The following is a 46,403-nucleotide window of genomic DNA, read 5'->3' as shown; positions in this document are numbered from 1 at the left end:
CACTAACAATAACATCAATTAATAAATGGTTAATTATTATTGATATATCGTAAGAATAATGTAGGTTTTAACACCATCCATGGCATCTCATCCATCTTTATAAAACAGCGTGGCGCTGTCGACCTCTGGGTCTATCCCAGATGCCGTAAAAGCGCCCGGCATTGCTGGCGGTATACCAGACGGTGTGACGAATATTACGATGCCCAAGATAATCCTGGATAAGTCGTGTATCTATTCCCATATTCGCCAAAGCAAAACCACACGAATGGCGTAACATATGCGGATGAATCTCCAGTGATAACCCGGCATTACCACCTGAAGTCGAGATAATATGGTAAAACTGTTGACGAGAAAGCGGATTCCCCTTGCGTGATAAAAATACCCACTCGCTCTCAGCATGTGGATAAAAAGTACGCGTACTCAACCAGTTTTTTAAAGCCTGAACTTCTTTGTTCAATAGCGGGTGCGTTGTTGAAAAGCCTTTTTTTAATCGATGGATATATATGCACTTTGCCTTAAGATCAATATCCGAAATTCTCAATCGGCAAATTTCACTCGCCCGAAAGCCATGAATAAAACAAAGCAAAGTCAGACAATAATTGCGTGCAGCATGAGGCCCGGTATTTGCTGCTTTAAGGAGTGACTCTATTTCACTGTGGGTAAGGAAGTTCCTTTTTTTGTTATCAGCCTTATTCTTCATCGTTTTCCCTTATAATTACAGACGCGCACTAGCTGTGCTGGGTTAGCAATAATCCAACATTTTAATCCTGATTATGTTTATAAAAGCGAATATTTACTTAATGGCTAACGCAAGTGGGCCAGCTCTTTTGAATGAACTTAAATAGAATGGCGATAGCTACTTATAATAACTTTGCCATACAAACGCTATGCTCTTGCATGATATGTCTTTTATATATTTTCAATCTGAGACGAATCTAATAATAACCCTCATCATCAATGTAACTAATCTTATCTATATATCACGTGATATGTTCTGTAACAAGTAAATCAACATAAAAAATTCAGCAAAATTTAATATTCGTTCAACAGGCCATCTCACATATAACATTATTAGTCAACTCCATTTTTCACAAAATTGCTATTTAATGGAATCCCATAATTTTCAGGTGGCTATTATCATGCTAATGCTTAGTTACCTAGCCATTATTATCCTTTGGTTTGTAAACTCATACTGTGAGATTGTTACATCCCTTTCCAGGCCGTGTATTGTCCAGAGAAATGAGGGGAAGTTCGCACGCACCTTTTTTCATCTACATTCGCATTAAATATGCATGTTACTTCAACTTAATCTTTCCTTACTCACTGCTCTTTACTGGCGATACGGCAAATAACTGACTGCCCCCATCCTGTAGTGTGCTGAACATCAACGAGTCAGCCCAGGACAGAGCCAGGAACTCCTCTGCTACATACCAGGTTGCCCTTAGTCTCAGAACGTAAAAACATATTTTATGGTGAGAATTATTGTCAATCGGATAGCGGATAAACTCTCATTTTCACCGTGCTTTCGGAGTTAGCTTGTAAACCCGGCACTGTCGACATCCATTAAAAATAAATATTAAACAATGAGTTAATGACATAGCATCTGTTTCACGAAGGCAGTCGACAATGACCATCTGGCCTTACATAACACTTTACCTTCGAAAAATATCGACATATTTTGTGACGCGAATTGCAAATCTGGTTTTGTTGTATGGATTGCGTGATTTTTGATCTGGTATAACAGGTATAAAGGTACACACAAGAGATAAATAAGACGACTCTCTCGCAATCTAATACAAACATCCCTGGCGTCCTCCCTTATCGGGTGATGAAAGAGCACTTCAGTCTGAAAGGAGTATGAAAATGAGATCAACAAACAATCCATTTTATGACACTGGCTAAAGATAGATTTAGTGAGTGAAATAGCTTACGAACATTAAAATCAATTAAACATCAGAATAGATTTAATACTCAGGTATTTAATCCAGATCTCTGTTTATCTTAAATTATGTGGAAAACAATTTCTCACAGGAGACCTTATACAAAAAAAATAATTATCCGTGGCCAATGACGCTATAAGCCTGGCAAAAAAGAGCACATAACATAAATGCTATTTGTTTATTCGGACTTCGTATTACTTTCTGTATTCTACAAATGAGTGAAATTTATGAAAAAGGCTAAAATACTTTCTGGCGTATTATTACTCTGCTTTTCGTCACCATTAATTTCTCAGGCTGCAACACTGGATGTGCGTGGTGGATATCGTAGTGGAAGCCATGCCTATGAAACTCGACTCAAAGTCAGTGAGGGGTGGAAAAATGGATGGTGGGCAAGCATGGAAAGTAATACCTGGAATACCATTCATGATAATAAAAAGGAAAATGCCGCATTAAATGATGTTCAGGTTGAAGTTAATTATGCGATTAAACTTGATGATCAATGGACCGTGCGCCCTGGAATGTTAACCCATTTTAGCAGCAATGGCACACGCTATGGACCATATGTAAAACTGTCCTGGGATGCGACAAAAGATCTCAATTTTGGCATTCGCTATCGTTACGACTGGAAAGCTTACCGGCAACAAGACTTATCTGGCGATATGTCTCGTGATAACGTTCATCGTTGGGATGGATATGTCACTTACAATATTAATAGTGATTTCACCTTCGCATGGCAAACGACGCTGTACAGCAAACAAAACGATTATCGCTATGCAAACCATAAGAAATGGGCGACGGAAAATGCATTTGTTCTACAATACCATATGACGCCCGATATTACGCCATACATAGAATATGACTACCTTGACCGTCAGGGTGTTTACAACGGCAGAGATAATTTATCGGAAAACAGTTATCGCATTGGTGTGTCATTTAAACTGTAGTAGACAGGAGACAGTCACAATGAATAAAACAATAACGGCACTTGCTATCATGATGGCTTCACTTGCCGCAAACGCGTCGGTATTGCCGGAAACTCCTGTGCCATTTAAAAGTGGTACTGGAGCAATTGATAATGACACTGTCTACATTGGTTTAGGTAGCGCAGGTACGGCATGGTACAAGCTGGATACACAAGCCAAAGATAAAAAATGGATAGCCCTGGCGGAATTCCCCGCTGGCGCGAGAGATCAAGCAACCTCAGCCTTTATTGATGGCAATTTATATGTATTTGGCGGTGTTGGTAAAAACAGCGAGGGGTTAACTCAGGTATTCAACGACGTACACAAATATAATCCCAAAACTAATACCTGGGTTAAATTAATGTCGCACGCACCGATGGGCATGGCTGGTCATGTGACCTTTGTACACAACGGCAAAGCCTATATTACTGGCGGCGTTAACCAGAATATATTTAATGGCTATTTTGAAGATCTCAGGGAGGCTGGAAAAGATTCAGCGGCCATAGATAAAATCAATGCCCACTATTTTGACAAAAAAGCAGAAGATTATTTCTTTAATAAGTTCCTGTTGTCTTTTGATCCCTCTACACAGCAATGGAGTTACGCTGGCGAATCTCCTTGGTACGGCACGGCTGGTGCGGCGGTAGTAAATAATGGTGATAAAACCTGGCTTATTAATGGCGAAGCAAAACCAGGGCTGCGAACTGATGCTGTATTTGAGCTTGATTTCACCGGCAATGGCATAAAATGGAATAAACTTTCTCCCGTCTCCTCACCGGATGGCGTAGCTGGCGGTTTTGCAGGTATTAGCAATGACTCTCTTATATTTGCCGGAGGAGCCGGATTCAAAGGTTCACGGGAAAATTACCAGAACGGTAAGAACTATGCGCATGAAGGTCTGAAAAAATCGTATAGCGCCGATATTCATCTTTGGCATAACGGGAAATGGGAGAAATCTGGCGAACTGTCGCAAGGTCGGGCCTACGGAGTATCATTGCCCTGGAATAATAATTTATTGATTATTGGCGGTGAAACTACGGGTGGCAAAGCTGTGGCGGACTCAGTGTTGCTCTCTGTGAAAGATAATAAAGTTACTGTGCAAAACTAACTTTTCAGGGCTCCAGCAAAGGAGCCCTGCTATCAATGGCTCATCACCCGTTGTCATTTCAATTACGCATATATATGAACACGATAACATCGCCCGATTATTACTATGTTCTTACCGTTGCCGGTCAATCTAATGCCATGGCATATGGCGAAGGACTCCCGTTACCAGACAGTGAAGATGCGCCTCACCCCAGAATAAAACAACTGGCAAGATTTACACAGACGCATCCCGGTGGCCCATCATGTCAATTTAATGACATTATTCCACTGACTCACTGCCCACACGATGTTCAGGATATGCGGGATTATCACCATCCTCTGGCAACGAATCATCAAACACAATACGGTACAGTTGGACAGGCACTGCATATTGCGCGGAAATTACTGCCCTTCATTCCTGATAATGCTGGCGTTCTTATCGTTCCTTGTTGCCGTGGCGGATCGGCTTTTACCGCAGGCTGCGAAGGGACATATTCAGAACAACACGGAGCCAGCCATGATGCATGTCGTTGGGGAACGGATACTCCGCTGTATCAGGATTTAGTCAACAGAACGCGAGCTGCACTGGCGAAGAATCCGCTGAATAAATTCCTCGGAGTATGCTGGATGCAGGGCGAATTTGACTTAATGACGAGTGACTACGCGTTACACCCTCAATATTTTAATAATATGGTTGAAGCTTTTCGGAAGGATTTAAAGCAGTACCGTTCTCAGCTTCTGAATACTAACACTTCCGCTGCTCCGTGGTTCTGCGGCGATACCACCTGGTACTGGAAAGAAAATTATCCTCATGCGTACGAAACTATTTATGGCAATTATAAAAAGAATGTCTTAGCCAATATTATTTTTGTCGGCTTCCAGCAACAAGACGAACGAGGGCTGACGAACGAGCCTGATGAAGATCCGGATGATTTAAGCACGGGATATTACGGTTCAGCGTACCGAACACCAGAAAACTGGACAACGGCGCTACGAAGCAGCCATTTTAGCTCGGCAGCCCGCCGGGGGATTATTTCCGACAAATTTGCTGACGTTATTTTGCGGTTTTGGCGTGAAGAGTGAGCACTCACAAATTTGAGTTATGCGCATCCATCAATGCTCTTAACTCCTCCGGCGTAAACGGTGGTTTGCATCGGCGCCGCATCGAATGACAGTTAGGGCAAACAGTGAGCAAGCCATTAACTGGACTCTGTTGGTAATCTTCTTTGTTTCGGGAGTGAAGAGGCTCACGCCTTCTTAAACTGTATCTACAACAATTATGTAATCACAACCTATGCAACGCTTATAGAAAACAATGATGCAGAAAACATTGTTTAACGCTATTCAGGACGGATCACAGATACAAAAAAAGACGCTTTTCAGCGTCTTTCTTTCGGAATATTGGTACTGAGGATGGGACTCGAACCCACAAGCCCGTTAGGGCACTACCACCTCAAGGTAGCGTGTCTACCAATTCCACCACCTCAGCACAGATACTATCTTAGTTCGGGATATCGCTGGTCGGCTTAGCCGGAGCAGCTGGCTGAGTTTGTTCGGTTTTCGCCGGGGCACTCAGATTTTCCCATTCGCTACCTTTATTGGTTTTGTTGCTGTTGATGTTACCCAGCACCAGACTGATGATGAAGAACAACGTTGCCAGCACAGCCGTCATACGGGTCATGAAGTTACCAGAACCACTTGAACCAAACAGCGTAGCGGAAGCGCCTGCTCCGAAGGAGGCTCCCATATCAGCGCCTTTACCTTGCTGCAGCATGATCAGACCAACAAGGCCAATTGCTACAATAAGGAAAACTACTAAAAGAGCTTCGTACATAATCAACCTGTTCCTTGCGGAGTTGCCGCGTACCAATGCTTCAACCAATAAAGCGAGAAAATTTAATCTTTCCCACTGAAGCGGGTGTGAATACTAACCAAAGCGAATGACCTTCGCAAGGGCAATTTTATTGCATTGTATCAACTGCGGAAAAAAACAGCAAAATCGATGTGCATAAGAAAAACAAAGGCGACAATCGCCGCCTTTTTAGCCAGTTAGTTATCGCATTAAACCGCTTTTACCGCATCAGCAATACGGTGTGCAAACTCGGTGACCTGCGCTTCGTCTTCACCTTCGACCATCACGCGAATTAACGGCTCGGTGCCGGATTTACGCAACAGCACACGCCCACGGCTACCCAGCGCCGCTTCAACTTCGGCGGTCACGGCTTTAACTGACTCATGCTCCAGCGGATCGCCGCTGCCTGCGGTATAACGCACGTTAACCAGAATCTGCGGGAACATTTTCATGCCACTGCAAAGGTCGTGCAGGCTCATATGGTTACGCGCCATCGCCGCCAGCACCTGCAAACCAGCAACAATGCCGTCACCGGTAGTGGTTTTATCCAGCAGGATCACGTGACCAGAGTTCTCTGCTCCTATGCGCCAGCCTTTTTCCTGCATTTTTTCCAGTACGTAGCGGTCGCCCACTTTTGCACGCGCAAATGGAATGCCTAACTGTTTCAGCGCCAGTTCCAGCCCCATGTTGCTCATCAATGTACCCACCGCGCCACCACGCAGCTGACCCTGACGAAGGCCTTCACGCGCGATGATATACATGATCTGATCGCCATCGACTTTATTGCCTTCATGGTCAACCATAATCACGCGATCGCCGTCGCCGTCAAACGCAATGCCGAGATCCGCTTTTTCAGCCAATACGCGTGCCTGTAGCGCACGAACATCAGTTGCCCCCACTTCGGCATTGATGTTTACGCCGTTCGGCTCACAACCGATGGCGATTACATTCGCTCCCAGCTCACGCAGCACGTTCGGCGCGATGTGATAAGTCGCGCCATTGGCGCAATCCACCACAATCTTCAGTTCACTGAGGCTAAGTTCGTTCGGGAATGTGGCTTTGCAAAATTCGATATAGCGACCCGCAGCATCAACGATACGGCTGGCTTTACCCAGTTCTGCCGAATCAACGCAGCTGATCTCTTTTTCCATTTCCGCTTCGATGGCCTCTTCTACCGCATCCGGTAGTTTGGTGCCGTCGATAGAGAAGAATTTAATGCCGTTATCGTAGAACGGGTTATGCGATGCGGAAATCACTATCCCGGCCTCTGCGCGGAAGGTACGCGTCAGATAAGCCACTGCCGGTGTTGGCATCGGGCCAGTAAAAAGCGCGGAAAGTCCCGCTGCCGCCAGGCCGGCTTCCAGCGCCGACTCCAGCATATAGCCAGAAATACGCGTGTCTTTACCAATAATGATCTTACGGGAGCCGTGGCGCGCCAGTACTTTACCCGCAGCCCAGCCCAGTTTAAGCACAAAATCAGGGGTGATCGGCGCATCCCCAACACGACCACGAATCCCGTCGGTTCCGAAATATTTACGATTACTCATAGCGTTTGTTTTCCTTTGCAGACAGAGTGGCTTCCACCACTCGCATCGCTTCTACGGTTTCTTTGACGTCATGAACACGAATGATGTGCGCGCCCTGCATCGCAGCAATAACTGCACAGGCCAAACTACCGCTCAGGCGTTCGGACGGCCCCACGTTCAGCAGTTGTCCAATCATCGATTTTCGTGACATACCCACCAACAGCGGCAGGTTGAAATGGTGAAATTCAGCCAGACGCGCCAATAATGAATAGTTATGGTGGAGATTTTTACCGAAACCGAATCCCGGGTCGAGCAACAATTTCTCTTTTGCGATACCCGCCTGCTCACAACGTGCTATTTGCTCAATAAAGTAGCGATTAACTTCGGCAAAGACATCGTCATACTTCGGGGCTTCCTGCATGGTCTTTGGATTTCCCTGCATATGCATCAGGCATACGGGTAAACCAGTTTCCGCAGCCGCTTCCAGAGCGCCAGGTTCGGAAAGGGAGCGGATATCGTTAATGATGTGAGCGCCCACTTTCGCCGATTCACGGATAACTTCCGGTTTGGAGGTATCCACAGAGATCCAGACTTCGAATCGTTGCGCAATTGCCTCAACCGCCGGAATAACACGTTGCAACTCTTCTTCAACACTCACTTCTGCTGCACCTGGACGCGTGGACTCTCCACCAACGTCGATAATCGTCGCGCCAGCGTTGATCATCAGATTCGCATGTTTCACTGCATCAATCAGTGAGTTATGCGTACCGCCATCAGAAAAAGAATCTGGCGTGACGTTGAGGATCCCCATCACGTGAGGATGGCTAAGATCCAGTGAAGTGCCCTGGGCAAAGAGTTTCATGGTGTTATCCCTGGTATGAATTGATAAGAAAAAACCCCGGAGCACGCCCCGGGGTTTTCGGTACAAATACAGTCATCTGATGCGGGAACTTACTTGTCGCCTAACTGCTCTGACATGGTGTTACCCGGATTTGGCGTACGTGGTTCATCAACCGGACGCGGCGCCTTTGGCTTTGGCGTGCCATTATTGTCAGAATTGTTAGATGCTCCCGACTCATCCCAACCTGCAGGCGGGCGTACATCGCGACGAGCCATCAAGTCATCAATCTGCGGTGCGTCGATAGTCTCATATTTCATGAGTGCATCTTTCATCGCATGAAGGATATCCAGGTTGTCGTTCAACAATTGACGCGCACGATTGTAGTTACGTTCAATCAGTGACTTCACTTCCTGGTCGATGATACGCGCGGTTTCATCGGACATATGTTTTGCTTTCGCCACGCTACGACCGAGGAAAACTTCACCTTCTTCTTCCGCATACAGCAGCGGACCGAGTTTTTCAGAGAAGCCCCACTGGGTCACCATGTTACGCGCCAGGTTAGTCGCAACTTTAATATCGTTCGACGCACCGGTAGAAACATGTTCTGGTCCGTAGATGATCTCTTCTGCCAGACGACCGCCGTACAGGGTACTAATCTGGCTTTCCAGTTTCTGTCGGCTGGCGCTGATTGCGTCGCCTTCAGGCAGGAAGAAGGTCACACCCAGCGCGCGACCGCGCGGGATAATCGTTACTTTGTGCACCGGATCGTGTTCCGGCACCAGGCGACCGATAATCGCATGACCAGCTTCGTGGTAAGCAGTCGATTCTTTCTGCGCTTCCGTCATCACCATGGAGCGACGTTCCGCACCCATCATGATTTTGTCTTTCGCTTTCTCGAACTCAACCATCGAAACGACACGTTTATTGCCACGCGCGGCGAACAGTGCAGCTTCGTTCACCAGGTTCGCCAGGTCTGCACCGGAGAAGCCTGGTGTGCCACGAGCAATAATTGCCGCATCAACATCTGGCGCCAACGGTACGCGACGCATATGAACTTTCAGGATTTGCTCACGACCACGCACATCTGGCAGACCAACCACAACCTGACGGTCGAAACGACCAGGACGCAGCAGTGCCGGGTCGAGAACGTCCGGACGGTTAGTCGCCGCGATAACGATGATACCTTCGTTACCTTCGAAGCCGTCCATCTCAACCAGCATCTGGTTCAGAGTCTGTTCACGTTCATCATGACCACCACCCAGGCCAGCGCCACGCTGGCGGCCTACGGCGTCGATTTCATCGATGAAGATGATGCACGGTGCCGCTTTCTTCGCCTGTTCGAACATGTCACGCACACGAGATGCACCAACACCAACGAACATTTCTACGAAGTCAGAACCGGAGATGGTAAAGAACGGAACTTTCGCTTCACCTGCAATAGCTTTCGCCAGCAGCGTTTTACCCGTACCCGGAGGACCGACCATCAGGACGCCTTTCGGGATCTTACCGCCCAGTTTCTGGAAGCGGCTCGGCTCACGCAGATACTCAACCAGTTCGGCAACTTCTTCTTTTGCTTCGTCGCAACCCGCAACATCAGCAAAGGTCGTTTTGATCTGATCTTCCGTCAACATGCGCGCTTTGCTCTTACCGAACGACATCGCGCCTTTACCGCCGCCGCCCTGCATTTGACGCATGAAGAAGATCCAGACACCAATCAGCAACAGCATCGGGAACCATGAAATGAAGATAGAAGCCAGCAGGCTTGGCTCTTCAGGCGGTTCACCGACAACCTTGACGTTCTTGGTCAGCAGGTTATCCAGTAGTTTCGGATCCTGAACCGGAATGTAAGTGGTATAACGGTTACTATCTTTCTTGGTAACGTTGATTTCACGTCCGTTGATACGCGCTTCACGAACCTGGTCGTTATTGACCTCTTGTAGGAAGGTAGAGTAATCCACCTTACGGCCATTAGACTCGCTGGGCCCAAAGCTCTGGAATACTGACATCAGCACAACGGCAATGACCAGCCAGAGTATTAGGTTTTTCGCCATGTCACTCAAGGGATTAACCTCTTATTACAACTGTGTTAAAAACAGCGTCAGGATACTCTATATCCAGCATCTTTCAAACTTTCGTCTGAAATCTCCCGGTTAGGGTTTACGCCCGGTCGCTACAATATACACTTCCCGCGAACGTGCACGAGAAGAGTCCGGCTTACGAACTTTGACCTTCGTAAACAGGGAGCGAATTTCCCTTAGATACTCATCGAAACCTTCGCCCTGGAACACCTTCACTACAAAACTGCCACCCGGCGCTAACACATCACGACACATTTCTAGCGCCAGTTCCACCAGATACATGGCACGGGGGATATCCACCGCCGGTGTTCCGCTCATGTTTGGTGCCATATCGGACATGACAACCTGAACTTTGCTGTCGCCTACGCGTTCCAGCAGTGCTTTCATCACCAGTTCATCACGAAAATCGCCCTGAAGAAAGTCCACACCAACGATAGGATCCATAGGTAAAAGATCGCAAGCGATGATGCGGCCTTTACCGCCAATTTGGGTGACCACATATTGTGACCAACCACCCGGGGCAGCACCAAGGTCGACAACCGTCATTCCCGGTTTAAAGAGTTTGTCACTTTGCTGTATTTCATCAAGTTTAAACCAGGCACGGGAACGTAACCCCTTTTTCTGTGCCTGTTGAACATATTTATCGCTAAAGTGTTCCTGAAGCCAGCGGCTGGAGCTGGCAGAACGCTTCTTACCTGTCATTTAACTTTCCCATTGGGATGACTCATCGTAACCAATTGCGTAAATTTTTACGCGCCTATTTGGTGATATATGGGAGATGGCGGTAGAATGACCCGTTTTCAATCCCAACGTAAGCAAAAAAATACGATGAATCTGAGTACTAAACAAAAACAACACCTGAAAGGTCTGGCACATCCGCTCAAGCCAGTTGTTCTGCTTGGCAGTAATGGTTTGACCGAAGGGGTGCTGGCCGAGATTGAACAAGCGTTAGAGCACCATGAGCTCATCAAGGTGAAAATCGCCACAGAAGATCGCGAAACTAAAACCTTGATCGTGGAAGCTATCGTGCGCGAAACCGGCGCCTGTAATGTACAGGTCATCGGTAAAACGCTGGTGCTTTATCGCCCAACTAAAGAACGTAAAATCTCGCTGCCACGCTAAGATTATCCTAAAGTTACACACATTTTCTGTGTAAAACGAGGGATTTTCCGCAGGCAGGAGAGCAAAATGCCACGCTCTGTTCGTTGATAAAAGGCCGCATAGCGGCCTTTTTCCTTTCTTTACAATACATCAACATTTTGAGTATTGGGTAATTCTTACAGGTATTCTACCTTAATTACTTCAAATTCCACTTCGCCGCCTGGCGTTTTGATGACCACAACATCATCTTCTTCTTTGCCGATCAGGCCACGAGCGATAGGCGAGTTTACAGAAATCAGGTTTTGTTTAAAGTCAGCTTCGTCATCGCCTACGATGCGATAAGTCTGTTCTTCATCAGAATCCAGATTCAACACCGTTACGGTAGCACCAAAAATAACGCGACCATTGTTTGGCATTTTGGTGACATCAATCACCTGCGCGTTCGACAGCTTGGCTTCGATGTCTTTGATACGGCCTTCGCAGAAACCCTGCTGCTCACGCGCTGCGTGGTATTCAGCATTCTCTTTCAGGTCGCCATGTTCACGCGCTTCCGCGATAGCAGCAATGATTTCAGGACGGCGCACAGATTTCAGAAAATCCAGCTCTTCGCGTAGTTTCTCAGCGCCGCGTAAGGTCATCGGAATAGCTTGCATTTGTTATACCTCTTGAATATTCCTGATGGGGCGAGTCTCCACCCACCCCGGCTGTTCGGTCAGCCCGGCATAACTCCTCACCAGGCCAGAAGCAAAAAAATACCGACCCGGAAACAGGTTCCAGGTCAGCTACAATTCACATTTTGATGGTCATTTTACCCTGAAGTTCCCGAAGGGTCATCGTTTACTTTATAGGGCGTTGCGCCGTAGTATGACGGCTCGATTCCAGGTTGTTAGCGCGAGATTATGCGATTTTCCAGATTTATCATCGGATTGACCAGCTGTATAGCGTTCAGTGTCCAGGCCGCAAATGTTGATGAGTACATTACTCAGCTTCCCGCTGGTGCCAACCTTGCCCTGATGGTGCAAAGAGTCGGCGCGTCTGCTCCCACGATTGATTACCACAGTCAGCAGATGGCGCTGCCCGCCAGTACGCAAAAAGTAATCACTGCGCTGGCGGCGTTGATTCAACTCGGCCCCGATTTTCGTTTTACCACTACGCTTGAAACCAAAGGCAATGTGGAAAACGGAGTGCTTAAAGGCGATTTAGTGGCGCGATTTGGTGCCGATCCTACGCTAAAACGTCAGGATATTCGCAATATGGTCGCGACTCTGAAAAAATCTGGTGTCACACAAATCGATGGCAATGTACTCATAGATACCTCCATTTTTGCCAGTCATGATAAAGCTCCCGGCTGGCCATGGAATGACATGACACAATGCTTTAGCGCCCCTCCCGCCGCTGCCATTGTTGACCGCAATTGCTTCTCCGTCTCGCTCTACAGCGCCCAAAAACCCGGTGATATGGCTTTTATACGCGTGGCATCTTATTACCCCGTTACGATGTTCAGCCAGGTACGCACCCTCCCCCGTGGTTCTGCCGAAGCGCAATACTGTGAGCTGGATGTCGTGCCAGGCGACCTGAACCGCTTTACGCTGACTGGATGCCTGCCACAACGTTCCGAGCCGCTCCCGTTAGCCTTTGCGGTGCAAGATGGTGCCAGCTATGCCGGTGCAATTCTGAAAGATGAGTTAAAACAGGCAGGTATCACCTGGAGCGGAACACTGCTGCGCCAGACTCAGGTTAACGAACCTGGAACGGTGGTTGCCAGTAAACAATCGGCTCCTTTGCATGATCTGCTTAAGATTATGCTGAAAAAATCAGACAACATGATCGCCGATACGGTTTTCCGCATGATAGGCCATGCGCGCTTCAATGTGCCTGGAACATGGCGAGCCGGGTCGGACGCCGTGCGTCAGATCCTGCGCCAGCAAGCCGGTGTCGATATTGGCAACACGATTATTGCCGACGGCTCGGGACTTTCACGCCATAACCTGATTGCGCCTGCCACCATGATGCAGGTGCTGCAATATATCGCCCAACACGACAACGAGCTTAACTTTATCTCTATGCTGCCGCTGGCGGGATATGACGGCTCTTTGCAGTACCGTGCAGGTCTGCATCAGGCTGGCGTGGATGGCAAAGTCTCAGCGAAAACAGGGTCATTGCAAGGGGTGTATAACCTGGCAGGATTCATCACCACGGCGAGTGGGCAACGAATGGCGTTCGTACAATATCTTTCTGGCTATGCGGTAGAACCGGCGGATCAGCGTAATCGCCGTATTCCGTTAGTGCGATTTGAAAGCCGCTTGTATAAAGATATTTATCAGAACAATTAGTCAAAAAGAAACCCCGGCGCATGGTCGGGGTTTCAGATTATTGACAAAGTGCGCTTTGTTTATGCCGGATGCGGCGTTAATGCCTGATTCGGCCTACAAAATTGATATATTGCAATTCTCTTGTAGGCCTGATAAGCGTAGCGCATCAGGCTATTTGGCGTTTGTCATCAGTAATTAACGCTTGTAAATGAACTCAACGCCTTCTTCGTCGTCTTCGTCCCAGTCGTCATCCCAGTCTTCATCATCCTCTTCAGCAATTTCTTCAAGCTGCTGACGGTGATAATCATCCCACATGAATTCGACTTTCTCTGGCTGTTTCGCTTCTTCGGCCTGCACGACCGGGTTTTCAATGATAAAGGTCATCACATCCCAGCAGAGATCTTTAACGCCCAGTCCGCTTGCCGCAGAGATCAGATAATATTTATCTTCCCAGCCCAGCGCCTCAGCGATCGCTTTCGCTTTCTCTTCGGCTTCCGCTTTATCCAGCAGATCGATCTTGTTGAAGACTAACCAACGCGGTTTCGCCGCCAGATCCTGACTGTATTTTTCCAGCTCGCTGATAATAATACGCGCGTTTTCAACCGGATCGGTGCCGTCAATCGGATCGATATCGATAAGGTGCAACAGGACGCGGCAACGTTCCAGGTGCTTCAGGAAGCGAATCCCCAGACCTGCGCCTTCCGCAGCGCCTTCAATCAGCCCTGGAATATCGGCAACAACGAAGCTCTTTTCGTTGTCCATTCGTACCACACCCAGACTTGGCACCAGAGTGGTAAACGGATAATCCGCTACTTTCGGTTTAGCCGCCGAGACAGCGCGAATAAATGTCGATTTACCCGCATTTGGCATCCCCAGCATACCGACGTCAGCCAGCAGCATTAGTTCAAGCAGCAGCTCGCGCTTATCGCCCGGCGTACCGTTAGTTTTCTGCCGTGGTGTACGGTTAACGGACGATTTGAAACGGGTATTGCCCAGACCGTGCCAGCCGCCCTTGGCAACCAGCAGACGCTGACCGTGTTTGGTCATATCGCCCATAGTTTCGCCGGTGCCCTGATCGATAACACGCGTACCTACAGGCACTTTAATCGTCACGTCTTTACCACGCTTACCGGTGCAGTCGCGGCTTGCGCCATTCTGACCACGCTCGGCGCGGAAAGATTTTTCAAAACGATAATCGATAAGCGTATTCAGGTTCTCGTCGGCTTCCATCCATACGTCACCGCCGTCACCACCGTCGCCGCCATCCGGGCCGCCTTTCGGAATATATTTTTCGCGGCGGAAGCTCACGCAACCATTACCGCCATCACCTGCAACGACCAGAATCGATGCTTCATCAACAAACTTCATTTTATTCTCCGTAAATCATTCGCCTGCGCGGGGTTGCGATACCACCGTTGTATGCTTACGTAATCCGCCCCAAATACGATGACCAATGGCGGAATACATCGCGCCCGCAACCACGACAAACGCACCGAGATAACCTAAAAGGTTTAACATCGGTCTGGCGAAGAAATCGGGCCAGGCCAGTGATAAAAGATCTGAAAAAAACAGCGTAAACAGTGGGGTGAGCGTGATGATCGCGCTCACCTGCGCTGCCTGCCAGCGAGCCATCGCTTCCGCCAGGGCGCCATATCCTACCAACGTATTCAGTCCGCAAAAAATTAAACATGCGAGCTGCCAGTGGCTAAGCTGCGCTATCACTCCAGGCTTTGCCAGAGGGAAGAGCGCAATTGTACATAAAGTGTACAGTAAAAATAGGATCTGCGGTGAGGCCAGCCGACGTAATAAAACCTTTTGCGCCACGCCATAACTCACCCAAACCGTCGCCGCACCGACCCCAAAGATAACTCCCCAGGTGTAATCGGTGAGCTTTGTAAATATCTCGACCAGACTGGTGTTAAAGAACATCACCAGGCCGCTCAGGAGCATCAATGCCCCCACAACCTGGGTGCTGCGCATTTTCTCTTTCAGGATAAATACGCTGGCAACCATCATGCCAACCGGCGAGAGTTGCCCAATCACCTGCGAGGCGGTCGGACTCAGATATTGCAAGGATGAGCTGAACAGGATGAAATTCCCAAACAGCCCGGCAGTCGCCACCGCCAGTAATATCAGCCAGCGTGGCTTACGAAACACATGTAATGGCGGCAGCTTCTTCTTCACCGCAAGAATGGCACCAAGGCCAATACTCGCCATCAAGAAACGGTAAAACACAATTGTCGGAGGTTCCATCACCTCCAGCACCTGCTTCATTGCGATTGGCAACGCCCCCCAGCAAATTGCTGTGGTGAGCGCCAAAAGAATGCCAATGCCTGCCTGCTGCTTCATACCGTAATCCCTGCAAAACGCATTTGCGGATTAACGCCGCACGATGCGCATTTTTACCGGCTATCGAATGTAAAAAGCCCCGCAACGTGTTGCGGGGCTTTCATCCGTTACCGGGACGCGAAAAACTTATTCAGCTTCGATGCTGATAAATTTACGGTTTTTCGGGCCTTTAACTTCGAATTTCACTTTACCGTCTGCTTTAGCAAACAGAGTGTGGTCACGACCGCAACCTACGTTAGTGCCAGCGTGGAATTTGGTGCCACGTTGACGAACGATGATGCTACCCGCCAGAACGGATTCGCCACCGAAACGCTTAACGCCCAGGCGTTTAGCTTCTGAATCGCGACCGTTACGTGTGGAGCCGCCAGCCTTTTTATGTGCCATTTGAAATCTCTCCTCAGGTCTTAGGCGCTGATGCCAGTAATTTTCACATCAGTGAACCACTGACGATGGCCCTGCTGCTTACGATAGTGTTTACGACGACGAAACTTAACGATTTTAACTTTCTCGCCGCGACCGTGAGCAACAACTTCAGCTTTGATTACGCCGCCATCAACGAAAGGAACGCCGATTTTGACTTCTTCACCGTTTGCGATCATCAGAACTTCTGCGAACTCAACAGTTTCGCCAGTTGCGATGTCCAGCTTTTCCAGGCGAACGGTCTGACCTTCGCTTACTCGGTGTTGTTTACCACCACTTTGGAAAACCGCGTACATATAAAACTCCGCTTCCGCGCACACCTTTTCAATGATTCAGAGTGCGCTATAAATATTCACAATAGGGCGCGAATATTACGCAAAACGCACGCCTTTGACAAGTGCTACAGTCAATACACGAAGAAAAAAAACACAACTTGTACGGTAACGTTTATCTGTGCCATTTTTTCAGTACAATCACCCTATATTCCTAACCATAAACCCTAAGTTGCCTTTGTTCACAGTAAGGTAATCGGGGCGAAAAGCCCGGCTTTTGCGATGAATTTAGAAAAAATCAATGAGTTAACCGCGCAAGATATGGCGGGTGTTAATGCGGCAATCCTTGAGCAGCTTAATTCCGACGTCCAACTGATCAATCAGTTAGGCTATTACATCGTCAGCGGCGGCGGTAAACGTATTCGTCCGATGATTGCTGTACTGGCTGCTCGAGCTGTTGGCTATGAGGGAAATGCGCATGTCACCATTGCCGCCCTAATCGAGTTTATCCACACAGCGACTCTACTACACGACGACGTTGTGGATGAATCAGATATGCGCCGTGGTAAAGCGACCGCTAACGCCGCATTTGGCAATGCTGCCAGCGTGCTGGTAGGCGATTTTATTTACACCCGCGCGTTCCAGATGATGACCAGCCTCGGCTCGCTCAAAGTGCTGGAAGTGATGTCAGAAGCCGTAAACGTCATCGCAGAAGGTGAAGTTCTGCAACTGATGAACGTTAACGACCCGGATATCACCGAAGAAAACTACATGCGCGTTATCTACAGCAAAACTGCACGTCTGTTTGAGGCTGCTGCGCAGTGTTCCGGGATTCTGGCAGGATGTACGCCGGAAGAGGAAAAAGGCCTGCAGGATTATGGTCGTTACCTCGGCACCGCTTTTCAGCTCATCGACGATTTACTCGATTACAGCGCCGATGGTGAACAGTTAGGTAAAAACGTCGGGGACGATCTAAACGAAGGTAAACCGACGCTGCCGCTGCTACATGCGATGCATAATGGTACACCGGAGCAGGCGCAAATGATCCGTTCAGCTATTGAGCAAGGCAATGGGCGTCATCTTCTGGAACCGGTTCTGGAAGCAATGAACGCGTGTGGATCTCTTGAATGGACGCGTCAGCGTGCCGAGGAAGAGGCAGACAAAGCCATCGAAGCGTTACAGATACTCCCGGATACCCCGTGGCGAGAGGCGTTAATCGGCCTTGCACACATCGCGGTTCAACGCGATCGTTAATTCCTTCCCTTTATCCCGCGCATTGCGCGGGATAACTCCAGTAAGTTCCATAAAAATACTTATTCAGTGTAATACCATCTTAATAATCAGGTTATTGTCTTTATATATTCTGAATCTTCACGCTATTTACATGAACTTTTTAGAGCAATTCGCCATCAGGAGTATAGTGATGCCCGACAGAACATATGTTCTGAATGAAAGCGACTAACTTAAGGAGTGAGGAAAGATGGAGAGTAATTTCATTGACTGGCATCCCGCTGACATCATTGCGGGGTTGCGCAAGAAGGGAACGTCAATGGCGGCGGAATCTCGCAGAAATGGTTTGAGTTCCTCGACGCTGGCAAATGCATTATCGCGTCCGTGGCCAAAGGGAGAGATGATTATTGCGAAAGCCCTGGGTACTGACCCATGGGTTATATGGCCATCACGCTACCATGATCCGCAGACACATGAGTTTATCGACAGAACGCAGTTAATGCGCAGCTACACTAAACCGAAAAAATGAGTGGTCTGGCGGTAGCCCCGCGAACGGGGCTGCCAGCTTTCAGACGATTACTCGCCTTTCACACGCTCGATATTCGCACCTAATGCACGCAATTTGTCTTCAATGCGTTCGTAGCCGCGATCGATGTGATAAATACGATCAACAACCGTAGTCCCTTCCGCAATACAGCCAGCCAGTACCAGGCTTGCTGATGCACGCAGATCGGTCGCCATGACCTGTGCGCCGGAAAGTTTTTCGACACCGTGACAAATAACGGTATTGCTTTCAATCTCGGCTTGCGCGCCCATACGGCTCAGTTCTGGCACGTGCATAAAGCGGTTTTCAAAGACCGTTTCGGTGATGAATCCGGTGCCTTCTGCCACCAGGTTCAGCAGCGTGAACTGAGCCTGCATATCGGTCGGGAACGCCGGATGCGGCGCGGTACGCACATTAACAGCCTTCGGACGTTTGCCATGCATATCCAGGCTAATCCAGTCCTCACCTACTTCAATGTCCGCTCCGGCGTCACGCAGTTTCGCCAGCACAGCGTCAAGAGTATCTGGCTGGGCGTTACGGCAGATAATTTTGCCGCGAGAGATTGCCGCTGCCACCAGGAACGTGCCGGTTTCGATGCGATCCGGCAGCACGCGATAGACACCGCCGCCTAGACGTTCCACACCTTCGATGACGATACGATCGGTGCCCTGACCGCTAATTTTCGCGCCCAGCGTAATCAGGAAGTTCGCGGTATCGACAATTTCCGGTTCACGCGCAGCGTTTTCAATAATCGTGGTGCCTTCCGCCAGGGTTGCAGCACACATGATGGTCACGGTTGCGCCGACGCTGACTTTATCCATCACGATATGCGCGCCTTTCAGACGCCCATCAACGGAAGCTTTTACGTAACCTTCTTCCAGTTTGATCGTCGCGCCTAATTGCTCAAGCCCGGAAATATGCAAATCAACCGGACGCGCACCAATCGTACAACCACCAGGTAGAGAAACCTGTCCCTGACCGAAACGTGCCACCAGCGGCCCCAGCGCCCAGATAGAGGCTCGCATGGTTTTGACCAAATCATAAGGTGCGCAGAATACATTAACGTCGCGGGCGTCAATATGCACAGACCCATTACGTTCTACTTTCGCACCCAGCTGGCTTAGCAGCTTCATTGATGTATCAACGTCTTTCAGTTTCGGGACGTTCTGGATCTCTACCGGTTCTTCCGCCAGTAGTGCGGCAAAAAGGATAGGCAGAGCAGCATTTTTAGCGCCGGAAATTGTGACTTCGCCCTGGAGCTTTGTTGGCCCCTGAACACGAAATTTATCCATTTAGTTTGTTCTCAGTTAACAATTCATATCCGCTACCGGCAAATCGCCCATAGCTCAAAAGCCGTTCAGTTTGCGATCTCGCGCCCACTCCGTAGGGGTATACGCTTTGATCGACACAGCATGAATGCGGTTATCCGCAATATATTCCATCAGCGGACCATAAACCGTCTGCTGTTTTTTAACCCGGCTCATGCCGTCAAACATCTCACCCACGGCAATAACCTGAAAGTGGCTGCCATCGCCGGAAACGTGGACTTCCTGGAGGGAGAGAGCGTTCATCAGCACGCTCTGAATTTCATTATTTTCCATGGGATCTTCATTCATCAGTTAATAAACCAGCAAAACATCTTAGAGCAAAGTTGCGCTGGCATAAATAAGCAAAAAGCCTTGCTGATAAATCAAACAAGGCTCGACTTGCAGGCGGATTTGCCGGACAGGCGGTTAACGCCTTATCCAGCCTGAAAAAATTTAACGAGGCAGGACATCAGACGGCAAATTATACAACTTTGCCAGGGTATACACCTTATCGTTTACCCCCTGAAGCGTCACGCTGTTGCCCTGCTTTTTCGCCAGATCGATAAGGTGGAGCAGCAGCGCCAGTCCACCAGTATCGACGCGGGACACGCGGCTAAGATCGATGCAGGTAATTCCCTTCACCGCTTCTTCACGCACTTCCCAAAGCGGTAGCAGTACGTCTTGATCCAACTCTCCGGTTAATACCAGAGTGTTGCCCGTCTGCACCCAGCTCAGTGACTCGCTCATTATTTTTTCTCTTCCAGAGTGATTTTCTGTTGAGAAATTGATTTCAGTTGCGCGGTCAGGCCGTCGATACCTTTGGTACGCAGTAGTGTCCCCCACTCGTTTTGTTTGGTGGTGATCATGCTGACGCCTTCTGCAATCATGTCGTAAGCCTGCCAGTTGCCAGTCTGGGAGTTTTTACGCCACTGGAAGTCCAGACGTACCGGCGGGCGACCATTCGGGTCAATAATGGTAACGCGAATAGGCACAATGGTTTTATCGCCCAGCGGCTGTTCTGGCGCAATCTGATAGGTTTGACCGTGATACATAGCCAGCGCCTGACCGTAAGCCTGCTTCAGGTACTCACGGAAAGCGGCAAAGTAAGCATCACGTTGAGCTGGGGTCGCACTCTTGTAATACTGGCCCAGCACCAGCGCACCGGCGTATTTCACCTGTACGTATGGCAGCAGTTCCTGATCAACAATGGTACGCAGATAATCCGGGTTGGCCCGAATTTGCGGTTGCTCATTCTTTAGGCGATCGAACGTTTTCTGCGCCGCCTCGTCCATCAGCTTATACGGATTGGTCTGGCCTGCCGCAGTTGCCGCACTCAGCGGTGCAATCACCAGCAAAGCGACCATCATTAAACGTTTAAACATGCGTCGGTTCTCCTGAAATTATTTCGTTGTACCCACAGGTTCAGTGGTTTCATTATTACCTGGCGCAGCAGCTGGCGCATCGCCACTATTCTTATTGTCATCGCCTTTACTACCGTAAAGGAACTGACCAATGAGATCTTCCAGCACCATCGCAGACTTGGTGTCCTGAATCGAATCGCCATCCTTCAGGATAGCAGTACCCAGTTCGGGGTCTTCAAAACCGACATTTAACGCCAGATATTGCTCTCCAAGCAGGCCGGAAGTACGAATACTCAGCGAACTTGTGTCAGGAATGTGGTTATAACGTTGTTCAATTTCCAGCGTCACGCGCGGCAGATAGGTTTTCGGATCCAGCGTAATATCTGCCACCCGACCGACGACAACGCCGCCAATGCTGACCGGAGAGCGCGCTTTCAGGCCGCCAATGTTATCGAACGTCGCATAAAGCGTGTAGGTCGGTTCAGTACGTATGGACGTCACGTTTGCCGCCTTCAGGCAGACAAACAGCGCCGCCAGCAGTGCTGCTAATAAAAAGATACCCACCCAAATTTCATTTTTTTTCGTTTGCATGAACTCAATTCCCAAACATCAATGCGGTCAGCACAAAATCCAGCCCCAGAACAGCCAGAGACGAGTGGACAACGGTGCGAGTGGTTGCCCGGCTAATCCCGGCAGAAGTCGGGATGGCGTCGTAGCCGTTAAACAACGAAATCCACGTCACCGTAATGGCGAACACCACGCTCTTAATCAGACAGTTGACCAGATCCATACGCCAGTCGACGGCGTTTTGCATTGCCGACCAGAAGAATCCGCTATCAATACCTTTCCAGCTAACGCCGACCAGCGATCCGCCCCAGATCCCCACGGCGACGAAAATAATCGTCAGCAATGGCAATGAAATAACCCCAGCCCAGAAACGCGGAGAAATAACCCGACGCAGCGGATCGACCGCCATCATCTCCATGCTGGAGAGCTGCTCTGTGGCGCGCATCAAGCCGATTTCTGCGGTTAGCGCCGAACCGGCACGCCCGGCAAACAGTAACGCAGCAACCACCGGTCCCAGTTCACGCAGCAGCGATAACGCCACCAGCATACCCAGACTGGTTTCCGCACTATAGGTGGTCAGAACCAGATAACCTTGCAGACCCAGCACCATTCCGATGAACACGCCAGAAACCACAATAATCAGCATCGACAGGACGCCGACATTATAGAGCTGACGCACCAGCAGCGGCGCATGTTTACGAAATTCCGGTTTGCCTACCAGCGCATTGAATAACATTAACCCGGCCCGCCCGAACGTTCTCAGGGTTTTAATCCCTTTATGTCCAAGCGAGGCCAGCGCATTTAACAGCATGAGTGGCTTAACTCCCTGGTAAAAGATCAGCGTGATAATCGCCGGCAGGATAGCGGAACGGAACAGGTCCGTCAGCTATCCCGTCCAGAAACTGACGTACGCGCGGATCAGGATTCGCCTGCAACGCCTGGGCGCTACCGTGAGCGACAATTTTTTTATCCGCCAGAATCCAGGCGTGATCAGCAATACTTAAGACTTCCGGCACATCATGAGAAACTACCACGCAGGTCACGCCCAACGCGCTGTTCAGCTCAGAAATCAGCTTCACCAGTACGCCCATAGTGATCGGATCCTGCCCAACAAACGGTTCATCAAACATGATGAGATCCGGCTCCAGGGCAATCGCACGCGCCAGTGCAGCGCGACGAGCCATCCCGCCGGAAAGTTCAGAAGGCATAAGTTTCGCCGCTCCACGCAGCCCTACAGCTTCCAGCTTCATCATCACCGTGCTATGCAACAATGGCGCGGGGAGCTGGGTATGTTCGCGCAGTGGATAGGCCACGTTGTCAAATACGTTCATATCTGTGAACAACGCCCCGGACTGAAACAACATGCTCATCCGTTTGCGCACAGTGTACAGGCGCGAACGAGACATCGCCGGAATATTCTCGCCATCAAAAAGGATCTCACCGTGATCTGGTGCGATTTGCCCGCCAATCAGACGGAGTAGCGTCGTTTTACCGATGCCCGATGGCCCCATGATTGCCGTGATCTTCCCTCGCGGCACGGTCAGGGAAATATTATCGAAGATGCAGCGATTGCCACGCGTAAAACTGACATCGCGCATATCGACTAAATTCGCCACAGACTGCTCCATAATTCACCCTTCGTCTTGCGTTGATTTTCTAAGCATGGCGCTCAATTTAACCTTGAACCCAACATATTTACAGAATATTACCCGCCGTGGTTAGCTAAAGCTGGCATTTGTTTTACTTTTTAGCCGCATAAAGTCAAAATTAAGAATCCGTTACGGCTTTCTGAGAATCTTCAGCGACCGGCGAGTATACCTGAAGAAAGGACGTTAGATGCTTTTAGCTACGGCACTGTTAATTGTTGGTTTACTTTTGGTCGTATACAGTGCCGATCGTCTGGTATTTGCCGCTTCCATTCTTTGCCGCACTTTTGGCATCCCTCCGCTGATCATTGGCATGACTGTGGTCAGTATTGGCACGTCACTCCCAGAAATTATTGTTTCGCTTGCCGCGTCGCTGCACGAACAACGCGATTTAGCCGTCGGCACGGCGCTTGGCTCAAACATTATCAATATCTTGCTGATCCTAGGTCTGACCGCACTGGTGCGCCCTTTTACCGTCCATTCCGATGTTCTACGCCGCGAGTTACCATTAATGTTATTCGTCAGCGTGGTAGCCGGTTCCGTACTCTATGACGGACAACTTAGTCGCAGCGATGGTATCTTTCTCCTTTTTCTGGCTGTGCTATGGCTGCTGTTCATTGTTAAACTTGCACATCAGGCCGAACGTCAGGGAACCGATAGCCTGACCAGAGAGCAGCTTGCAGAGCTACCGCGTGAAGGCGGTTTACCCGTCGCATTTTTATGGCTTGGCATTGCGCTGATCATCATGCCAGTGGCTACGCGGATGGTGATTGATAACGCCACCGTACTGGCGAATTACTTTGCCATCAGCGAATTGACTATTGGTCTGACGGCAATCGCTATCGGCACTAGTCTGCCAGAACTGGCAACCGCGATAGCCGGTGTTCGCAAAGGTGAAAACGACATCGCCATCGGTAATATCATTGGCGCGAATATTTTTAATATCGTCATCGTACTGGGTCTGCCGGCGCTGATTACGCCAGGGGAGGTTAACCCACTGGCGTACAGCCGTGACTACAGCGTGATGTTGTTGGTAAGCATTATTTTTGCGTTGCTGTGCTGGCGACGCTCCCCGCAACCGGGCCGTGGCGTAGGGGTATTATTAACAGGCGGATTTATCGTATGGCTGGCGATGTTGTACTGGTTATCGCCAATACTCGTTGAATAACTGGAAACGCATTATGTCGCACGTAGAGTTGCAACCGGGTTTTGACTTTCAGCAAGCAGGTAAAGAAGTCCTGGCGATTGAACGTGAATGCCTGGCGGAGCTTGATCAATACATCAATCAGAATTTCGCGCTCGCTTGCGAAAAGATGTTTTGGTGTAAAGGCAAAGTCGTGGTTATGGGGATGGGCAAATCGGGACACATTGGACGCAAAATGGCCGCGACCTTTGCCAGCACCGGTACTCCGTCATTTTTCGTCCATCCTGGCGAAGCCGCGCATGGCGATTTAGGCATGGTCACCCCGCAGGATGTGGTAATTGCTATCTCTAACTCTGGTGAATCCAGCGAAATCAATGCCTTGATTCCGGTACTTAAGCGTCTTCACGTGCCGTTAATCTGCATTACCGGTCGCCCGGAGAGCAGCATGGCGCGCGCCGCAGACGTGCATCTGTGTGTTAAAGTAGCGAAAGAAGCCTGTCCGTTGGGGCTGGCACCGACCAGCAGCACCACCGCCACGCTGGTTATGGGCGATGCGCTCGCCGTCGCGCTGTTAAAAGCGCGCGGCTTTACCGCCGAAGATTTTGCGCTCTCACATCCCGGCGGCGCACTGGGTCGTAAACTTCTGCTGCGCGTAAACGATATTATGCATACGGGTGATGAGATCCCGCATGTTAAAAAAACCGCCAGCCTGCGCGATGCATTACTGGAAGTTACCCGCAAAAATCTTGGTATGACCGTCATTTGCGATGACAATATGATGATTGAAGGCATCTTTACCGACGGTGATTTACGCCGTGTCTTCGATATGGGCGTAGATGTCCGTCAATTAAGTATTGCCGATGTGATGACGCCGGGGGGAATTCGCGTACGCCCTGGCATTCTGGCCGTTGAGGCACTGAACTTAATGCAGTCCCGCCATATCACCTCCGTAATGGTTGCCGATGGCGACCATTTACTCGGTGTGTTACATATGCATGATTTACTGCGTGCTGGCGTAGTGTAAAGATTCAAGGATAAACAACAATGAATAAAGCAGGTGCGTCACTTGAGACCTGTTACGGCCCTGTCAGCGCCGGCGTTATGGCAAAAGCAGAAAATATTCGTCTGCTGATCCTTGACGTCGATGGCGTGCTGTCAGATGGCCTGATTTATATGGGCAACAACGGCGAAGAACTTAAAGCGTTCAATGTTCGTGATGGTTATGGCATTCGTTGTGCGCTCACCTCTGATATTGAAGTCGCCATCATTACCGGGCGAAAGGCTAAACTGGTAGAAGATCGCTGTGCCACATTGGGGATTACTCACTTGTATCAGGGGCAGTCGAATAAACTTATCGCCTTTAGCGATCTACTGGAAAAACTGGCGATCGCCCCGGAAAACGTGGCTTACGTTGGGGATGATCTCATCGACTGGCCGGTAATGGAAAAAGTGGGCCTAAGCGTAGCCGTGGCCGATGCGCATCCGCTGTTGCTTCCGCGCGCCGATTACGTGACTCGCATTGCTGGCGGTCGTGGCGCAGTGCGTGAAGTTTGCGACTTATTACTCCTGGCGCAGGGCAAACTGGATGAAGCCAAAGGGCAATCGATATGAGTAAAGCCAGACGTTGGGTTATCATTGTGCTATCACTGGCGGTTCTGGTGATGATCGGTATTAACATGACCGAGAAAGACGATACCGCCCAGGTGGTCGTCAACAACAATGATCCCACCTATAAAAGCGAGCATACGGACACGCTCGTCTATAACCCAGAAGGGGCGCTAAGCTATCGATTGATTGCTCAACACGTTGAATATTATTCCGATCAGGCCGTTTCGTGGTTTACGCAACCGGTACTTACTACGTTTGATAAGGATAAAATCCCGACATGGTCCGTAAAAGCGGATAAAGCCAAGCTGACCAATGATCGGATGCTCTATTTATATGGACACGTTGAAGTCAACGCACTCGTGCCGGACTCTCAACTTCGCAGAATCACGACGGATAACGCGCAGATCAATCTGGTGACGCAGGATGTTACCTCTGAAGACCTCGTCACGTTATACGGAACAACATTTAACTCCAGCGGTCTGAAAATGCGCGGCAACTTACGCAGCAAGAACGCCGAGCTGATTGAAAAGGTTAGAACATCCTATGAAATTCAAAACAAACAAACTCAGCCTTAATCTTGTGCTTGCCAGCTCACTTCTGGCCGCCAGTATTCCGGCATTTGCCGTTACCGGAGACACTGACCAGCCGATTCACATTGAATCGGATCAGCAATCTCTTGATATGCAAGGCAACGTGGTCACCTTCACGGGTAACGTCATTGTTACCCAGGGCACCATCAAAATTAATGCCGATAAAGTGGTCGTTACCCGTCCGGGCGGCGAGCAGGGCAAAGAAGTGATCGATGGCTACGGTAAGCCAGCGACGTTCTATCAGATGCAGGACAACGGTAAACCTGTCGAAGGTCACGCTTCCCAGATGCATTACGAACTGGCGAAAGATTTTGTCGTTCTGACCGGTAATGCTTATCTGCAGCAGGTCGATAGCAATATAAAGGGCGATAAAATCACTTATCTGGTGAAAGAGCAGAAAATGCAGGCTTTCAGCGATAAAGGTAAGCGCGTAACCACCGTTCTGGTGCCGTCGCAGTTGCAGGATAAAAACAACAAAGGCCAGACCCCGGCACAGAAGAAAGGTAATTAATTCGTTATGGCAACATTAACAGCAAAGAACCTTGCAAAAGCCTACAAGGGTCGCCGCGTGGTGGAAGACGTCAGTCTGACCGTCAACTCCGGGGAAATTGTTGGTCTGCTGGGGCCAAACGGTGCCGGTAAGACCACCACTTTCTACATGGTTGTTGGCATTGTGCCGCGCGATGCAGGCAACATCATTATTGATGATGACGATATCAGTCTGCTGCCATTACACGCGCGCGCGCGCCGTGGTATCGGCTATCTGCCGCAGGAAGCCTCCATTTTCCGCCGCCTCAGCGTTTACGATAACCTGATGGCGGTACTGCAAATTCGTGACGACTTGTCTGCTGAACAACGTGAAGACCGCGCGAACGAGCTGATGGAAGAGTTTCACATTGAGCACCTGCGTGACAGCATGGGGCAATCGCTCTCCGGTGGTGAACGTCGCCGTGTAGAAATTGCCCGCGCACTGGCTGCGAATCCGAAATTTATTCTGCTTGATGAACCGTTTGCCGGGGTTGACCCGATCTCGGTTATCGACATCAAACGCATCATTGAGCACCTGCGCGACAGCGGCCTGGGTGTGCTGATCACTGACCATAACGTGCGTGAAACACTGGCAGTTTGTGAACGCGCTTATATCGTCAGTCAGGGGCATTTGATCGCCCACGGCACACCTACAGAAATCTTACAAGACGAACATGTTAAGCGTGTATACCTTGGGGAAGACTTCAGACTCTGATAGGGTAGAAGCTCGCGACGTTTTAGCAGGAGAGTACGATTCTGAACATGAAGCAAGGTTTGCAACTCAGGCTTAGTCAGCAACTGGCGATGACGCCTCAGCTACAACAGGCAATTCGTCTGTTGCAGCTGTCCACGCTGGAACTTCAACAGGAGCTGCAGCAGGCGCTGGAGAGTAATCCACTGCTTGAGCAAATCGACACTCATGATGAAATCGACACTCACGAAACGCCAGACAGCGAAACGCTGGACACCGCTGACGCGCTCGAACAAAAAGAGATGCCGGAAGAACTGCCGCTCGATGCCAGTTGGGACACCATCTACACTGCCGGTACGCCGTCCGGCACCAGCGGTGACTACATTGACGACGAACTGCCAGTCTATCAAGGCGAAACGACGCAGACCTTGCAGGATTATCTGATGTGGCAGGTCGAACTGACGCCGTTTTCCGACACTGACCGCGCTATCGCCACCTCCATCGTTGATGCCGTTGATGATACCGGTTATCTCACCGTCCCACTGGAAGATATTCTCGAAAGCATGGGCGATGAAGAGATCGACATCGATGAAGTTGAAGCGGTCCTCAAGCGGATCCAACGGTTTGACCCGGTCGGTGTAGCGGCGAAAGATCTGCGCGACTGCCTGCTGATCCAACTCTCCCAATTCGACAAAACGACGCCGTGGCTGGAAGAAGCTCGACTGATCATTAGCAATCATCTTGATCTACTGGCGAATCACGACTTCCGCACACTAATGCGCGTAACTCGTCTAAAAGAAGATGTGCTGAAAGAAGCCGTCAATCTGATCCAGTCACTCGATCCGCGCCCCGGGCAGTCGATCCAGACTGGCGAACCTGAGTATGTCATTCCAGATGTGCTGGTGCGTAAGCATAACGGTCACTGGACGGTAGAACTCAACAGTGACAGCATTCCGCGTCTGCAAATCAACCAGCACTATGCCTCGATGTGTAATAACACACGTAACGATGGCGACAGCCAGTTTATCCGCAGCAATCTGCAGGATGCCAAATGGTTGATTAAGAGTCTGGAAAGTCGTAACGATACGCTACTGCGCGTGAGTCGCTGTATTGTTGAACAGCAGCAAGCCTTCTTTGAGCAAGGCGAAGAATATATGAAACCGATGGTACTGGCCGATATCGCCCAGGCTGTCGAAATGCATGAATCGACGATATCTCGCGTGACCACGCAAAAGTACCTGCATAGTCCACGAGGCATTTTTGAACTGAAGTATTTTTTCTCCAGTCACGTCAATACCGAGGGCGGCGGCGAAGCCTCGTCCACGGCGATTCGTGCGCTGGTGAAGAAATTAATCGCGGCGGAAAACCCAGCGAAACCGTTGAGCGACAGCAAGTTAACCTCTTTGCTGTCGGAACAAGGTATCATGGTGGCACGCCGCACTGTTGCGAAATACCGAGAGTCTTTATCCATTCCGCCGTCAAACCAGCGTAAACAGCTCGTTTGACCCAACCGATAAGGAAGACACTATGCAGCTCAACATTACCGGAAATAACGTCGAGATCACCGAGGCCCTGCGCGAATTTGTCACATCAAAATTTGCCAAACTTGAGCAATATTTTGACCGAATCAACCAGGTCTATGTTGTTCTGAAAGTGGAGAAAGTCACCCATACCTCAGATGCAACACTGCATGTAAACGGTGGCGAGATTCATGCCAGCGCGGAAGGTCAGGACATGTACGCTGCCATTGATGGCTTAATCGATAAGCTGGCACGCCAGTTGACCAAGCATAAAGATAAATTGAAACAACACTAATTGTCCGGGCAATTAGCAAGTGCATGGCGGCCTGTTGTGCGACACAACGGGCCATTTGTACGGTTAATGCTCCGAACCTGTCCCACGATTCGAGTGGTCAGGTTCTTAGGTGAAATTATGACAAATAATGATACAACTCTACAGCTTAGCAGTGTTCTTAACAGGGAATGTACGCGAAGCCGCGTCCACTGTCAGAGCAAAAAACGTGCACTGGAAATTATCAGCGAACTGGCTGCGAAACAACTCAGCCTGCCGCCTCAGGTGGTTTTTGAAGCTATTCTGACGCGGGAAAAAATGGGCAGTACCGGTATCGGTAATGGCATTGCCATTCCGCATGGCAAACTGGAAGAAGATACTCTGCGTGCCGTTGGTGTTTTCGTTCAGCTCGAAACGCCTATAGCTTTCGATGCCATCGACAACCAACCGGTGGACTTACTTTTTGCCCTGCTGGTGCCGGCTGACCAAACCAAAACGCACCTGCATACTCTTTCGCTGGTGGCGAAACGTCTGGCAGACAAAACTATCTGCCGCCGTTTACGCGCAGCCCAGAGTGATGAAGAGCTGTATCAAATCATTACGGATACCGAAGGTACTCCGGATGAAGCGTAGTTATTCTGTAATGTCTCTTTTAGACGTTGTGAGGAGAAACAGTACATGGTACTGATGATCGTCAGCGGACGTTCAGGCTCAGGTAAATCTGTCGCCCTTCGTGCGCTGGAAGATATGGGTTTTTACTGCGTGGATAACCTTCCCGTAGTGCTGTTACCCGATCTGGCTCGCACGCTCGCCGATCGCGAGATTTCTGCCGCCGTCAGCATTGATGTTCGTAATATGCCGGAGTCACCAGAAATATTCGAACAGGCGATGAGTAACCTGCCTGATGCTTTCTCACCGCAACTGCTGTTCCTGGATGCCGATCGTAACACCCTGATTCGTCGTTACAGTGATACGCGCCGCCTGCATCCGCTCTCCAGCAAGAACCTGTCGCTGGAAAGTGCTATCGACAAAGAAAGCGATCTGCTGGAGCCACTGCGTTCGCGGGCAGATTTAATTGTCGATACCTCAGAAATGTCCGTTCACGAGTTGGCAGAAATGTTGCGTACCCGTTTGCTGGGTAAACGCGAGCGTGAACTGACGATGGTCTTTGAGTCCTTCGGCTTCAAACACGGCATTCCTATTGATGCAGATTACGTCTTTGATGTGCGCTTCTTGCCGAACCCGCACTGGGACCCGAAACTGCGTCCAATGACAGGTCTTGATAAACCTGTCGCCGCGTTCCTCGACCGCCACACAGAAGTACACAATTTTATCTACCAGACGCGAAGCTACCTTGAGCTATGGTTACCTATGCTGGAAACCAACAACCGTAGCTACCTGACGGTCGCCATTGGTTGTACCGGCGGGAAGCACCGTTCGGTGTATATTGCAGAGCAACTGGCAGACTACTTCCGCTCGCGCGGTAAAAACGTCCAGTCACGCCATCGTACGCTGGAAAAACGTAAACCATGACCGTCAAGCAAACTGTTGAAATCACAAACAAGCTGGGCATGCATGCCCGGCCTGCCATGAAACTCTTTGAATTAATGCAGGGTTTTGACGCTGAAGTGCTGTTACGTAATGACGAAGGCACCGAGGCTGAAGCCAACAGCGTTATTGCGCTGCTGATGTTGGATTCTGCCAAAGGACGGCAGATTGAAGTTGAAGCGACCGGACCACAGGAAGAGGAAGCACTGGCCGCCGTTATCGCCCTCTTTAACTCTGGTTTTGATGAAGATTAATCTTCATAACCCTGACGCTTAATTCCCCCGGATACACACCTTCAGCCCTTAAGGGTGAAAAATGTACAAGCGGAAAATGTCCTCATTTTTCGCGGCTTGTACATTTTGTGCTCTTTTCTGTGCGTACAAAACCTTAAGAAAACCTTAAAAAGCCTTGTTTAGGTTTTGTTTAAGTTAAGCCCTCATACTGGAGACTGTCAGAAAATATTTCCAGGAGATGGCATGATTCGCTTATCTGAACAAAGTCCCCTGGGCACCGGAAGACATCGGAAATGTTACGCGCATCCGGAAGATGCCCAACGCTGTATCAAGATTGTCTATCACCGTGGCGACGGTGGTGATAAAGAGATCCGCCGTGAGTTAAAGTACTACGCGCATCTTGGTCGTCGGTTAAAAGACTGGAGCGGTATTCCACGCTATCACGGTACGGTTGAGACTGATTGCGGGACCGGTTATGTCTACGATGTCATTGCCGATTTTGATGGCAAACCGTCTATTACATTGACCGAATTTGCTGAACAATGCCGTTACGAAGAAGATATCGCGCAACTGCGCCAGCTACTGAAACAGCTGAAGCGTTATTTGCAGGATAACCGCATCGTGACAATGTCGCTGAAGCCGCAGAATATTCTTTGTCACCGCATCAGCGAGTCAGAAATTATTCCCGTCGTCTGTGACAACATTGGTGAAAGCACGTGGATTCCGTTAGCGACCTGGTCGAAGTGGTGTTGTTTACGTAAACAAGAGCGATTGTGGCAACGTTTTATCGCTCAACCCGCGTTATCGGTTGCCCTGAAGAAAGACGCACAACTCAGTGAGAACAAGAAACTCTCCCTCACCTCGCGCGAAGCTTAATCCAGTTGATGTTGCCGCATAAAAGATTCACCGCCCAACTGATGCATCTGCCGTAAAATCCACGCCTGACGGCTACGCACGTAGCCTGAGGGTGCGGAAGCTTTAAAGCGTAGTGGGTTCGGAAGTACTGCTGCCAGTAAGGCAGCCTCCGACTGAGTGAGTTTGCTCGCGGGTTTATGGAAATAGCGTTGCGCTGCGGCTTCAACACCAAACACACCATCGCCAAATTCGGCAATATTCAGATAAACCGTCAGGATGCGTTTTTTGCTCCAGACCGTTTCTATCCCCAATGTCAGACCTGCTTCCAGCCCTTTACGTATCCAGCTACGCCCATCCCATAAAAAGAGGTTTTTGGCTGTCTGCTGGGAAAGCGTTGATGCGCCGCGAATACGATTTTCATTACGCTCGTTGTGCGCCAGAGCTTTCTCAATGGAAGCGACATCAAAGCCCCAGTGCTCAGGGAATTTCTGATCTTCTGCGGCAATCACCGCCAGTCCCATCCACGGCGATATTTGATCCATACTGACCCAGTCAGAATGTGCCACGTAACGAAAATTACCATGTAGCCATGCACTGACCTGTCGCTCGACCATTACCGCTGAGAACGGAACGGGCGCTATGCTAAACAACGCGATGCCCCCGCCCCATAAAACGGCGAGGACAACCACTAACCGCAGAAGAAAACGACGAACGAAACCGAACGCCGTTAAGCGGCTTTTACTCATTCAGCCAGAACCAGCACGCGAGAAACCAACTTATCAATGCCGTTCGCTGCTTCCGCAATGTTCTGTGCCAACATATAAGCCGGTGTAGTGACAATCTTATTGTCTTCATCAACAACGATATCATCGACCGGACATGGCACATGCTCCGCGCCCATCGCTTCCAGCACTTCTGCGGTATCGATATCAGTACCGATGGTCAAACGCAGCGGGAAATCGAAAATTTTCGGCAGCATCGCCGGGGCAATACACATAAAACCAAGCGGTTTACCGGCCTGATGCATCGCTTGCGCCAACGCCTTTAATTCACGATCAACGGTGCATTCACTGCCAAGGCTGGCAAAATTGCTTAAATTCTTCGCCGCGCCAAAGCCACCCGGCACAATCAACGCATCCAGTTCGGCAGCATCGGCCTGAGCCAGAGGACGGATCTCACCACGCGCAATACGCGCGGCTTCAATCAGCACATTGCGCGATTCCGCCATCGCCTCGCCGGTTAAATGGTTGATGACATCAACCTGCTGCTTATCCGGCGCAAAGCAGACCGCCTGCGCGCCGCTGCGTGAAATAGCTAACAACGTCAACACCGCTTCATGAATTTCAGAACCGTCATAGACGCCGCACCCGCTCAGAACTACGCCAATTTTCTTCATTGTGATCATCCTTTCGCAACTGACTGAAACACATTAATCTTTTTAATAAAAATGCTACGCATCACACATTTAACTGATTCATGTAACAAATCATTTAAGATTTGCTATCTTAACTGCGTGCGGCCTGAAAAACAGTGCTGTGCCCTTGTAACTCATCATAATAATTTACGGCGCAGCCAAGATTTCCCTGGTGTTGGCGCAGTATTCGCGCACCCCGGTCTAGCCGGGGTCATTTTTTAGTGGCTTTTGCCACCCACGCTTTCAGCACGTCTACGTCGTGACGCCACTCTTCTTTCATCTCTTCAATCCATTCACCTACGTTATCTTCCCACGCAGGAAGGTCGGGAGACTGAATTTGCTGACCCAGCTGTTGTAGATGGCGTAACCCCACTGAACCTGCCGCGCCTTTAATTTTATGCCCTTCCTCGACGATGCCTTTTTTATCCTGCGCCGTCAGGTTCGACTCCAGTACACTCACATAGCCCGGCATCATTTTCTCAAACACCGCCAGTCCATCGGTAATCAATTTCGACCCTACAAGTTCGAGATACTGTTCCAGCATGGGTATATCGAGTAATGCTTCAGATTTGCTGTTCTCTTCTGTCGTCACCGTGCTCTCCTCATCATCCTGGGTATCCCAGAATTTCTTGATCATCGCGGTTAGCGCCGGTACGGAAAGCGGCTTACTCAGCACATCATCCATTCCAGCATTGAGGTACTCTTGTTTATCTTTCAGCACATTGGCGGTTAAAGCCACCAGCGGCGGTAAATCTTCGCGCGGATAACGCTTCGTCAGTTCACGAGAGATATCCAGCCCGGTCATATCTGGCAACTGAATATCCAGCAATACCAGGTCGTATTCGCCTGGTTTAAACATCTCCAGCGCCGCCTTGCCGGTCATTGCTACATCAACGCTGTTACCCAATTTTTCCAGTACAGAACGCGCGACAATAACGTTCAGTTCAATGTCTTCCACCAGCAGCACATTCAGCGCCGGTAAAGGCATATCGTCTTCGTCAAACGCGTCATCGACCTCTTCTGCCACCGACGGTGCGTGGATCGTCAACCTAAAGGTAGAACCCTTGCCCTGTTCGCTGGTGACGGTGATATCGCCGCCCATATTTTTCGCCAGCCGACGAGAAACCGCCAGGCCAATGCCGGTGCCGGTGGCAGGTTTACCACCGTGACTGTCTTTCACCTGATAATACATGGCAAAAATTTTATCCAGCTCATCCTGCGGAATACCGATGCCGGAGTCTTCCACTTCAAAATGCAGCATGTCGCCTTCATCGTAGCGCACGCGCACGGTAACCTGCCCTTGCTGGGTGAATTTGACGGCGTTACTGATGAGATTCCACAGGATCTGCCGTAAACGCGTACCGTCGGTAATGATCTGATGCGGTAATGGTAGCGTCGGTTCCAGAATAAAACGCAGCCCTTTTTGTTGCGCCTGCAATGCGGAGAGATTTTCCAGATCGGCAAGGAAACTGGTGAAATCAACTGGCTGGTTATCAAGCTGAACTTTACGCCGCTCCATCTTATCCATGTCGATAATATCGTTAAAAATATTCCCCAAAGTGACGGCGGAAACATGGATGGTTTTGAGATATTTTTCCTGCTCAGCAGTGAGTTCCGTATCCAGCAGAATGCGGCTTAAACCAACGATACCGTTCAGCGGTGTACGCAATTCGTGACTGATGGTGGAGATAAAAGTCGTTTTGTCGCGGCTGGCACGTTCGAGCGCATCCTGATACCGCTTACGCTCGGTAATGTCACGACCAAACCCCATCAAACCGTGGCGTTTACCCACGCGGTCGTAGTACGGCACTTTACGGATTTCAAAGCAGGCTTTGCGTCCGTCGGGATAATCCAGCCACTGCTCATAGGTCAGTGACACATTATGACGGAACACTTTTTCATCGGTCTCAATGACTTTCGCGGCGGCTTCCGGTGAGTAAACATCAGCAGGTTTCAGATGAACCAGTTGTTTTTCGCTCTTCCCGGTTAGCAATTCCATTGCGCGGTTACAGCCGGAAAACTCTTTATCTTCGTTACGGTAAAAAACCAGGTCTGGAGAGGCGTCAAGGAAGGAACGTAAGAAAGAGGATTGCTGTTCGAGCTGAATTTGTGTCTCTTCACGCTCTTTGATTTCAATTTTCAGCTGACCGAAGGTTTCCTGCAATTCAGCTTCCGCTTTTTCACGAACGGCAATTTCCTGATTAAGCTGGGTAATATTGTCTTTTAACTGAACGTTGAGGCTCAGATCGCGCTCACGCATCTCCTCCAGTTTTTGCACCAACCGTGACAGACGTTGTCGTGACTCCTCCAGTTGCTCTACAACCACCGAAAGAAAGTAGACCGCCCACGGCGTAATCAGCAGACCAAAGAAGATAGAGCGAATAACATCAATGCTTTCGACCTGACCATGCAGCACCATGGTCACCGCCATTTGTACCACAATGGCGAGAACGACAAGGGCCAGCGCCAGCAACATTGAGAAGCGCACCAGACCTAACTTCATCATCAGGTCAACATAATACTGCGCCAGCAGACGAATTTGCTTCATTAGGGAATTCCTTCACGACAACCTGCCCCAATAATACCCAATTCTGACAGTTACGTTATAAATTGTGTGAGAAATGCGGAATTCCCCTCAATGGCCTACGCCGTTGGAGGTAGCCACGGACGTCCCAGCGCCGATCCCTGTACGCCATGTTCATTCAGATAGCGATCCAGCTCGACCATTCCCGTCCAGCGATTCTCACACCACAGCGGAGCAAGTAGCGTCGGGCGACGGGCGCTGGCGGAAATTCGGTGGTAGATAACCTCCGGTGGCGTATGGCGAATCATTTCTCCGGCCGTCAGCGTGTAATCGTCCAGTTCAATACCGTTCAAACGCCCCGCTTCCCAGGCTTTCGCCATAATACTGCCTTTCACGATATGCAGGGGATGAAGCTTTATGCCGTCCACGCCGGTTTCAACCACTCGCTCCAGCGTTTGCAAACATTCCGCGTGCCCTTCGCCAGGCAGGCCGACAATTAAATGAGAACACACCTTCAGTCCACGCTGACGCGCCAGCTGGGTCGTGCGCTGATAGCAGGCAAAATCATGTCCGCGATTGATGCGATGCAGCGTTTTGTCATGCGCGGTTTGCAGGCCCAGCTCCAGCCACACTTCGTAGCCCTGGTCTTTATATTCACAAAGCAGATCCAACACCGCATCCGGCACGCAGTCCGGGCGCGTACCAACACACAAACCGACAATATTGGCCTGGCTCACCGCCTGTTGATACATGGAACGCAGCACCTGAACTTCCGCAAAGGTGCTGGTATAAGCCTGAAAGTAGGCCAGATAGCGTTTCGCGCGGTTAACCAGATTCGCCTGATGCGCCAGTTGTTCGGCAATGGAGCGATGCTGCTGTGCTTCGTCGGCAAACGAAGCAACATTACAGAATGTGCATCCGCCGCGTCCGATGGTTCCGTCACGATTCGGGCAGCTAAAACCGCCATGCAGCGTCAGTTTATGCACCTTTTGCCCGTAACGACGGGTAAGATCCCCACCAAACATATTGACTAATTTCTGTAACTGCATAATCTGATAGACCGCGCCTTGAAAAGAGGCCAAAGCCTGCCATTTTTAGCTCAATTCGGCGATGACCTGGATCAATCGCCCCGGCCTGCTTATATCAACTGCATAATAAATCACAATTACTGAAATTTAATGCAATAGCACATAAATTACTTTTGCTTATCTTGCGTCGGATTTTTTTATCCGCTAATGGATTTTAAACAAAAACAGTAGCATGAAATGTCTTTTCCTCTTAAGGCAGTATAAAACACTGCTTCATACGTCAATTCAAGGCAGGATAAGGGTTAACACGCCGCTATAGTAGTCAGGCACTCAACGTTTTCCTTTTTCCCCTCCCATTAATAAAGAACAACAAATTCAGTTTAAATTCAATAAATTAACAAAGAATTTTGCGCTAAAGCACATTTCCAGACCAATAAGCTTGCCATTTGACCTGTATCAGCTTTCCCGATAAGTTGGAAATCCGCTGGAAGCTTTCTGGATGAGCAGCCTGCTCATCATATTTATGCAGTAATTGAGTTCCCCTCTTCACCGTATTAACTGATGCGAAAAGGACAAAAAAGGGGGCGAATGCGAGGTAAGCGTATGAAACGCAAACCCCGTCGCCATGCTCTTTCTGTGCCCGTGCGCAGCGGTTCGGTAGTGGGGTTCCCGCAGAGCCTGGGGGAGGTTCACGATATGTTGTACGATAAATCCCTTGAGAGGGATAACTGTGGTTTCGGCCTGATCGCCCACATAGAAGGCGAACCTAGCCACAAGGTAGTGCGTACTGCAATACACGCACTGGCCCGTATGCAGCACCGTGGCGCGATTCTCGCTGATGGTAAAACCGGTGACGGTTGCGGTCTGCTGTTACAAAAACCGGATCGCTTTTTTCGCATCGTTGCGCAGGAACGCGGCTGGCGTTTAGCGAAAAACTACGCCGTCGGGATGATCTTCCTGAATAAAGATCCTGAACTCGCCGCCGCCGCACGCCGCATCGTTGAAGAAGAGCTACAACGCGAAACCTTGTCGATTGTCGGCTGGCGTGATGTCCCTACCAACGAAGGTGTGCTGGGTGAAATCGCCCTCTCCTCGCTGCCGCGCATTGAGCAAATTTTTGTGAACGCCCCGGCAGGCTGGCGTCCGCGCGATATGGAGCGCCGTCTGTTTATCGCCCGTCGCCGCATTGAAAAACGTCTCGAGGCCGATAAAGACTTCTACGTCTGTAGCCTGTCGAATCTGGTCAACATCTATAAAGGTCTGTGTATGCCGGCGGATTTGCCGCGCTTTTACCTGGATCTTGCTGATCTGCGTCTGGAATCAGCTATCTGCCTGTTCCATCAACGCTTCTCCACTAACACCGTGCCGCGCTGGCCGCTGGCGCAGCCGTTCCGCTATCTGGCGCACAACGGCGAAATCAACACTATCACCGGTAACCGTCAGTGGGCGCGCGCCCGTACTTATAAATTCCAGACGCCGCTTATCCCTGATCTGCACGACGCCGCACCGTTCGTCAACGAAACCGGCTCTGACTCCAGTTCGATGGATAACATGCTGGAACTGCTGCTGGCAGGCGGGATGGATATCATCCGCGCCATGCGCCTATTAGTACCACCCGCCTGGCAGAACAACCCGGATATGGACCCGGAACTGCGTGCCTTCTTTGACTTTAACTCCATGCATATGGAACCGTGGGATGGTCCGGCGGGCATCGTGATGTCCGATGGTCGCTTCGCTGCCTGTAACCTCGACCGTAACGGTCTGCGTCCGACACGCTACGTCATTACCAAAGATAAGCTCATCACCTGCGCCTCTGAAGTCGGTATCTGGGATTACCAGCCTGACGAAGTGGTCGAAAAAGGCCGCGTCGGGCCAGGCGAACTGATGGTTATCGACACCCGCAGTGGGCGTATTCTGCACTCGGCAGAAACCGATGACGATCTGAAAAGCCGCCATCCATATAAAGAGTGGATGGAGAAAAACGTCCGCCGCCTGGTGCCATTTGAAGACTTGCCCGATGAAGAAGTGGGTAGCCGCGAACTGGACGACGACACGCTTGCCAGCTACCAGAAACAGTTTAACTACAGCGCGGAAGAACTGGACTCTGTGATCCGTGTGCTGGGCGAAAACGGCCAGGAAGCGGTCGGTTCGATGGGCGACGACACCCCATTCGCCGTACTCTCCAGCCAGCCGCGCATTATTTACGACTACTTCCGCCAGCAGTTTGCCCAGGTCACTAACCCGCCAATCGACCCGCTGCGTGAAGCGCATGTTATGTCGCTCGCCACCAGCATCGGTCGTGAAATGAACGTCTTCTGTGAAGCAGAAGGCCAGGCGCACCGTTTAAGCTTTAAATCGCCGATTCTGCTCTACTCCGATTTCAAACAACTTACGACGATGAAAGAGGAGCACTACCGCGCAGATACGCTGGACATCACCTTTGATGTAACCAAAACCACGCTCGAAGCGACGGTCAAAGAGCTGTGCGATAAAGCCGAAAAAATGGTGCGTAGCGGCACCGTGTTGCTGGTGCTTTCCGACCGGAATATCGCTAAAGATCGCCTGCCAGTTCCGGCCCCGATGGCGGTTGGCGCGATCCAGACCCGTCTGGTCGATCAAAGCCTGCGTTGCGACGCCAACATCATCGTCGAAACCGCCAGCGCCCGCGACCCGCACCACTTCGCCGTGTTGCTGGGCTTCGGCGCGACGGCTATTTATCCGTACCTTGCCTATGAAACGCTGGGTCGCCTGGTTGACACCCACGCGATTGCCAAAAATTATCGTACCGTGATGCTCAACTACCGTAACGGCATCAACAAAGGCTTGTACAAAATCATGTCCAAAATGGGCATCTCCACCATCGCCTCTTACCGCTGCTCGAAACTGTTTGAGGCGGTCGGTCTGCACGATGACGTTGTGAGCCTGTGCTTCCAGGGCGTGGTTAGCCGCATTGGCGGAGCAGGCTTTGAAGACTTCCAGCAGGATCTGCTGAATCTCTCGAAACGTGCCTGGCTGGCGCGTAAACCCATCAGCCAGGGCGGCCTGCTGAAATATGTGCACGGCGGCGAATACCACGCCTACAACCCGGACGTAGTGCGCACGTTGCAACAGGCGGTACAGAGCGGCGAGTACAGCGACTATCAGGAATACGCGAAGCTGGTTAACGAGCGTCCTGCTACTACGCTGCGCGATCTGCTGGCGATTACTCCAGGTGATGAAGCGGTCAACATTGCTGATGTTGAACCGGCAAGCGAACTGTTTAAACGCTTCGATACCGCCGCGATGTCTATCGGCGCATTAAGCCCGGAGGCGCACGAGGCGCTGGCGGAAGCGATGAACAGCATCGGCGGTAACTCGAACTCTGGTGAAGGTGGTGAAGACCCGGCGCGCTATGGCACTAACAAAGTGTCGCGCATCAAGCAGGTGGCTTCCGGTCGCTTCGGTGTTACTCCGGCGTACCTGGTCAATGCCGACGTCATTCAGATTAAAGTCGCCCAGGGCGCGAAACCGGGTGAAGGAGGTCAGTTACCGGGCGATAAAGTCACTCCTTACATCGCCAAACTGCGCTATTCCGTGCCGGGCGTAACGTTGATCTCCCCGCCACCGCACCACGATATCTACTCTATCGAGGATTTAGCGCAGCTGATTTTCGACCTGAAACAGGTTAACCCGAAAGCGATGATCTCCGTGAAGCTGGTGTCTGAGCCGGGCGTAGGCACCATCGCGACTGGCGTGGCGAAAGCCTATGCGGACTTGATCACCATCGCAGGCTATGACGGCGGCACCGGCGCAAGTCCGCTTTCATCGGTGAAATACGCAGGCTGCCCGTGGGAGCTGGGGCTTGTTGAAACCCAACAGGCGCTGGTTGCCAACGGCTTGCGTCATAAGATCCGTTTGCAGGTTGATGGCGGCCTGAAAACCGGTGTCGATATCATCAAAGCAGCCATCCTCGGCGCGGAAAGCTTCGGTTTCGGCACTGGCCCAATGGTGGCGCTCGGCTGTAAATATCTGCGTATTTGCCATCTGAACAACTGCGCCACCGGCGTGGCAACTCAGGACGAAAAACTGCGTAAAAATCACTACCACGGCCTGCCGTTCAAGGTGACGAATTACTTTGAATTTATCGCCCGTGAAACCCGCGAGCTGATGGCACAGCTAGGGGTAACGCGTCTGGTGGATCTGATTGGTCGCACCGACCTGCTGAAAGAGCTGGACGGTTTCACCGCTAAACAGCAAAAACTGGCGCTATCGAAGCTGCTGGAGACTGCCGAGCCTAAGGCTGGCAAGGCGCTCTACTGCACCGAAAACAACCCGCCGTTCGATAACGGCGTGCTGAATGCGCAGTTGCTGCAACAGGCGAAACCGTTTGTCGATGAGCGCCAGAGCAAAACCTTCTGGTTCGATATTCGTAACACCGACCGTTCTGTCGGCGCATCGCTTTCAGGTTATATCGCCCAGACGCACGGCGATCAGGGACTGGCTGCCGATCCAATCAAAGCGTACTTCAACGGCACCGCAGGCCAGAGTTTCGGCGTGTGGAACGCGGGCGGCGTGGAGCTGTATCTGACGGGTGATGCCAACGACTATGTCGGTAAAGGCATGGCGGGCGGCTTAATCGCCATTCGTCCTCCGGTTGGCTCGGCCTTCCGCAGCCATGAAGCAAGCATTATCGGCAACACCTGCCTGTATGGTGCGACCGGTGGTCGTCTGTATGCCGCAGGCCGCGCGGGTGAACGTTTTGGCGTGCGTAACTCCGGTGCTATTACCGTGGTAGAAGGTATTGGCGACAACGGCTGTGAATATATGACGGGCGGTATCGTCTGTATTCTGGGTAAAACTGGCGTTAACTTCGGCGCGGGCATGACTGGCGGCTTCGCTTACGTTCTCGACGAAAGTGGTGATTTCCGCAAACGCGTTAACCCGGAACTGGTGGAGGTCTTAAGCGTGGACTCTCTGGCGATCCATGAAGAGCATCTGCGTGGTCTTATCACCGAGCATGTGCAGCATACTGGTTCCCAGCGTGGCGAAGAAATTCTGGCTAACTGGTCAACCTTCGCCACTAAATTCGCGCTGGTTAAACCGAAGTCCAGTGATGTAAAAGCACTGCTGGGTCACCGTAGTCGTAGCGCAGCAGAGTTGCGCGTGCAGGCGCAGTAAGGGGTAGCAACAATGAGTCAGAATGTTTATCAATTTATCGACCTGCAGCGCGTTGATCCGCCAAAGAAACCGCTGAAGATCCGCAAAATTGAGTTTGTTGAAATTTACGAGCCGTTTTCCGAAGGCCAGGCCAAAGCACAGGCTGATCGCTGCCTGTCATGCGGCAACCCATACTGCGAGTGGAAATGCCCGGTACACAACTACATCCCGAACTGGCTGAAGCTCGCCAACGAGGGACGTATTTTTGAAGCGGCAGAACTGTCGCATCAAACAAATACCCTGCCGGAAGTGTGCGGACGTGTCTGCCCGCAGGATCGTCTGTGCGAAGGTTCCTGTACCCTGAACGATGAATTCGGCGCAGTGACCATCGGTAATATTGAGCGTTATATCAATGATAAAGCGTTCGAAATGGGCTGGCGCCCGGATATGTCCGGCGTGAAGCAAACCGATAAAAAAGTGGCGATTATCGGCGCAGGTCCGGCGGGTCTGTCGTGTGCGGATGTCCTGACGCGCAACGGTGTCAAAGCTGTCGTCTTCGACCGTCACCCGGAAATCGGCGGCCTGCTGACTTTCGGCATTCCGGCCTTCAAGCTGGAAAAAGAGGTGATGACGCGCCGCCGTGAAATCTTCACCGGCATGGGTATTGAATTCAGGCTCAATACCGAAGTGGGTCGTGACGTACAGCTTGACGATCTACTGAAAGATTACGATGCCGTGTTCCTTGGCGTCGGGACTTATCAGTCAATGCGCGGCGGGCTGGAAAACGAAGACGCCGATGGTGTGTACGCGGCGCTGCCGTTCCTTATCGCCAACACCAAACAGTTGATGGGCTTTGGCGAAACCAGCGACGAACCTTTCGTCAGCATGGAAGGCAAGCGCGTGGTGGTGCTTGGCGGCGGCGATACCGCGATGGACTGTGTGCGGACTTCCGTGCGTCAGGGAGCAAAGCACGTTATCTGCGCCTATCGTCGTGATGAAGAGAACATGCCAGGTTCCCGTCGCGAAGTGAAAAACGCGCGGGAAGAAGGCGTTGAGTTCAAATTCAACGTCCAGCCGCTGGGTATTGAAGTGAATGGCAACGGTAAAGTCAGCGGCGTGAAAATGGTGCGCACCGAAATGGGCGAACCGGACGCTAAAGGCCGTCGCCGCGCGGAGATCGTGGCAGGGTCAGAACATATTGTTCCGGCAGATGCGGTGATCATGGCGTTTGGTTTCCGCCCACACAGCATGGAATGGCTGGCAGAACACAGCGTTGAGCTGGATTCGCAGGGTCGGATCATTGCCCCGGAAGGTAACGAAAACGCCTTTCAGACCAGTAACCCGAAAATCTTTGCCGGTGGTGACATCGTGCGTGGTTCGGATCTGGTGGTGACTGCCATCGCCGAAGGTCGTAAAGCGGCTGACGGGATCATGAACTGGCTGGAAGTGTAATCCCCTAATTTTCTACTAACGTGTTGTAGTTCGCCAGGCTCTGTCTGGCGAATCTTGCCCATTAACAACCTTAGTATTTCTGCGCTATTCGCTGCTCTCCCTCTTTTTTGCTGAAGTAGTACCAGGATAGCGACTTAAACATATAAAAAAAATAAATATAATCATGCAGTATATTCATTATATTTATTTTTATATTTTCCTATTTTCCCCGTTAGTTATATTTATTAAATGAATATTGAAGATTATTTTTCACCATAAAAAAATACATAAGTCACAATATAACCATATTAACATTCATCTGTAGAATATAATTTGTTTATTAATTATTTCCAGATGCGCAATTTATTTACAATCATAAACAACCGGGTACACTTATCTGGTTTTGTTCTTTAAATATTGAAGAACAAATTAAATCACTCATTAAAAATCGTCACCAAGGAAGTGTTCACATGCTTTTCAAAAAGTCTCTCACTACTGCCGCTATTTGTGCGGCTCTTGCTGTTACGTCATTTAATGTAATGGCAGCTGATACCACCGTGACCTCAGATGCCACCTTAACGGTTGTCGGAGAATTTAACCCAGGTGCATGTACCCCTGAATTCACCGGTGGCGGCATCATTGACTACGGCAAACACCCAAACATGGCGCTGAATCCGACCGGTGTCACTAACACCCTCGTTCAGTTAGGCCGTAAAACCACCACACTGACCATCAAATGTACAGCACCAACGCTGTTTGCTATCACCAGCTTCGATAACCGCCTGGACTCCCGCTTACCGTTGAGCGGCACCGCATATGTTGCCAAAGCTTTTGGTAAACAAATGGATATGGCAAATACCAGTAACGGTTTTGGTCTTGGTCTCGCACCTAACGGGCAAAAAATTGGTGCATTCACTATTGGTATTGACACCATGGCGGGCGCTGTCACTGCCAGCGATGATACAGGCGATCTGACCGTCGATGTTATTCAGACCGGTGACTTTACTCCTGCAGTCCCAACCTGGATTAAGAGTGATACTGGCTCCATCATTTCGACTAACGGTGCAAAAAACCGTGCCTATTCTGTGGCGAAAACGGGTGAGTTAACGCCTGTTGCGATCACTATGGCCCAGTTCCCACTGCTGATTGACGCCGCTGTACAGGATAATACCGTTCTGGGTACGACTGAAGTGATTAAACTGGACGGTAACGTGACTCTGCAGGTGCTGTACCTCTAATCGTTAGCGATTCATTTTAGCGTTATTAAAAACAGCAGCATCGGTATTTTTCCGGTCTGCTGTTATTTATCACTTTCTTAGTCAGAAAGTAATAAAGATAAAAGGAATAACCCGATCTGGTTTCGGTATTTACAGGAGTTTTCTATGTTTAAATCTTTATTATCGGCTCTCGTATTACTCTCTTTTCAAACGCTGGCTGCCGGCATGGTGCCAGAAACATCAGTATTACTGGTTGATGAAAAGAAAGGCGAGGCGACGATGAATGTCACCAATACAGATTCTTATCCCGCACTGCTCTACACCACCATTGTCGATCTCCCGGATAGCCAAAAAACGATTCGTTTAATTCCAACCCAACCGGTTATTCGCGTGGAAGCAGGTCAAATTCAGCAAGTCCGTTTCTTGTTGCAAACATCCGCGCCCCTGAAAGCGGAAGAACTCAAACGCGTTACCTTTGAAGGTATTCCACCAAAAGACGTCGATAAAAACCAAGTTTCCTTAACAATACGTCAGGACTTACCGGTGTTGATTCACCCAGCCTCGCTCGCCGTAGAAACAGAAGCCTGGAAATATCTCGAATGGCGTAAAAACGGTAATCAAATAGAAATCAGCAACCCCAGTGATTACGTCGTGCGTATGACCCTGCAATTCAAAACATTGCCCTCAGGAAAACCAGGTAATTTAAGCAAAACATACCTGTTGCCACACACCTCAACCACAGCCACTCTGCCAGACGCCACTGACAAACAAGTGGAATTTTACCCTGCCAGCCGATACGGCTATCGCGGTAATAAATATCTGACAGACTTGAAATAACTTACTTCAGGTATCCAGGGATGTTGAAGAAATCGTTACTGGCATATTCTATCGGCCTACTCACAACGCTGCCTGCCAACGCCAGCGATCTCGAACTCGCTGCCGTAGACTTCGACCGGAATACACTTAAATCGCTGGGGATTGATCCGGCTGTTTCGCACTATTTTTCTCGTTCTGCACGCTTTATGCCGGGTGAGTATTCGCTCATGCTCAACGTTAATGGGGACGAAATTGGCAACATCATCGTACGCATTGATAACAACGGCGATGCCTGTCTTGATAAAAATGTGCTGGAATTTGCCGGGTTAAAAATCCCCGCCAGTAGCGATGAGAATGGCTGCTATGACTATCCCCAAAGTTACCCCAGTACGAAAATTACCCCGCTGACCAACCAGGATAAGTTGCAGATAACAGTGCCTCCACAGGCGCGTATT

At 50.2% G+C, this 46,403-nt stretch carries 46 protein-coding genes, 1 tRNA gene and 1 pseudogene (1 of these 48 only partly in view); 24 read left to right on the top strand and 24 right to left on the bottom strand.

Annotated features, from left to right (window positions below):
• Nucleotides 1-97: 97 nt before the first annotated feature.
• Complete coding sequence (gene fimB, locus C3D30_RS18760; protein WP_105287246.1) at nucleotides 98-700, bottom strand: type 1 fimbria switch DNA invertase FimB; 603 nt, start codon at nucleotides 698-700, stop codon at nucleotides 98-100.
• 1,467 nt (nucleotides 701-2,167) lie between these two features.
• Between fimB and nanC the strand changes: the two genes are divergently transcribed.
• The 3 genes and pseudogenes from nanC to C3D30_RS20890 all read left to right on the top strand — a co-directional run.
• On the top strand, nucleotides 2,168-2,884 hold the full coding sequence (gene nanC, locus C3D30_RS18745) for an N-acetylneuraminic acid outer membrane channel NanC (RefSeq protein ID WP_016159471.1): 717 nt from the start codon (nucleotides 2,168-2,170) through the stop codon (nucleotides 2,882-2,884).
• A gap of 19 nt (nucleotides 2,885-2,903) precedes the next feature.
• A complete protein-coding gene (nanM, locus tag C3D30_RS18740; RefSeq protein ID WP_105287245.1) occupies nucleotides 2,904-4,010 on the top strand; it encodes an N-acetylneuraminate epimerase in 1,107 nt (368 codons plus the stop codon).
• Nucleotides 4,011-4,045: 35 nt separating this feature from the next.
• Nucleotides 4,046-4,651: pseudogene (locus tag C3D30_RS20890) on the top strand (sialate O-acetylesterase); the annotation flags it as partial.
• Between the two features lie 284 nt (nucleotides 4,652-4,935).
• On the opposite strand, the gene C3D30_RS20885 reads toward C3D30_RS20890, so the two are convergent.
• The 7 genes from C3D30_RS20885 to rlmE form a co-directional block, all read right to left on the bottom strand.
• Nucleotides 4,936-5,079, bottom strand: coding sequence for a hypothetical protein (locus C3D30_RS20885; protein WP_423779530.1), 144 nt, complete (start codon nucleotides 5,077-5,079; stop codon nucleotides 4,936-4,938).
• Between the two features lie 311 nt (nucleotides 5,080-5,390).
• A tRNA-Leu gene (locus C3D30_RS18725) sits at nucleotides 5,391-5,477 on the bottom strand.
• Nucleotides 5,478-5,489: 12 nt separating this feature from the next.
• Nucleotides 5,490-5,822 (bottom strand): preprotein translocase subunit SecG, encoded by a 333-nt coding sequence (gene secG, locus C3D30_RS18720; RefSeq protein ID WP_001517162.1) that lies wholly within the window; start codon nucleotides 5,820-5,822, stop codon nucleotides 5,490-5,492.
• 227 nt (nucleotides 5,823-6,049) lie between these two features.
• Nucleotides 6,050-7,387 (bottom strand): phosphoglucosamine mutase, encoded by a 1,338-nt coding sequence (glmM, locus tag C3D30_RS18715; protein WP_000071137.1) that lies wholly within the window; start codon nucleotides 7,385-7,387, stop codon nucleotides 6,050-6,052.
• A complete protein-coding gene (gene folP / locus C3D30_RS18710; RefSeq protein WP_105287244.1) occupies nucleotides 7,380-8,228 on the bottom strand; it encodes a dihydropteroate synthase in 849 nt (282 codons plus the stop codon). Before folP ends, glmM begins: the two co-directional genes overlap by 8 nt.
• Nucleotides 8,229-8,317: 89 nt before the next feature.
• Nucleotides 8,318-10,258: an ATP-dependent zinc metalloprotease FtsH gene (ftsH, locus tag C3D30_RS18705; RefSeq protein WP_105287243.1), complete on the bottom strand. Its 1,941-nt coding sequence runs from the start codon at nucleotides 10,256-10,258 to the stop codon at nucleotides 8,318-8,320.
• Nucleotides 10,259-10,357: 99 nt separating this feature from the next.
• Complete coding sequence (gene rlmE, locus C3D30_RS18700) at nucleotides 10,358-10,987, bottom strand: 23S rRNA (uridine(2552)-2'-O)-methyltransferase RlmE (protein ID WP_000145975.1); 630 nt, start codon at nucleotides 10,985-10,987, stop codon at nucleotides 10,358-10,360.
• Nucleotides 10,988-11,113: 126 nt separating this feature from the next.
• Between rlmE and yhbY the strand changes: the two genes are divergently transcribed.
• Entirely contained in the window at nucleotides 11,114-11,407 is a 294-nt protein-coding gene (yhbY, locus tag C3D30_RS18695) for a ribosome assembly RNA-binding protein YhbY (RefSeq protein WP_001054420.1), read from the top strand.
• 155 nt (nucleotides 11,408-11,562) lie between these two features.
• Here yhbY and greA read toward each other — a convergent pair whose 3' ends face one another.
• A complete protein-coding gene (greA, locus tag C3D30_RS18690) occupies nucleotides 11,563-12,039 on the bottom strand; it encodes a transcription elongation factor GreA (RefSeq protein ID WP_001148001.1) in 477 nt (158 codons plus the stop codon).
• Between the two features lie 246 nt (nucleotides 12,040-12,285).
• Here greA and dacB point away from each other — a divergent pair, with 246 nt between their 5' ends.
• Complete coding sequence (gene dacB, locus C3D30_RS18685; protein ID WP_001212645.1) at nucleotides 12,286-13,719, top strand: serine-type D-Ala-D-Ala carboxypeptidase; 1,434 nt, start codon at nucleotides 12,286-12,288, stop codon at nucleotides 13,717-13,719.
• A 174-nt stretch (nucleotides 13,720-13,893) separates the two neighbouring features.
• Here the strand turns inward: dacB and cgtA are convergent, their stop codons facing one another.
• From cgtA to rplU, 4 genes are all read right to left on the bottom strand, one after another.
• The gene (cgtA, locus tag C3D30_RS18680) at nucleotides 13,894-15,066 is read right to left on the bottom strand and encodes an Obg family GTPase CgtA (protein WP_000673561.1); all 1,173 of its coding nucleotides are present in this window, start codon (nucleotides 15,064-15,066) and stop codon (nucleotides 13,894-13,896) included.
• 15 nt (nucleotides 15,067-15,081) lie between these two features.
• A complete protein-coding gene (locus tag C3D30_RS18675) occupies nucleotides 15,082-16,047 on the bottom strand; it encodes a DMT family transporter (protein ID WP_105285441.1) in 966 nt (321 codons plus the stop codon).
• A gap of 126 nt (nucleotides 16,048-16,173) precedes the next feature.
• Nucleotides 16,174-16,431, bottom strand: a complete 258-nt coding sequence (gene rpmA / locus C3D30_RS18670) for a 50S ribosomal protein L27 (RefSeq protein WP_000940596.1) — start codon at nucleotides 16,429-16,431, stop codon at nucleotides 16,174-16,176.
• Nucleotides 16,432-16,451: 20 nt separating this feature from the next.
• On the bottom strand, nucleotides 16,452-16,763 hold the full coding sequence (gene rplU, locus C3D30_RS18665) for a 50S ribosomal protein L21 (RefSeq protein ID WP_000271401.1): 312 nt from the start codon (nucleotides 16,761-16,763) through the stop codon (nucleotides 16,452-16,454).
• Nucleotides 16,764-17,021: 258 nt separating this feature from the next.
• Here rplU and ispB point away from each other — a divergent pair, with 258 nt between their 5' ends.
• Entirely contained in the window at nucleotides 17,022-17,993 is a 972-nt protein-coding gene (gene ispB, locus C3D30_RS18660) for an octaprenyl diphosphate synthase (RefSeq protein WP_001047343.1), read from the top strand.
• A gap of 226 nt (nucleotides 17,994-18,219) precedes the next feature.
• Complete coding sequence (gene sfsB / locus C3D30_RS18655; protein WP_000445413.1) at nucleotides 18,220-18,498, top strand: DNA-binding transcriptional regulator SfsB; 279 nt, start codon at nucleotides 18,220-18,222, stop codon at nucleotides 18,496-18,498.
• A 47-nt stretch (nucleotides 18,499-18,545) separates the two neighbouring features.
• Here sfsB and murA read toward each other — a convergent pair whose 3' ends face one another.
• The 7 genes from murA to mlaF all read right to left on the bottom strand — a co-directional run bounded on the left by murA (nucleotide 18,546) and on the right by mlaF (nucleotide 23,376).
• A complete protein-coding gene (gene murA, locus C3D30_RS18650; RefSeq protein WP_000357262.1) occupies nucleotides 18,546-19,805 on the bottom strand; it encodes a UDP-N-acetylglucosamine 1-carboxyvinyltransferase in 1,260 nt (419 codons plus the stop codon).
• A 54-nt stretch (nucleotides 19,806-19,859) separates the two neighbouring features.
• A complete protein-coding gene (gene ibaG, locus C3D30_RS18645; protein WP_010346509.1) occupies nucleotides 19,860-20,114 on the bottom strand; it encodes a BolA family iron metabolism protein IbaG in 255 nt (84 codons plus the stop codon).
• 159 nt (nucleotides 20,115-20,273) lie between these two features.
• Nucleotides 20,274-20,567 carry a lipid asymmetry maintenance protein MlaB gene (gene mlaB / locus C3D30_RS18640; protein ID WP_000004491.1) on the bottom strand — a complete coding sequence of 98 codons (294 nt, stop codon included), beginning with the start codon at nucleotides 20,565-20,567 and terminating at the stop codon, nucleotides 20,274-20,276.
• Entirely contained in the window at nucleotides 20,567-21,202 is a 636-nt protein-coding gene (gene mlaC / locus C3D30_RS18635) for a phospholipid-binding protein MlaC (protein WP_105287242.1), read from the bottom strand. Before mlaC ends, mlaB begins: the two co-directional genes overlap by 1 nt.
• An 18-nt stretch (nucleotides 21,203-21,220) precedes the next feature.
• Entirely contained in the window at nucleotides 21,221-21,772 is a 552-nt protein-coding gene (mlaD, locus tag C3D30_RS18630) for an outer membrane lipid asymmetry maintenance protein MlaD (protein WP_016159478.1), read from the bottom strand.
• A 4-nt stretch (nucleotides 21,773-21,776) separates the two neighbouring features.
• The gene (gene mlaE / locus C3D30_RS18625) at nucleotides 21,777-22,559 is read right to left on the bottom strand and encodes a lipid asymmetry maintenance ABC transporter permease subunit MlaE (RefSeq protein WP_000925792.1); all 783 of its coding nucleotides are present in this window, start codon (nucleotides 22,557-22,559) and stop codon (nucleotides 21,777-21,779) included.
• 7 nt (nucleotides 22,560-22,566) lie between these two features.
• The gene (gene mlaF, locus C3D30_RS18620) at nucleotides 22,567-23,376 is read right to left on the bottom strand and encodes a phospholipid ABC transporter ATP-binding protein MlaF (protein ID WP_000438245.1); all 810 of its coding nucleotides are present in this window, start codon (nucleotides 23,374-23,376) and stop codon (nucleotides 22,567-22,569) included.
• A 208-nt stretch (nucleotides 23,377-23,584) separates the two neighbouring features.
• Between mlaF and C3D30_RS18615 the strand changes: the two genes are divergently transcribed.
• The 12 genes from C3D30_RS18615 (at nucleotide 23,585) to yrbL (ending at nucleotide 32,403) form a co-directional block, all read left to right on the top strand.
• On the top strand, nucleotides 23,585-24,562 hold the full coding sequence (locus tag C3D30_RS18615) for a calcium/sodium antiporter (RefSeq protein WP_000922893.1): 978 nt from the start codon (nucleotides 23,585-23,587) through the stop codon (nucleotides 24,560-24,562).
• 13 nt (nucleotides 24,563-24,575) lie between these two features.
• A complete protein-coding gene (gene kdsD / locus C3D30_RS18610; RefSeq protein WP_010346512.1) occupies nucleotides 24,576-25,562 on the top strand; it encodes an arabinose-5-phosphate isomerase KdsD in 987 nt (328 codons plus the stop codon).
• Nucleotides 25,563-25,582: 20 nt separating this feature from the next.
• Entirely contained in the window at nucleotides 25,583-26,149 is a 567-nt protein-coding gene (kdsC, locus tag C3D30_RS18605; RefSeq protein WP_105287241.1) for a 3-deoxy-manno-octulosonate-8-phosphatase KdsC, read from the top strand.
• Nucleotides 26,146-26,721 carry an LPS export ABC transporter periplasmic protein LptC gene (lptC, locus tag C3D30_RS18600; RefSeq protein ID WP_000030542.1) on the top strand — a complete coding sequence of 192 codons (576 nt, stop codon included), beginning with the start codon at nucleotides 26,146-26,148 and terminating at the stop codon, nucleotides 26,719-26,721. Before kdsC ends, lptC begins: the two co-directional genes overlap by 4 nt.
• Nucleotides 26,690-27,247, top strand: coding sequence for a lipopolysaccharide ABC transporter substrate-binding protein LptA (gene lptA, locus C3D30_RS18595; protein WP_000669785.1), 558 nt, complete (start codon nucleotides 26,690-26,692; stop codon nucleotides 27,245-27,247). The genes lptC and lptA overlap by 32 nt, the downstream gene beginning before the upstream one ends.
• Nucleotides 27,248-27,253: 6 nt before the next feature.
• Nucleotides 27,254-27,979 carry an LPS export ABC transporter ATP-binding protein gene (lptB, locus tag C3D30_RS18590; protein WP_000224099.1) on the top strand — a complete coding sequence of 242 codons (726 nt, stop codon included), beginning with the start codon at nucleotides 27,254-27,256 and terminating at the stop codon, nucleotides 27,977-27,979.
• A gap of 47 nt (nucleotides 27,980-28,026) precedes the next feature.
• Nucleotides 28,027-29,460, top strand: a complete 1,434-nt coding sequence (gene rpoN / locus C3D30_RS18585; protein ID WP_105287240.1) for an RNA polymerase factor sigma-54 — start codon at nucleotides 28,027-28,029, stop codon at nucleotides 29,458-29,460.
• A gap of 22 nt (nucleotides 29,461-29,482) precedes the next feature.
• Complete coding sequence (hpf, locus tag C3D30_RS18580; protein WP_001176602.1) at nucleotides 29,483-29,770, top strand: ribosome hibernation promoting factor; 288 nt, start codon at nucleotides 29,483-29,485, stop codon at nucleotides 29,768-29,770.
• A gap of 117 nt (nucleotides 29,771-29,887) precedes the next feature.
• Nucleotides 29,888-30,379 (top strand): PTS IIA-like nitrogen regulatory protein PtsN, encoded by a 492-nt coding sequence (ptsN, locus tag C3D30_RS18575; RefSeq protein WP_000183676.1) that lies wholly within the window; start codon nucleotides 29,888-29,890, stop codon nucleotides 30,377-30,379.
• A gap of 45 nt (nucleotides 30,380-30,424) precedes the next feature.
• Nucleotides 30,425-31,279: an RNase adapter RapZ gene (rapZ, locus tag C3D30_RS18570; protein ID WP_000243741.1), complete on the top strand. Its 855-nt coding sequence runs from the start codon at nucleotides 30,425-30,427 to the stop codon at nucleotides 31,277-31,279.
• Entirely contained in the window at nucleotides 31,276-31,548 is a 273-nt protein-coding gene (gene npr, locus C3D30_RS18565) for a PTS phosphocarrier protein NPr (RefSeq protein WP_000216791.1), read from the top strand. Before rapZ ends, npr begins: the two co-directional genes overlap by 4 nt.
• Before the next feature lie 222 nt (nucleotides 31,549-31,770).
• Nucleotides 31,771-32,403 (top strand): PhoP regulatory network protein YrbL, encoded by a 633-nt coding sequence (gene yrbL / locus C3D30_RS18560; protein ID WP_000620403.1) that lies wholly within the window; start codon nucleotides 31,771-31,773, stop codon nucleotides 32,401-32,403.
• On the opposite strand, the gene mtgA is transcribed toward yrbL, so the two are convergent.
• The 4 genes from mtgA to mnmL all read right to left on the bottom strand — a co-directional run bounded on the left by mtgA (nucleotide 32,400) and on the right by mnmL (nucleotide 37,369).
• On the bottom strand, nucleotides 32,400-33,128 hold the full coding sequence (mtgA, locus tag C3D30_RS18555) for a monofunctional biosynthetic peptidoglycan transglycosylase (RefSeq protein ID WP_000047058.1): 729 nt from the start codon (nucleotides 33,126-33,128) through the stop codon (nucleotides 32,400-32,402). The genes yrbL and mtgA overlap by 4 nt on opposite strands.
• The gene (elbB, locus tag C3D30_RS18550; protein ID WP_010358121.1) at nucleotides 33,125-33,778 is read right to left on the bottom strand and encodes an isoprenoid biosynthesis glyoxalase ElbB; all 654 of its coding nucleotides are present in this window, start codon (nucleotides 33,776-33,778) and stop codon (nucleotides 33,125-33,127) included. The genes mtgA and elbB overlap by 4 nt, the downstream gene beginning before the upstream one ends.
• A 229-nt stretch (nucleotides 33,779-34,007) precedes the next feature.
• Nucleotides 34,008-36,344: an aerobic respiration two-component sensor histidine kinase ArcB gene (gene arcB / locus C3D30_RS18545; protein WP_105287239.1), complete on the bottom strand. Its 2,337-nt coding sequence runs from the start codon at nucleotides 36,342-36,344 to the stop codon at nucleotides 34,008-34,010.
• Nucleotides 36,345-36,439: 95 nt separating this feature from the next.
• Nucleotides 36,440-37,369 (bottom strand): tRNA modification radical SAM protein MnmL/YtqA, encoded by a 930-nt coding sequence (mnmL, locus tag C3D30_RS18540; RefSeq protein WP_105282885.1) that lies wholly within the window; start codon nucleotides 37,367-37,369, stop codon nucleotides 36,440-36,442.
• 675 nt (nucleotides 37,370-38,044) lie between these two features.
• On the opposite strand from mnmL, the gene gltB reads away from it, so the two are divergent.
• The 5 genes from gltB to C3D30_RS18510 all read left to right on the top strand — a co-directional run.
• Nucleotides 38,045-42,505 carry a glutamate synthase large subunit gene (gltB, locus tag C3D30_RS18530; protein WP_105287238.1) on the top strand — a complete coding sequence of 1,487 codons (4,461 nt, stop codon included), beginning with the start codon at nucleotides 38,045-38,047 and terminating at the stop codon, nucleotides 42,503-42,505.
• 12 nt (nucleotides 42,506-42,517) lie between these two features.
• The gene (gltD, locus tag C3D30_RS18525; protein ID WP_105287237.1) at nucleotides 42,518-43,936 is read left to right on the top strand and encodes a glutamate synthase subunit GltD; all 1,419 of its coding nucleotides are present in this window, start codon (nucleotides 42,518-42,520) and stop codon (nucleotides 43,934-43,936) included.
• A gap of 449 nt (nucleotides 43,937-44,385) precedes the next feature.
• The gene (locus C3D30_RS18520) at nucleotides 44,386-45,153 is read left to right on the top strand and encodes a DUF1120 domain-containing protein (RefSeq protein WP_000897703.1); all 768 of its coding nucleotides are present in this window, start codon (nucleotides 44,386-44,388) and stop codon (nucleotides 45,151-45,153) included.
• 144 nt (nucleotides 45,154-45,297) lie between these two features.
• Complete coding sequence (locus C3D30_RS18515; protein WP_000477084.1) at nucleotides 45,298-45,969, top strand: fimbria/pilus chaperone family protein; 672 nt, start codon at nucleotides 45,298-45,300, stop codon at nucleotides 45,967-45,969.
• 20 nt (nucleotides 45,970-45,989) lie between these two features.
• Nucleotides 45,990-46,403: the beginning of a fimbrial biogenesis usher protein gene (locus C3D30_RS18510; protein ID WP_105287236.1), read on the top strand. Its footprint extends 1,974 nt past the window's final position; 414 of the gene's 2,388 nt are visible here — the first part of the coding sequence; its start codon is at nucleotides 45,990-45,992; its stop codon lies off the right edge, out of view.

The sequence above is a fragment of the Escherichia sp. MOD1-EC5433 genome, from assembly GCF_002966005.1.
GTDB classification, from domain to species: domain Bacteria; phylum Pseudomonadota; class Gammaproteobacteria; order Enterobacterales; family Enterobacteriaceae; genus Escherichia; species Escherichia ruysiae.
The sequence above is the reverse complement of the archived record's forward strand: the minus strand, read 5'-3'. Positions and strand labels throughout refer to the sequence as shown.

What these genes read in the sequence shown, in the direction of transcription:
- lptA (WP_000669785.1), top strand. Translation starts at nt 26,690, where the DNA reads ATGAAATTCAAAACAAACAAACTCAGCCTTAATCTTGTGCTTGCCAGC.
- C3D30_RS18515 (WP_000477084.1), top strand. Translation starts at nt 45,298, where the DNA reads ATGTTTAAATCTTTATTATCGGCTCTCGTATTACTCTCTTTTCAAACG.
- kdsD (WP_010346512.1), top strand. Translation starts at nt 24,576, where the DNA reads ATGTCGCACGTAGAGTTGCAACCGGGTTTTGACTTTCAGCAAGCAGGT.
- mlaF (WP_000438245.1), bottom strand. Translation starts at nt 23,376, where the DNA reads ATGGAGCAGTCTGTGGCGAATTTAGTCGATATGCGCGATGTCAGTTTT.
- murA (WP_000357262.1), bottom strand. Translation starts at nt 19,805, where the DNA reads ATGGATAAATTTCGTGTTCAGGGGCCAACAAAGCTCCAGGGCGAAGTC.
- mlaB (WP_000004491.1), bottom strand. Translation starts at nt 20,567, where the DNA reads ATGAGCGAGTCACTGAGCTGGGTGCAGACGGGCAACACTCTGGTATTA.
- mtgA (WP_000047058.1), bottom strand. Translation starts at nt 33,128, where the DNA reads ATGAGTAAAAGCCGCTTAACGGCGTTCGGTTTCGTTCGTCGTTTTCTT.
- mlaD (WP_016159478.1), bottom strand. Translation starts at nt 21,772, where the DNA reads ATGCAAACGAAAAAAAATGAAATTTGGGTGGGTATCTTTTTATTAGCA.
- C3D30_RS18520 (WP_000897703.1), top strand. Translation starts at nt 44,386, where the DNA reads ATGCTTTTCAAAAAGTCTCTCACTACTGCCGCTATTTGTGCGGCTCTT.
- rplU (WP_000271401.1), bottom strand. Translation starts at nt 16,763, where the DNA reads ATGTACGCGGTTTTCCAAAGTGGTGGTAAACAACACCGAGTAAGCGAA.
- kdsC (WP_105287241.1), top strand. Translation starts at nt 25,583, where the DNA reads ATGAATAAAGCAGGTGCGTCACTTGAGACCTGTTACGGCCCTGTCAGC.
- mlaC (WP_105287242.1), bottom strand. Translation starts at nt 21,202, where the DNA reads ATGTTTAAACGTTTAATGATGGTCGCTTTGCTGGTGATTGCACCGCTG.
- cgtA (WP_000673561.1), bottom strand. Translation starts at nt 15,066, where the DNA reads ATGAAGTTTGTTGATGAAGCATCGATTCTGGTCGTTGCAGGTGATGGC.
- gltD (WP_105287237.1), top strand. Translation starts at nt 42,518, where the DNA reads ATGAGTCAGAATGTTTATCAATTTATCGACCTGCAGCGCGTTGATCCG.
- hpf (WP_001176602.1), top strand. Translation starts at nt 29,483, where the DNA reads ATGCAGCTCAACATTACCGGAAATAACGTCGAGATCACCGAGGCCCTG.
- C3D30_RS18675 (WP_105285441.1), bottom strand. Translation starts at nt 16,047, where the DNA reads ATGAAGCAGCAGGCAGGCATTGGCATTCTTTTGGCGCTCACCACAGCA.
- rapZ (WP_000243741.1), top strand. Translation starts at nt 30,425, where the DNA reads ATGGTACTGATGATCGTCAGCGGACGTTCAGGCTCAGGTAAATCTGTC.
- fimB (WP_105287246.1), bottom strand. Translation starts at nt 700, where the DNA reads ATGAAGAATAAGGCTGATAACAAAAAAAGGAACTTCCTTACCCACAGT.
- rpoN (WP_105287240.1), top strand. Translation starts at nt 28,027, where the DNA reads ATGAAGCAAGGTTTGCAACTCAGGCTTAGTCAGCAACTGGCGATGACG.
- lptB (WP_000224099.1), top strand. Translation starts at nt 27,254, where the DNA reads ATGGCAACATTAACAGCAAAGAACCTTGCAAAAGCCTACAAGGGTCGC.
- sfsB (WP_000445413.1), top strand. Translation starts at nt 18,220, where the DNA reads ATGGAGAGTAATTTCATTGACTGGCATCCCGCTGACATCATTGCGGGG.
- secG (WP_001517162.1), bottom strand. Translation starts at nt 5,822, where the DNA reads ATGTACGAAGCTCTTTTAGTAGTTTTCCTTATTGTAGCAATTGGCCTT.
- yhbY (WP_001054420.1), top strand. Translation starts at nt 11,114, where the DNA reads ATGAATCTGAGTACTAAACAAAAACAACACCTGAAAGGTCTGGCACAT.
- gltB (WP_105287238.1), top strand. Translation starts at nt 38,045, where the DNA reads ATGTTGTACGATAAATCCCTTGAGAGGGATAACTGTGGTTTCGGCCTG.
- mnmL (WP_105282885.1), bottom strand. Translation starts at nt 37,369, where the DNA reads ATGCAGTTACAGAAATTAGTCAATATGTTTGGTGGGGATCTTACCCGT.
- ftsH (WP_105287243.1), bottom strand. Translation starts at nt 10,258, where the DNA reads ATGGCGAAAAACCTAATACTCTGGCTGGTCATTGCCGTTGTGCTGATG.
- lptC (WP_000030542.1), top strand. Translation starts at nt 26,146, where the DNA reads ATGAGTAAAGCCAGACGTTGGGTTATCATTGTGCTATCACTGGCGGTT.
- nanM (WP_105287245.1), top strand. Translation starts at nt 2,904, where the DNA reads ATGAATAAAACAATAACGGCACTTGCTATCATGATGGCTTCACTTGCC.
- npr (WP_000216791.1), top strand. Translation starts at nt 31,276, where the DNA reads ATGACCGTCAAGCAAACTGTTGAAATCACAAACAAGCTGGGCATGCAT.
- mlaE (WP_000925792.1), bottom strand. Translation starts at nt 22,559, where the DNA reads ATGCTGTTAAATGCGCTGGCCTCGCTTGGACATAAAGGGATTAAAACC.
- rlmE (WP_000145975.1), bottom strand. Translation starts at nt 10,987, where the DNA reads ATGACAGGTAAGAAGCGTTCTGCCAGCTCCAGCCGCTGGCTTCAGGAA.
- folP (WP_105287244.1), bottom strand. Translation starts at nt 8,228, where the DNA reads ATGAAACTCTTTGCCCAGGGCACTTCACTGGATCTTAGCCATCCTCAC.
- ibaG (WP_010346509.1), bottom strand. Translation starts at nt 20,114, where the DNA reads ATGGAAAATAATGAAATTCAGAGCGTGCTGATGAACGCTCTCTCCCTC.
- nanC (WP_016159471.1), top strand. Translation starts at nt 2,168, where the DNA reads ATGAAAAAGGCTAAAATACTTTCTGGCGTATTATTACTCTGCTTTTCG.
- yrbL (WP_000620403.1), top strand. Translation starts at nt 31,771, where the DNA reads ATGATTCGCTTATCTGAACAAAGTCCCCTGGGCACCGGAAGACATCGG.
- rpmA (WP_000940596.1), bottom strand. Translation starts at nt 16,431, where the DNA reads ATGGCACATAAAAAGGCTGGCGGCTCCACACGTAACGGTCGCGATTCA.
- dacB (WP_001212645.1), top strand. Translation starts at nt 12,286, where the DNA reads ATGCGATTTTCCAGATTTATCATCGGATTGACCAGCTGTATAGCGTTC.
- arcB (WP_105287239.1), bottom strand. Translation starts at nt 36,344, where the DNA reads ATGAAGCAAATTCGTCTGCTGGCGCAGTATTATGTTGACCTGATGATG.
- elbB (WP_010358121.1), bottom strand. Translation starts at nt 33,778, where the DNA reads ATGAAGAAAATTGGCGTAGTTCTGAGCGGGTGCGGCGTCTATGACGGT.
- ispB (WP_001047343.1), top strand. Translation starts at nt 17,022, where the DNA reads ATGAATTTAGAAAAAATCAATGAGTTAACCGCGCAAGATATGGCGGGT.
- glmM (WP_000071137.1), bottom strand. Translation starts at nt 7,387, where the DNA reads ATGAGTAATCGTAAATATTTCGGAACCGACGGGATTCGTGGTCGTGTT.
- greA (WP_001148001.1), bottom strand. Translation starts at nt 12,039, where the DNA reads ATGCAAGCTATTCCGATGACCTTACGCGGCGCTGAGAAACTACGCGAA.
- C3D30_RS18615 (WP_000922893.1), top strand. Translation starts at nt 23,585, where the DNA reads ATGCTTTTAGCTACGGCACTGTTAATTGTTGGTTTACTTTTGGTCGTA.
- ptsN (WP_000183676.1), top strand. Translation starts at nt 29,888, where the DNA reads ATGACAAATAATGATACAACTCTACAGCTTAGCAGTGTTCTTAACAGG.